This window comes from Paenibacillus sp. JNU01, assembly GCF_059130585.1.
On the sequence record NZ_CP169723.1, the window covers coordinates 5,882,488 to 5,940,158 of the forward strand.

A 57,671-nucleotide genomic window follows, 5' to 3' on the forward strand; every position below is an offset into this window, starting at 1 on the left:
AGATTATATTCGCCAGCAACTTATTGCATTTAATGCTGCACATGTGGGGGAGGAATTAAGGCATCGTTACGAGGAGTTGAATTTCAATATCAAAAATGAGACTGGCGAGATTGTTGCAGGTGTGATTAGTACACTTTGCTGGAACTGGCTGGAGGTTGATATTCTCTGGGTTGATTCTGAACAGCGGCATCGGGGATATGGTTCACAGTTGCTGCTTAAAGTTGAGCGAATTGCACGAGAGAAATCTTGTGATTTTGTCATGTTAAATACCTTTTCCTATCAAGCACCAGAATTTTACAAGAAGCACGGATACCAATTGATCACAACGATCGAGAATGCACCGACTGGACATAGTCATTATTATTTTAAGAAGGACCTCACGTAAGAAAACATATGCGAAATAGGATAAAATCAGGAGGATGACGATGGTTACCATTAAAGAAATCGGACTTGAAGACTTACCATCACTAAGCCAGCTATACAATGAGTTGATGGGAACGCTTACCAATGAGCAGCAGATGAAAAAGATGTTCCATTACATACAACAGAATCCCCATTATCATGTGCTTGGTGCATTTCACAATGGTAAACTGGTTGGGTCCGTTATGGGGATTGAGTGTATGGATCTGGTAGGCCCATGCAAACCATTCATGGTTGTGGAGAATGTGATTGTATCGGATCAAGTGCGTAGGCAGGGCATTGGGCAAAGATTGATGCTCCAGATTGAGCGGATTGCCAAAGATCTGGGCTGTGGTTACATGATTCTGGTGTCTGGCGATCAGCGCAAGGAAGCGCATATATTTTATGAGAAGCTGGGTTTCAAGGATGAGAAGGTGCAGGGTTACCGGAAGCATCTTTAAATATCCAAGCGGGTGATAATATTTTACACAAGTGGAAGGATTACTTAAGGAATATGGCGAATAAGGCATAGTCTTAACAAATGAAACGAATAAGAGGGAGGCACTCTCGTGCTCAAAAAATGGGCTAATGTTTTCATGATTCTGAGCCTGGTATTCGCCTTATGTTCCCCAACCTCCTATGCTGCCGCCAAAACGGTTAAGGTCACCGTGACGTTGGTGAGCGCAGAGCTTGTCGAGAACAACTCTGTCGGTAATGAATGGGCCATCGGAGCAAGTGTGAATGGAAAAGATCTGGAAGAGGGTTCATCGGTCACCTTAAATCTGAAGTCTACAGGTACGTTGAAACTGGAGGCCATCGCTGAAGAACAGGACAAAATTCCCGATTACGGGAGTAAAAGTACCAACGTCAAACTATCTTCGTTCTCCAAGTCAACCAACAAGACGCTTTCTGTGGTGGTGACCGAGAACAGAGGTCGGTATTCTGGTAACACAGCGACCTGGGCGTTCAAATTTAAGATTAGCAAGAAGTGAATAGGTACCAACCGTGTGATAAAAGGGAGCCGAGCTCTCTTTTTTTATTGTATAAATAATTGGTGATCTGAAGGATGATAACGTTTCGAGCTACGCTGATCTTTGTTAAACTAATGAAAGTATCAGAACAAAATTTAAGATGAAATATTCAAAATAATACATAGGAGGTTAACACAATCATGCGTATCGTAGATAACATTAAAGTCTGGGGGGAGCCGCTGGAGAACGCCGTAAGTCAGGCGGTGACTTGCTCGCAATATGGAGATGTCTTGGGTGTGGCTCTGATGGCCGACCACCACAAAGGTTACTCGCAACCCATCGGTGGTGTTGTCGCTTATCGGAATATGATCAGTCCGTCAGGTGTCGGATATGATATTGCCTGTGGTAACAAGGCTGTGCGCACCAACCTGATGTGGGATGATATTCGGGATCAGATTGTGACGATTATGGATGACATCAATTCGAATATATCTTTCGGCGTGGGTCGTAACAATCCAACACCCGTGGATCATGAACTGTTCGACGACGCGAGCTGGAAGCTGTTTGATACCATTGAACCGGGATTACAGCATAAGCTGAAGACGCTCGCACGCAACCAACTTGGAACCGTAGGCAGTGGCAATCATTTCGTGGATATTTTTGTAGAAGAGGCCACGGGAAAGGTGTGGATCGCGAATCACTTTGGCAGCCGCGGGTTCGGTCACAAAGTGGCGAGTGGGTTCCTTAACCTTGCCGCAGGGCGTCAGTTCAGTGGCAAAGCGCCGGGTGAATCCATGGATCAGCCACCTACATTGTTTAACCTGAACAGCGAAATGGGTGATATGTATTGGGATGGAATGACTCTGGCGGGCAGATACGCTTATGCAGGACGTGATTATGTCATTGAACAGGTGCTTGGAATTCTCGGGGCAAATGCTGAATACACCGTACATAACCATCACAACTTTGCCTGGAAAGAACAGCATATGGGTGAAGAGGTCGTCGTGGTCCGTAAAGGTGCAACGCCACTGGCACCTGGGCAGCTCGGTTTTGTCGGAGGCAGTATGGGGGATATCTCGGTGATTGTGGAGGGGATCCACAGTGAAGAAAATACCGAGTCATTCCGCAGCACCGTACATGGAGCAGGGCGTACGATGAGCCGAACCCAGGCGGCTGGCAAAATGAATTACAAGCTGCGCACACGCATGGGCGGTGAGATTAGTGAAGCACAGATGCATGAGGCGATTCGCGCCTATGGCGTGGAACTGCGGGGAGCGGGCACGGACGAAAGTCCGTTTGTGTATAAGAAACTGCAAGACGTACTGAACGCACATGCGAATACGCTGAAAATCAACCATGTGCTACGTCCCGTTGGTGTCGCCATGGCCGGAGGTAATGAATTCGATCCGTATAAGGATTAGTCATATATGTTCAACTGAACATTTACACGATAACGGAGAGGGTGAACTTCATGAGAAATTGTGCGATATACAGCTCTCAGTTTGACCTGGATCAGCTGTTTGAATTAATTCAATCCATTTATCCTGAGGGTACGATTAAACGCAGGGAAGACAAGACCCATATTCAAGTGACTCAGAAAAAATGGCTGAGTAAAAAAACCAAAGGTTTCAATATCATGACCAGCCAGACACATCCTGAGGAATTTACGACCATGATTCAGGGGATGCTTGGATTTTTGAGTCAGATTGAGGGGCGCAATGCTTCGCTCCAGGAAAAGGTATTGATTAAATGTTCCACACTGAACATGGTGATTGGTATTGAGACAGAAGAGGATATCTCGGAAGAATTCTTCGGCGAATTGCTGCGCTTGGCGGATGCTCTGGATGCCGTCATTTTCTGGGGAGGAGGATCTCTGCTGAATGCACATGGCCAGTTATTGCTGGACGTGAATGGAGAATCTGAGGTGGAGGATTACACGGTGACAGCGCACACCAGTTTCCTGGACGATGCTGGAACCCAGACAGAGTCTGCAATTCAACGTAAAGACCGTTCAGAGCAACGGTTGACGGAACAAGGCATTCCTTATAATGCGAACTTGCCTGCAAGGGCCGGAGAAGAGCACACCACCATTCGGAGTAAAGAGGAAGTCGCGCGCCGTGCGGTTGCCTTGTGTCTTGCCGCGCTGAAGGGAGAGTGTCTGGGAGCAGGCGAAAGCGCGGACGATACCGCAGCTCTGGTTCAGGAAGTGATCGACAAGTATGAGGCTGACTCCTTTTTTTCACCCCTAGAGAAGAAGTTTATCGACCAACACGGAGCGGAGCAGCACGAGATCATTGCCTTCTCTTGGGGATATGAGGCGTACCACGTCATGTTGTGGGCGCTTGGTTATGTGGAGAAATTGGGTGCACCAACGGAGTTGTGTAACGTAGGGAAGGATGTCGGTTATTTGCAACAGAAGGACAGCTTTGCCGACTTTCTCTCCGGTGCATCTCTGCGTAGCAAGAGCGAGATTCTGGATGAAGCAGATCTGATCTACCGTTATAACTGGGTGTGTGTGAATAGTCGTGTCAATGACAAAACACCTCCCGCCGGCTTGAATGGTGGAGTGGCTTATGAACGTCACCGTGCTTTGAACTGGCTGATCTGTTATCTGGATCAGGAGTGGGATGATGTGCATACAGATACGTAGAACACAACATACACAATGCAAATACCCCGATAGCCGCTCAAATACGGTTAAAGGGGTGTTTGGCGTGTGGTTTTGTGTGGACACAAACTTTATTCCATGAATGCTTCAATATGTGTATTCCACACATATTTACCACCATATATTCTGCTTTTATCCGCTATGCCTGCCGAACTGTTCACGGATGATGACGTCAGCAAGAATCAACTTTTTTTCGACGTTGCTTTCTGGATTCGCTATGCGCCATAACATCTGATCCACCGCACGCGCACCGAGCAATTCCTTGTTCACATTGACTGTAGCCAGTAATGGGATATGGTCGTATAGATTATCAAATCCCGTGACAACGCACTGATCGGGTACACGAATCCCCATACTCTCAAGGGCTTCTATGGTATATAGCCCATAAAAATCATTCGCACATACAAACACTTCAGGCAGATTATCCTCATGGATTACCGAAGTGAACGTCTGGCGAAACTCATCCAATGCCTGATTGCTCAGCTCGGGAATCTGACTTATTTCCATCCCATGGCCCATAAGTACAGAAGTGTATGCAATCCAGCGTTCATAGAAGCTTTGAGCATCCCCGATATTTCCAACGAATTGGAAAGTTTTGAAGCCCTTGCGGAGCAAATAGAGCATGATCTCCCGCATGGATGCAAAGTTATCGGTGAATATGCTATCACTGTGAAAAACAGGGTCCAGATGATCGACCATGACAACCGGAATACTGAGCCGCTTGATTTCAAGCAGAATCGGGGTCGAGATCGAGCCAACGGTAATGATTCCACGAATGGCATCCGGGTTGAGTAGGGTGAATAGCTGGTCTGCGGATGGTTCCGTCAAGGTTAGAATATTAATGCCTTTTTGGTTCAGCTTGGAAGAAATCCCGTTAAAGACGGGTCCCCAGTATACGGAGTCCTGATTTTGGTATCGAACATTGGGAAACAAAATCAAGATGGTACCGCTTGAACGTGTGTTTTTCGAGTCATGTGATTCACTGTTGTGAGACAGTTCACCAGACAAGAGGCTGTTATCTTTGAAATACCCAAGTTTGCCAGCGGCTTTGAGAATGACATCCCTCGTCTGATCGCTGACTCCCGATTTTCCAGACAAAGCTCGTGACACCGCGAATTTCGACAAACCTGTAAAATGTGCAATCTCCTGAATTGTTACCTTCGTTTTCATCATACCATCCTTACACTCGTAATTCTGCCGTATTCCTTGTTTGGAGCGATATCCAACTGATTCTAGTATAGCATGATGTATTTCTCTTAATCTAATAACGGACAGAGAATTCAAAATGTTAGAGAAGCACAGCATTTCAGGATACGCAATCCACGTGAAGATAAGCACATTTTCAGATAGAATGACGAATTTTGTCTGTAAAATTATTATTTTGTTATTATTTAAAAATAACAAAATAATAAAAGTTATATTTATAGTTTTAATAAGGTGTACTTAGGAATAAGGATTTTAGTAAGCGTGAAAACAGGGTTTTAACCATATTATCAGCATTTTATCAGAATAAATAGAAAATGTTAACAATAAAAATGTTGACGCTTACATTTTGCTGTGTTAAATTTTGTTTGTCAAAAACAAACGATAAAATAACAAATGGTGGTGATTGTTTATTTTTGATTGGTTTCTGAGTGGGGTTAGCGATTTAGGGTGAACCATGATTGGTATACACATTCGGGGAGGTTGTTAAAAACATGATTAGAAGATGGAATGTTGTACCTCTGATGTTATTGGCCGTGATGCTTTTTGTATCCGCTTGCAGTGGTGGGGGGACAGCACAGACGGGAAGCGAAACAGAGGGAACAACGAACTCAGGTAACAGCACCGAAGTCGCTGAAACAGAGAAAGAGGACGTAGTGGAAGAAGCTGTGGCAAATGTGCCTGATCTGGGTGGACGTGTCATCAAGGTTGCTGCCTGGTGGGATCTGAAACCGGCGGGAGAGACCGCCTCCGATAAGGCCAGACTCGATAAAATTGCAGAGGTCGAGAAGAAATACAACGTAAAACTGGAGTTCGTCAACGTACCTTTCGAAGAATACATGAACAAATTTACCACGTCTGCACTGGCCGGCGAACCATTCGCCGACATCGTTCAGATGGAATACAAATCCGCACTACCCGCCATCCTCAAAGGGCAACTGTTGCCCCTCTCCGAATTCACTACACCTGAGAACAACATCAACCAGGAAGCAAACCTGATCACAAAGTTTCCTGCTATTGCAGGCAAAGAATATGCCTTCGAATCACCAACCAGCATTGGTCTGGGACTTCACTATAACCGAGACTTGTTCAAGAAACTGTCATTACCTGATCCACAAGAATTGTATAACCAGGGCGAATGGGATTGGGACAAATTCATGGAGCTTGCCAAACAGGCAACCAAAGATACGAATAATGACGGCAAAACAGATGTATACGGATTTTCTGGCTGGGCCCTTGATGTCGTTCGCCATTTTACCGCTGCGAATGGTGGAACCATCGTGGATGATGCCAATAGCAAGGAAGGATTATCCGATCCGAAAACGATTGAAGCAACCGAATTCGTTAAACGCCTGTATAACGTGGAAAATGTCGTGAAGGTCAAAACCGGTGACAAAACCAACTGGGAGGAGAGCAACACTTTTAAGGATGGAGACGTTGCTCTGTTCACTGCTGCTGAATGGCAGTTGGGCGATCTCACCTTTGCTGTCGGTGTTGTACCCATTCCGAATGGGCCACAGGGCAGTAAAGAGATAACGTATGCAAACAACGCGGCATCGGCAAAATTCATTCCAAAAGGTGTGGAGGATCCAAAGATCGTCTACCAAATCTATGAAGAGACCTTCGACATCCCGCAGATCGAAGAGTATCCAGGTCAGGACTATCTGGAAAGTCGTTATACCGACGAGAAGGATATTGCCATCATTCGCGAGCACATCGCTGGAACAGGCCGTATCTTGCTGGATGATGCCTACACGGGATATCCTTTCGGAGATTTTGTGAACGATATCATCAAGGACAATGCTTCCGTCACAGCAACCGCTGAGAAATACAAAGCACAGGCACAAGCTGCCATTGATAAACTCGGCAAACAATAACAACACTTATCACCAGCAAACGATTCAGGCAGGGGCTCGTGTCGGCAATGTTGCACGGAGCCCCTTTTTCCTGAACCACCAAATCGGCTTTGCTGGCATCAGCCTTGATGAGGAGGACTCGCAGGATGGCTGGAATTCTACAACGTAAGACATGGATATTCTCCACAGTGATCATCGTGGCGGCAGCTTGCATCATTCTATATGTAACTTCCGGCGCTGATGAGGGTGCAGACGTTCCACCTGGCAGTCTGCCTGCCATTGAAGTGGATGCGATCTTGCAGCAAACCCGGCAGAAGAAGGGGTACGAACAGTATCGCTCTGGAACAGACCAGGCTTCACAGCCGAGTGTGGACATCACCATTGAAGCGGGAGATTACATAAGAGCCGAAGGTGAAGACGTCCGCAAACTCACTAATTATGAGGGAATGGATGGTGTATCTCTCCATACCGGAGAGACCGGACAAGTCGATTGGACCATTAACGTGCCGGAGACCGGGCTGTATAACCTGTCCGCAATCTATTATCCCGTTGAAGGCAAGAGCTCAGCTATTGAACGTGCATTGTACATTGACGGTGAACTTCCTTTTGCGGAAGCCGCCTATTTGCAGTTTGATCGGGTATGGGCCAATGAGAAAGATGTTGTGGAGCAGGACAATCAAGGCAATGACCTTCGTCCGAGACAAGTAGAGCAACCACGCTGGATGGAAGAAACGTTTCAGGACTCCGACGGGTACGAGCAGGCTCCATTCAAGTTTTATTTGGAAAAAGGGGAACACACCCTAACGCTAAAATCTTCGCGTGAACCCATGGTGATTCGGTCCATACGCCTTTTCAATGAGAAGACAGCCGTTCCTTACGCAGAGACTGCGGGGGCACAACAGTCGGATTCCTCCGGGCAGCCGAAGGATGTCCTTATTCGCATTGAAGGAGAAGCCGCTATTGCCAAATCTTCACCTACGTTATACCCGACGAGCGAAAGGTCAAGTTCTGCGGTATCTCCTTACAGTGCTTCCCAGGTACGCATCAATACGATTGGTGGCTTTAACTGGCGTCTGCCAGGACAATGGATTGAATGGGAAGTGGATGTGCCGGAGAGCGGACTGTATCATATCGGTTTTACCGCACAGCAGAATTTTGTCAAAGGCATCTATTCTACTCGCAAACTGACCATTGACGGTGAAGTTCCGTTCGCAGAGATGGCCCAAGCGCCTTTTCGTTATCAAAGTGACTATCGCATTGACGTCATGGGTGGCAAGGAAGCATACAAGTTTCAATTGGAAAAAGGAAAACATGTGCTGCGGCTGGAGAACAGCCTGGGTGATTTTGCGCCCCTCATCCGAAATGTGGAGGACAGTCTGTACAACTTGAACTCCATGTACCGGCGCATTCTGATGATTACAGGTACCAAGCCCGATGAATTCCGGGATTATCGGGTGGAGCAGCAGATCCCGAACCTGCTGGAAGTGTTCAGTGGGGAGAGTAAACGACTCAAAGACGTGGCCGCACAGCTTCGTCTTCTATCAGGACAGTCCAGCGATCAGGAAGCACTGATCAAGACGATGGCGCAGCAACTGGACGAGATGATTGACAAGCCAAATACCATACCAAGAAGGCTTGGAGCATACAAAACCAACACAGGGGGTCTCGGCACATGGGTGCAGCAGGCACGAGAGCAGCCCCTTGAGATCGACGCCCTGTACGTCACTTCCATCGACCAAGATATTCCCGGTACAGGCATGGGGCCAATTGCCAAGCTCGGTCATGAAGCGAAGATATTCTATCATTCGTTCTTCATTGATTATAACCAGATCGGCAATGTAGCTACATCAGAAGATCAGCGCACTGTTACCGTCTGGATTGGCAGCGGGCGGGACCAGGCGAATACGATGAAGGCGATGATTGACAAGACATTTACACCAGATAGTGGCATTAACGTGAACTTGAAGCTGGTCAACATGGGAACCTTGCTGCCAGCGACCTTGTCGGGCGAAGGACCCGATATTGCCATGCAGATCGGCAATGATCTGCCCGTGAATTTTGCCATGCGGAATTCGGCTGTAGATCTGACGCAATTCAGTGACTATGGCACCGTAGAGCAGGAGTTCAGGGAAAGTGCAATCGTACCGTATGCCTATGACTCAGGCGTATATGCCTTGCCGGAGACGCAGACCTTTAACATGCTGTTTTACCGTAAGGATGTGCTCGAAGAACTGGGACTTGAAGTGCCCCAGAACTGGGAGGATGTCGAGGCTCTGCTCGCGATTCTGAGTAAAAACCATATGGAATTTGGCATGCCGGTTGTAACCCAGGCCAATATGCAGGGGGTCAATATTCCACCGAACTCGCAGTATGCCACAATGCTGCTTCAGAACGGAGGCGCCTTCTATCGGAATGATGACAAGGAGTCGGATCTGGATTCCCGGATCGGGATTGAGACCTTTAAGCGGTGGACAGAGTTCTATACCGATTACAAGCTGGAACGGGAATATGATTTTGCCAACCGTTTCCGGACAGGACAGATGCCTATTGGGCTAACGGATTACACCATGTACAACCAGCTGTCCGTATTTGCACCAGAGATTCGGGGATTATGGGGATTCGTTCCTGTCCCGGGAACCGTTCAGGCGGATGGAACCTTAAATCGGGACGTACCGGGTGGAGGCAGTGCAGTCATGATGCTGGAGGGTGCCAAGGATCAGGATGCGGCGTGGGCGTTCATGAAATGGTGGACCAGTGCACCGATTCAGGCGGAATTCGGACGGGAGATGGAAGGTCTGATGGGTGCGGCGGCTCGTTATCCAACGGCCAACATCAAGGCACTGGATTCCCTGCCGTGGCCTGCCGAGGATTACGCCAATCTGAAGGCGCAATTTGAAACAGTGAAGGGTATTCCCGAAGTACCTGGTGGTTATTTTACAGGCCGCCATCTGTTCAATGCATTTTACAAAACCGTTGTTGGCCAAGTGGAAGCCAGGGAATCCATCATGGATTATACCCAATATATTCAGGACGAGATTCGAGTGAAGCGTAATGAATTTGGTCTTCCGTAAGCAGAGGGAGGGTTAATCGTGCCACAAATATCACTCCGAGACGGACAAAACAGTCCTCCTGAGAAAGCGTCAAGGATGGGCATGAAATCGTGGTGGAGCTGGAAGCTCCAGGAAATGAAGGCCAGCAAACATTCCTATGTTCTGCTTGCACCTTATATGCTGCTGTTCGTCATGTTTACCGTGATTCCGGTTGTCATCTCGATCATACTCAGCTTCACCTACTTTAATATGCTGGAATTCCCGCGTTTCATTGGCTGGCAGAACTATACCCGCCTGTTTCTGGAGGATGATGTATTCCTGATTGCGATTAAGAATACGTTGTTGTTCGCCATTATTACCGGGCCAATCAGTTATATTGCCTGTTTCGTCTTCGCGTGGATTATTAATGAGTTAACACCGAAATGGAGAGCGTTCATGACGTTGATCTTCTACGCGCCCTCCATCTCGGGCAATGTGTATTTTATCTGGCTCATGATTTTCTCGGGAGATCGTTATGGTATTGCCAATGGGCTGTTGATCAAATGGGGTTTTCTGCTGGAACCGATCCAGTGGCTGAAGACGGAAGCCTATATTATGCCCATCCTCATTCTCGTGCAGTTGTGGCTGAGTCTGGGAACCGGATTTCTGGCATTTATCGCGGGTTTGCAGACGGTGGACCGGACGTTATATGAAGCGGGCGCGGTGGATGGGATCAAAAATCGCTGGCAGGAGCTGTGGTACATTACCTTGCCTTCGATGCGTCCACAGCTCATGTTCGGCGCGGTCATTCAGCTCACAACTTCGTTTGCTGTGGCTGATGTGTCGATTGCACTGGCCGGGTTCCCAAGCGTGAACTATGCGGCAGAGACGGTGGTCACCCACTTGATCGACTTTGGTACAACGCGGTTTGAGATGGGATACGCATCGGCGATTGCGACCGTGCTGTTCATGATCATGGTGGGCACCAACTTGCTGGTACAGAAACTGCTTCGAAGGGTGGGAGAATAACCTATGGCTGCAATTGCAACAGGCAAAAAGCGGGTGAATCGCTCGCTATCAGGAAGTCTCTCCCTGTTTGCCCTTCTGCTCGTATTTGGTGCCTTCATGGTGCTGCCGTTGATCTATGCGATCAACAATGCATTCAAACCATTGGATGAGATTTTCACCTTTCCGCCAACGCTGTTTGTCAAAAATCCCACATTCAGCAACTTTACAGATCTGCTGAATCTGCTGAGTGACTCGTGGGTGCCGTTTTCACGCTATATATTTAACACGGTATTTATTACAGGTATCGGAATTGTAGGTCATGTGCTTCTGGCTTCCGCAGCCGCCTACCCGCTTGCGAAGCACAAGTTTCCAGGCAAAGTATTCATGTTCCAAGTGGTCGTACTATCACTGATGTTCACACCGGCAGTTACGGCCATTCCGAACTATATGATCATGTCATGGCTCGGATGGATTGACACGTACTGGGCTGTTATTATTCCGGCATTTGCCTATTCACTTGGGTTATATCTGATGAAACAGTTCATGGAGCAGATCCCGGATGCACTGCTGGAAGCGGCCAAGATTGATGGTGCCAGTGAATACCGGATCTTCTGGTCCATTGTCATGCCCAATGTGAAGCCAGCCTGGCTTACATTGATCATTCTGCTGTTCCAGATGTTATGGGGCAGTGATGGCAATGGGTACATCTACAGCGAGCAGCTCAAGACCCTGCATTATGCAGCAGGTCAGATTATTCAGGGCGGAATATCCCGGGCAGGAGCGGGTGCTGCGGTAGCACTGATTTTGATGAGTGTGCCGATCACGCTATTTATTTTCTCTCAGAGCCGAATCATTGAGACGATGGCGAGCTCGGGCATGAAGGATTAAGGGGGAACGATATGGCACGCACAGTGAAAAGATGGCTTGTTCTCCTGGCGGCAGTATCTCTGCTGCTGGTGAATGCCGTGCCTGCGGCGGCCTCCCCGGCGCCGTATGAGAGTTATAACTACAACTACTGGAAAGAGGCTGTTCCTTCACCAGATGCCTATCTGCCTGAGCGCACCATTTCAGGCCGTGACCTCGGCATTAGTGAGTTCAAAGACCCCGGTGATGTGAACGTTTCTCCGTCCGGGTTGATCTACATTTTGGATAGTGGCAACAATCGAATTGTCGTATTGGACCCGGAATTTAAGTTGCTGCGCGTTATCGATGGATTCATGACAGAGGGCAGCAAAGAGAGCTTTAATCTTCCGGGCGGATTGTTCGTGAATGAAGAAGAACACATATACATCGCCGATACGGGCAACAGTCGAGTGGTTGTTTTGGATGGAGAAGGGAGGCTGCTTCATATCATAACCGAGCCGGAGTCGGATATCCTGTCGACCCAATTCCAGTTCCAGCCCTTGAAACTGACGGTTGATCATGTAGGTCGCGTATATGTTGTGGCACAAGGGGTCTACGAAGGCATTATGCAGTTTGACGAGAGTGGGACATTTATCGGATACGTTGGTACCAACAAAGTGGAGCGGGACTACGGCGAATATATCTGGCGCATGTTATCCACCAAAGCCCAGCGTGCACAGATGGTTCTGTTTGTGCCAACAGAGTTCTCCAATGCGGATATCGACCCCAAAGGTTTCGTATATGCGACGAATATTGATCCAGGCTCGAATGAACCGATCAAACGCCTTAACCCGTCTGGCGAAGATGTACTGAAGCGGTTTGGTTATTACGACGTCAAAGGCGATATCCGGTTCCGTAACAATCCCGGTCCATCCAAACTGATTGATGTGAAAGTGCTCGGCGATGGCATGTACAGTGTACTGGATGCGACACAGAATCGGGTGTTCACGTACGACGATGAAGGTCATCTGCTCTACATATATGGTGGCAAAGGAAATCAGGTGGGCACGCTCAAAACGCCAGTTGCGATTGAACAATCGGGTGAGCACCACTTGGTTCTGGACCGGGGGAAGAACAATCTTGTTGTCTACGAGCCAACCCGTTTTGGTTCCCGTGTGAATGAAGCGGTCGCACTCCACTATCGAGGCGAGGACACGGAAGCCGTGAATATATGGAGAGAAGTGCTTAAGCTGAATGCCAACTATGACATCGCCTATATCGGTATCGGCAAGTCCTTATTAATGGAGAAGAAAAACGAGGAGGCGCTGGGGTACTTCGAACTTGGGATGGATCGCAAGAGTTATTCTGTCGCGTTCAAGAGGCATCGGCGAGAGATGATGAAGGAACACTTTGGTACATTCCTGACCGCTGTGATTGCGCTGATTGTCATTCTGATCCTGACCCGGGTGGCGGCTAAATGGAGACGGAGGAGGCAGGTCGATCGTGAAGCAGGATTTCATTAAGTTCCCGCTGCATCTCATTTTTCACCCCATTGATGCATTCTGGGACCTCAAGTCGGATAACCGGGGACGGCTGCTTGTTGCTTTTGCAGCACTCGCGCTTACCATTATCATGATGATTCTGCAAAAGCAGTATGCAGGATTTCTCGTCAATTACATCGACCCTCGCACGATTAACAGCATCATTGAGATCGCCACAGTTGCGGCGCCTTTCTTTCTATGGTGCACGGCCAATTGGGCAGTAACAACCTTGATGGAAGGGGAAGGCAAGTTCAGGGAAATCGTTCTGGCAACAGGTTACTCGCTCATTCCGGTTATTCTGGTCTATGCCCCGATGATCGTGATTAGCCGGTTCATGGTGCAGGAGGAGACTGCTTTTTATTATCTGTTCAATAGCATCGCGTTTTTCTGGTTTGTACTGCTTCTGTTCATTGGCATGATGACGGTACACCAGTACACGGTGATTAAAACGATCGTTACGATGGTGCTGACACTCATCGTGATGGGCATTATTGTATTCCTTGGCGCACTCGTCTTCAGCATGCTGCAACAGTTGTACGAATTCGGTTATAACATCTACCGCGAGTTGATTTTTCGGACCTAAAGGAGGCGGCATCCGTGAACCAAAGGCAACGACTATATACGGTGCTGGCTGGTGGTGCAGCTGTAATCATGATTGCAGCAGGACTGCTGTATATAAACAACAGGGGCATTCCTGCCGTAGAAGCTGCGGCTTATCAGGACACAACAATCAGAGCTATGCCTGTCACGGAGGAACCGTTGAAGTTCCTTGTCGACTCTTCGCAGGGGGTGCCTGGTATGCAATTGGTCGCCGAAGATCAGGGCTTGGCTCTGTACTATAACGAGGAGACAACGGAAATTGCAGTACGTGACGGGAAAAGTGGAGAGGTCTGGTACAGCAACCCGAAAGAACGGGCTGAGGACGGTCTTGCTTCTGCGTATGAGAAAGAAGTGCTGTCCTCCCAGTTGAACGTGTCTTTCCGGGATTCGATGGGCACTTTGGAGAACTTTCCAAATTTCAGTTCGAGTATAAGCAACAAACAATTCACAGTGGGCCAGATCGATCAAGGGATTCGGGTCAACTATACACTGGGTGATACATCACTTGGGATTGATGCACTGCCGAAGTTGATTAGCAAACAGCGACTGGAGGAGAAGGTTCTTTCCAAGCTGGACGCGACTGTCGCTAGATACACATCTGCCCGTTATTATCCAACCAAGAACAATCCGGATATTCTGGAACGGCTGGATGGACAGATTTCGAAGCAGCTTGTATTGAACAAGATGTTGAGTGCCTTCGAGACGGCAGGTTACACGGCGGACGATCTCGCTTATGACAATCAGGAGAATGGAGTCGAAGGCGGAGGCGTATCGGATAAGCCAAGCTTCGTGATTTCTGTGGAATACCGATTGGAGAAGGGAGCGCTTGTTGTTAGCGTGCCCCTGAGTCAGATAGAGGAAAGTGGGCAATACCGTATCCGAAGTATTGATTTGCTCGCTTATTTTGGTGCTGTGGATACGAAAGGTGAAGGCTACATGCTCGTACCTGACGGTTCGGGTAGTCTGATCCACCTGAACAACGGGAAAACCCAGGAAGAGCAGTATGTACAGCGTGTCTATGGAGCAGACCCGAATGATAATTCGCTCAGTCGTCCTCAGGTTAGTGAATCCGCGCATATGCCTGTGTTTGGTCTGAAGAACGGGGAGAATGCGTGGTTTGCAGTCATTGAAAAAGGGGACGGCATAGCCAGTATCTCTGCGGATATTGGAGGCAGACAGAACAGCTACAACCATGTACATGCGACCTTCTCCCTGCGGGGGGAGGATGAGCTGGAGATGTACACCTCGCAGAAAATGCAGGAGATTCAGCTGCTTGGCGAAGAGCCTTACCGTGGAGACATTCAGGTCCGCTATCATTTCCTTCATGGAGAAGATGCCAGTTACTCGGGAATGGCCCGCCTGTATCAACAGCAGTTAATAGAACAGGATGTGCTGAAACCCCTCGCGGAAAAGACAGCGTTGCCGTTTTATGTAGATGTGCTTGGTGCAGTGGACAAAAAGGCTTCGTTCCTTAGCGTACCCTATCGGACCACTTTAGCTATGACGACGTACGAACAGGCCACTGAAATGGCAGCGAAGTTACAGCAGAATGGTGTGAACCGTGTACAAATGCGGTATCAGGGATGGTTCGGCGGTGGTGTCAGCCATCATACGCCAACGCAGGTGAAGTTGGACAAGGAAGTAGGCAGTCGTTCCGAACTTCAGGCATTGTCAACTAAGCTGGAGCAGTCGGGTGGAGCTTTGTACCCGGATGTGGCTTTCCAGCATATTTATCACGATGATATGCGTTTTACTCCTTCCTCGGATGCGGCGCGGTTTATTACTAAGGAGACAGCAGAACTGTATCCATACAACTCTGCGCTTAATCGTATGGATCAGAGTAAGGACAGCTATTATCTGCTCTCAGCGGCCAAGCTTCCTTATGTGGTGAGTAAGTTTACTGACCAATTCAATCAACTGGACCTCGGTGGATTATCCCTTCGTGATCTGGGGCAGGTTCTGACTTCGGATTACCGGGATAGTCGGGTGATTCATCGGGAGACGGCAAAAAACATAGTGAAGGAGCAGCTGGGCAAGTTGGCACAGGCCTATCCGAACCTGATGGTATCCGCAGCGAATAGCTATGCTTGGGGTAGTGCCCAACATGTTGTAAATGTACCCGCAGGGTCAAGTCGATTCAATATTACCGATGAAGAAGTTCCTTTTTATACGATGGTCATTCATGGATACATGAACTATGCGGCATCTCCAATGAACATGTCGGGGGATCAGGATCTCCGCAAACAGTTGCTGCGAAGCTTGGAGCTTGGAGCAGCTCCGTATTTCCAATGGACCTATGAACCATCATCCAGGCTGAAGCTGACGAATTATGATTCGGCCTACGCAACGGAGTACAGTTATTGGGTGGATGACGCCATTGCTTTGTATAAGCAGGCCGAAGACGTACTGGGAGATGTGGTGAATGAGAAGATCCTCAGACATGAACGCATTCAGGAAGGTGTGGTCCGAGTCACCTATACTGGCGGTACAACCATTATTGTGAATTACAATGCGGATGCAGTAACTGTGGATGGAACGACGGTTGGCGGGACGGACTATGTGGTGGGAGGAGTGAACCGATGAGAACCATTCGATTATCACTGAAGTCACGGAGAGCGCTGCTTGGACTTGCATTTATTTCGCCGTGGCTGCTCGGTTTCATCTTCCTCTTTGCCACACCGCTCCTGCAATCGATTCGGTTCAGTCTGAGTAATCTGTCCGTTGCTCCGGGGGGATACGTTCTGGACTTTGTTGGATTCAAAAATTTCAAGGATGCGCTTCTGGTTGATGCTACATACAACCGGATTCTGGTGGATTCCGTAGGAGCGATGTTGCTGAATGTGCCGATGATTCTGTTCTTCAGTCTGTTTACAGCAACACTGCTTAACCAGAAGTTCAGAGGTAGGACGATGGCACGTGCGATCTTCTTTCTGCCGGTTATTCTGGCTTCCAGTGCAGTTGCAGCAGCAGAGTCTGCGGGATTAATCAATCTAATGGGGGATGCAAGTGCTGTCGATGCGGCCGCTGATGGTGGTGCCTCGTTCAATGTGGTATCCATTGTGCGGATGCTGGCGGATGTGGGATTGCCAATGGCCTATGTGGATTACATCGTTGAAGCCATCATGCGGATCTATGAGATTATTAGCAGTTCGGGTGTGCAGATTCTGATCTTCCTCGCCGCGCTGCAATCGGTACCGGGATCAATGTATGAGGTTGCGAAGATCGAAGGGGCGACAGCCTATGAATCGTTCTGGAAAATAACATTTCCGATGGTCAGTCCGTTAATTCTGACGAATGTGATCTATACCATTATTGATTCATTTGCCGGAAGTCCGGTCACGCAGGCGATCTATCAGACCGCATTCAAAACCCAGAACTTTGGCTTAAGCTCGGCGATGTCCTGGCTGTATACGTTGGTGATTGGCCTTGTACTGATCGTAGTGGGCTGGGTACTGTCACGGCGTGTTCATTACAACTGACAGTTCACATTGAGGGAGGCTTCAGATTATGGCTGCATCAGGGACAGATCGCATGGTGGTAGTTCCGAAGCAGAATTACCACATGCAGCGAGTGCGAAATAAAACATCGGACCTTCTCTATTCCATATTCAGATATGCTTTGGTCATTGGTATTTCATTTATTATTTTATACCCGTTATTTCTCAAAGTGTCAGTGGCGTTCAAGGATAAGCAGGATATCTACAATCCAACGATCTATATGATTCCTCAGCACGTTACATTGGATAATATTCGGCTGGCGGCACAAGTGATGGATTACCTGCCTCTGCTGGCGAACACGTTATTGTTCGTTACCATCACAACGCTTCTGACAGCCATATCCTGTGCACTTGCCGGATACGGCTTTGCCCGGTTTTCTTTTCCAGGTAGCAATGTGCTCTTTATCCTGGTGATTCTCACGATTCTTGTACCAACAAGCACACTCATGGTGCCGATGTATCTGCATTTCCGCAGCTTTGACTTTATGGGCATCATCCAGTTGTTTACCGGAAAGAATGGCATTAATCTGCTGAATACGTATTGGCCTTCCGTGATTACGGCGGCTACAGCAGGAGGGCTGAAGGCGGGGTTGTTCATCTATATTTTCCGGCAGTTCTTCAAGGGCATGCCGAAAGAGATTGAGGAGGCCGCCCTGATTGACGGCGCTGGTGGATTCAAGACGTTTGCCCGAATCATGTTGCCCAATGCCATCTCACCACTGATTACGGTCATTCTGTTCTCCTTTGTGTGGCAGTACAACGATACGTTCTATTCGGCATTATTCATGAGTGAAAGTCCACTGATCTCACTGAAGGTGGCTTCCTTGCCTGCTCAGGCGAACCAGTTGATTCCGCAACTGATGGGCTTTGGTTCGAACTCGGGCATTAAGGCCGATCCGAACTATGTGGCCATGATTGTGGACACGGGTATTTTGCTGGCGATTGCACCGCTGATTATTTTATATCTGTTTGTGCAGCGTTATTTCGTGGAGAGCATTGAGCGCTCAGGTGTAGTAGGTTAAGGGGGGCGTTGAATTGAGATGAAAGAAGCGTGGGTATTCGCTGTAACAATTCATGCGAATACTCACGCTTCTTTCTGGTGGGGTACATATGTAAATGGAGCTGTCCTTTGGAGAAACATTATAATCTGTTTCGAACCAAAATCTAGTTTGCCGGTTGTAGCATATCTCGGATATTGGGATATAAATTCACACTGTTCGTGAATAAGATATATGATTGATTAACCGTACGGATCAGAATCCTCTCGCTTGTGCCATTAACCGGACCGATCCGAATGGCGGATGGTTCGCTGCCACCGTACGTATCATCCAGAGTGACCGATGAGATATGTGCGATGGGGATTTCGATTTTGGAGAACTGCCAGCGGATGACCAGTTGATCTTCTATTTTTTTCACGTTAACGCCAAACATAGGTTGCTCTCCTCCTGTTGTAATTCATATCATTGTAATAATCTCGTATGTCCAGTTTATCATATTATGGATAAAATTACCTTATTAATAATGAAGGGAGTGGAAGGGTTGAACGACTGGAATGCCTATCATTATTTTGAACAAAGTCTTGGTCCTTTCAGAAATCTCTCCAGCCTGTCTGCGGATGAAGCAGAAGCAGTAACTCAGCAGATCCGTCTTCAGGGAAGGAACTTTGCCAGTCGGCGATCCGCAGATTACATGGCCATTCGCAGAATGCTTGAGCATAGAGCTTATGAGCAGTTTGTTGCCAAAGGTGGAAAGCCGCTGCAATCATATCCCCATTACCTGACGCTTGGTGCATGTGAATGGTTGTCGTCCTGGTATTCAGAACCTGATCATGTGCTCATTCCGTGGGGTGATCTTCCTGTCGATGTTGTGAGTTTTACCTACGGGGACTTGTTTCCAACGATGAGGTTTGACGATGCTAAACCTTATCGTAAGCAGATTTATACCAAAGATGAAATCATCGAAGTGATCCAAACCTATGGTTGGCCTCAGGAATGGAACCGGGAGGGCGATAAGGGCCCGGAACGTTATATTGAGGTGCAAGTGTGGGACGAGCGGTTCATCCAACCGTACACATGGGTGTAAGATAACGGGGATGGAACTTGATGCTAAGCCTACAGGGTTAACCATGAGACATACCGAATACAAATAGAGAAATGAGTCAGCTTAAACTCCAACAAAAAGGGTGTGCCACATGACGAATCTATTCGAACATTGTTCAGGTCAGACTTTATCTGCCAACCTGGGATGGCTGAACGAGCCAGCAGATTGGTCCATTGAAGATGGCAAAGTAACGATAACCGTTTCGCCAGTCAGTGACTTTTTCATTGATCCGGGAGGTGACCCGGTGAAAGCCTCAGCTCCATTTTTACATACGATAATCAAGGGAGATTTCAGCATCGTCACTCAAGTACAGGTGGACATGAAAGAACAGTATGACTCGGGCTGTCTGATGGTAATGGTTGACGATACGAATTGGGCTAAAGTCTGCTTTGAATTTTTTGAAGAACAGCCGTCCATTCTCAGTGTTGTGACCCGTGGTAACTCGGATGATTGTGTATCATCCTCTGTAGATGTCAGCAAGCCTTATCTGCGTGTAGCCCGTGCAGGCAGCAGCTTTGCTTTTCATTATTCCCAGAATGGTGAGAAGTGGAAACTGGTACGTTATTTTGGCCTTGATTGCCCCGAAGAGATCAAAGTTGGAATCGTGGCCCAATCCCCAATCGGGCAAGGGACCACAGTTACTTTTGCAGATGTACGGCTTCAGCATGGACTGACCGGAAGTGTACGCCGAGTAGAATAAAAAACGATCAGAACGTTGTTCTGTCATTTATTTCACTCGAATTAACAATCCGAACAGGCCGAGTACAGCAAAGGCCAGAAATGCCGTTGTATTGGAGAACACTTCAATCGTGTAACCTGCCATGGATGAGCCGAGGAATTGCCCAGCACCCAGCGCGAGAAAGGCAAGACTAATTCCGATGGATACATTGGGATTGAATAGTCGCGTTGCCCAAACGATAAATACACTGGTCAGGAAAATATATGTGCTGCCAAATATGATCGCAGAGATCAGGCTTGCCGCCATGGATGGAAGCAGGATTACCCCCAGCGAGATAGCCAATAAAAGTATACCTATCCGGTAGGACCACCCAATCTCAATACGTTCAATAATGCGTCCGGCGCATCCGCCGAGTATCCCCATAACCCCCATCACAATCCAGAACAACACGGCTTCCGAATCGGAGGCCCCTTTCTCGTCCGTGAGGAAGTTTCGGGCAAAGGTCCAGTAGATTGCGGAACTAACACCTGTTAACAGACAAGCCATCAGAAGAGCAGACCCGGGTCTGGTTGGTTTCATACATGTCCAGAGCGACTTGGTACAAGGCAGTGTCTTGGTTGCCGGAATGACACGTCTGTTCCACAGCAGAACTACAACACCGATCACGGCAAACAGGATGTAGGTTAGACGCCAGTAATCCGTGAACAGCCAGTAGAGTGGACCGGATATAACAATTCCGAAGCTGGTCCCTGTATTAATCCAGCTGTTGCCTCTGGCTTGCAGATCCGGTGCAAGTTCCGCATTAACCGTGTTACCAAGGGCCGGAGAGGCCCAGCCTGTACTTAAACCGGCTAGAAATACACTAAATGCAAGAACCCATGCATTCTGAGACAGGGCAATGCCGGTTAATCCGAGCACTGCGCTGATGCCTGCCAATTGAATGACATAATGGTGCCCCTTGTGATTAATCAACAGGGGTGCCGTTAGAAGGGACAGACAATAGGCAATATACGTTCCAGAGTTAATCGCCCCGGAGGCTGCGTCATTCAAGTGTAAGGCTTCCGAAATTTCCGGCATAAACAATCCATAACTGAATCGCCCGAATGCATAACATACAGCGATAAGTGCAATGCCTGGAAAGATAATTTTTTTCATAAAATACACCGCCTTTTTAGATAGAACGATCATTATATTTTCACTTAAATAAAAAAGTGAGTTGAACTACTAACTCACCCGGAATAGGACTACTTGAAACTGGTTTGCGTCATATGGATCAATTCTCGGCAGACGTCATTTACATTTTCTGTCTCAGCAAGTGCCGTAGAACCCTCCAGCAGCAGGGCGAATCGTATCAGATCTCGATCACTTGCAGCAGGCGCCAATGTTTGGATTAACGTTCGCATATGTCTTTTATGTGCATTCACTGTCTGGACGATGATATGGTCTGCATGACCTCCGAATTCTTCTTTGGCGCGTAAGAACAAGCAACCTCTTGACTCGTGTTCTTTCAACCAAGTTGCATGTCCTTCAGCCAGATTGAGAAACATGGGTTGTTCTTTATTGTTTGCATATTGCCTTAACTGTTCCAAATAACGCTGTTCGCGCCGGAGGAGCACCTGAACGATGAGGTCATCCTTGGATTCAAAGTGGTTATATAACGTCATGATGGCGATCCCGGCATCTGTAATAATTCGCTTCAATCCAATGGAATGGAAGCCATGAAGATAAAATAATTCTTCAGCGACGTTCAAAAGCATTTCTTTTTTGCTGCTCATAATCAGGAATGTCCTCTCTTGAAAATAGGATAGAACGATCATTATACCTTATAAAGGTATAAAAAATGGCTCACACTGTCAAATCGTGTGAACCGTTTCAATCTCCATTTGATGCAGGGCCTCTACCCATTCTGTCGAACATCCGGAGTCTGTAATGACCATTGATACGTGATTCATGGGGGAGATCTGTGCAAACGTGGATCGACCAAATTTGGTGTGATCGGCTACCAAAATGGACTCTTCTGCTCGTTCCATCATTCTGCGGGAAACAAGTGCTTCTTCCAGCAAATAGTCTGTTACACCATCCATTAACGAAACACCGCCGGCAGAGATGAATGCTTTGTTTACTTTGAACTGACTCAGCAATTCATGTGTGACTGACCCCGTGGAAGCTTGCACCGCTGAATTGATTTCACCTCCAGCAAAAATGATTTTACCTGCAAAACCTTCCAGCGCACAGGTGAGGATTGGAACTGAGTTGGTGATGACAGTCACCTGTGAACGATTTCTTAGTTGACGCATGATCTCCAGTGTTGTTGTGCCATTGTCCAACATCACGGTTTCACCATCTTCAATCAGAGCGGCAGCTGCTATGCCGATGCGCTGTTTCTCACTCATCTGAAGCTGCGCACGCTTTTGAAAAGGGGTTTCGATCATTCCTGAACGTACACGAACAGCTCCGCCATAGACTTTACGCAATTCGCCTTCCTTTTCGAGTCGATCCAGATCACGTCGTATGGTTTCTGTAGATACCTGAAACAGATCTGCCAAAGCCTGAACCTGAACTTTCCCTTGGGTAGCCAAACGGGTAAGAATAGTGTTTTTGCGCTCTTCGTACGTTAGAGACATACGTTGTCGAACCTCCTGTATTGCGTATACATATGTATTTTAAGTTTATAATTCGTGTAGTCTTGTGGATTTATGTTGATTTATATAGTTTAAAAGGTCAAGCAAAGCTTGTCAATTTGCCGAACGTGTACTTTAAAAGAAATAAATCTGCACCGTCTAGGATCTTGATTATTTTGTTATCCAAGAACATGGGACAGAGATGTGATGATGAAGTTAATGATGTATTGACAGTACTATCATGTGAAGATAAGATCATATAAAACAACATAATGTCACAAGAAACAACATACAGAGTGTAACGAGATCATAATTATATAACATGTATTTTTACTTACTAATGAGGGGGTCAAAAGAGTGAAGCGACAGCTGACTTTTCAAAAAGATGGAACGTTTAAAATTGTGCAGTTTACAGATCTGCACTGGAAAGACGGCCGTCCTGAGGATATCAGAACCCGGAAGTTAATGAATACCGTTGTTCAGGCGGAACAACCCGATCTGGTTGTGTTTACAGGGGATGTGATCTATACAGGGCCGGTAGATCAGGGGAAAAAGGCATGTGAGCATCCGGAGCAGGCTTTCCGTGAGGCCGTAGCAATTGTGGAAGAGTGTGGCATTCCGTGGGCATTTGTGTACGGCAATCACGATACGGAAAATCGGATTACTCCCGATGGATTAATGGATGTCATTCAGGAGCATGAGTATAACGTGACAGAGCCTGGTCCAAGCGAGATTGCAGGGATGAGCAATTACACGCTGGAGGTAGCCGATCCGGATGGGAGTCCGGCTGCAGTATTGTATTTCCTCGATTCAGGGAGTTATTCCACAGTTGAGTCTATTCCCGGCTATGACTGGATTCAGCCCAATCAGATCCAGTGGCTGATGTCTGAATCCATACGCGTCAATTCCGGCCGCAGCCGCGGAGATAAGCTACCCGCCTTGGCGTTTTTTCATATCCCGATTCCTGAATACCAGTCCATGTGGGACACGCAGATCTGCTATGGCAGCAAGTACGAGCCTGTCTGTTCTGCCCAAGTGAACTCGGGGCTGTTCTCTGCACTGCTGGAGATGGGCGATGTGATGGGAACCTTTTGCGGACATGATCATGTGAATGATTTTCACGGGAATTACCATGGCATTCGTCTCTGCTACGGGCGTTCGAGTGGGCACAGTACATATGGAAGGGAAGGCATGCTGCGCGGAGGACGCATCATTCAGATGAAGGCGGGACAACGCAGCTTTGATACATGGCTTCGTCTGGAAGACGGCTCTGTCGTGAAGGAGCAGCCAGAACATCAACCTGGGAGCGCTTCAGCACAATAGATTATATAAAAGAGTAATGGAGTAGAGAGGAACGTTTTGATTATGATTTTACCTATAATGCTGGTACTGGCTTCCGGGATGGCTCATGCCGTCTGGAGCATGTTTACCAAGCGCAGTCTGAATAAAAGTGTGTTCTTGTGGTCCATTATGATGATTCCAACGATTATATTGCTTCCTGTACTCATTGTGGAATTGGCACGTGAACCCTTATCCATGGCAGCCTATGCGCTACTGATTCTGTCGATGGGCTTGCAGGCATTGTACTCTTGGCTGTTGTCTCAGACCTACGAACTCGGCGATCTATCTCAGATCTATCCGATTATGCGGGGAACGAGCACCTTATTGGTACCTCTGATCGGAGTTACTTTTCTGGGTGAAACCTTATCATTGTACGGCTGGATCGGCATTGCGTGTATGCTCGGCGGATTTACGGTGCTCAGTGGTGCCGGAAGCAGAGATGTTAATACGGGCTCGCGTGTAACGGGATTGAAGCCGGTTTTGATGGCTTTATGTGTAGGTTTATGTACAACCAGTTACGTGTTCGTGGATAAGCTGAATCTGGAACATATCTCACCCTTATCATTACTTGAAGTGACCAACATTGGTTTTGTCGCCGGTTTAACCCCTGCGTTGCTGGCTTCTCGTCAACTGCGTCAGGAGTGGAAGGTGAATCGATCGACCATTATGCTTGGCGCGTTACTGAATCCGGGCTCGTATCTGTTGTTTCTGTTTGCGTTACAGCAGGCACCGATGGCAAGACTGGGTCCCCTTCGGGAAGTAGGAACGATATTTGCAGCCTTCCTCGGTATTTTACTGCTGAAAGAACAGCAGGGGAAAAAGCGTATTCTCTGTTCCGTCGTTATTTTTGCCGGCATTTTGCTAATTGGGATGTGGGGCTGACTAAAAAAATGAATCAGATTTCTTCATGCAATCCCCTCAGGTGAATGACCTTAAGATGCATCTGTTCAGATGACACTTAGGTGACCGCCTGAGGGGATTTGTTCATTTTATCGGAGACACCCAAACATGATATATTGGATGCAGGCACAGTAAGCAGGTAGAATAGATTGAGGGAGTGAGTAGAGCATCGGGAGTAAAGAGAAGGACCACTTGTTGCATGAGGAGAAATTCATCCGGGCAATTGCGGAGCACGAGCAATTAATGCATGACCTGCGGAGAGTCCGAGGTCTCCATTTGCCACAATGTTACATAGGTGCAGGATATATTCGCAATTATATCTGGGATGTTCTTCATGGATATGCTGTTCGAGAGCTGCATAGTGATATTGATGTTGTCTATTACGATGCGCAAGATCTGCGAGAGGAACGAGACATACAGTTGGAGTGTCAGCTTCGTGAGTTGACAGGCAATGCCAAGTGGTCGGTCAAAAATCAGGCCAGAATGCATCTGCGCAATGGCACAGATCCTTATCTTTCTACTGAAGATGCTCTTCGCTATTGGCCAGAGATTGTGACTGCCATAGGCGTACAGTTGGATGAAGAAGATCGGGTTAACATCTGCGCTCCTCATGGTCTGTGTGATCTGTATGCGTTAATGGTTCGTCGAAGCCCGTTCTTCACGGATGCTGATTATTATAATCAACGCGTACAGAAGAAGTGCTGGCAACAACAGTGGCCCAAACTAACGATAATAACAGACTGAAAGATGAGTGATTTGCGGAAGTGCAGGTACAAGAAGGAGTGTCTACGGAATTGATGAAAAAGTTCTTACAGAAAAACGGACTGATCATTGATCTTGTCCTGTTGGCATGTTTTGTAGCTTTTCTGGTCTTTTGGGGCCAGAGGTTTGCGGTCATGTTTTTCGGAATGATCACGGTGGCTTTTATCGTGCTAAGACGGATTGACTATCAGAAGCATGTTATTCTGAAACGGATTATCCTTACCGGATTTGGTGTGGTTGCCGTCTCCTTTGTCATTGTTGAAGCACTTGTGTTCACACAGCTTGGTGCGAATGATCCGGAAGAAGCGGACTATGTCATTATTCTGGGTTCAGGCATTCGGGGAACGGAATTGTCATTGACCCTCAAGCAAAGGTTAGATGCCAGTCTGGACTACATTCGCAGTCACCCTCAGACGCCGGTCATTGTATCGGGTGGACAGGGACCCGGGGAATCGATTCCCGAAGCGCTTGCCATGAAAAACTATCTGATTGAACAGGGGATTAACCCCGCCCAAGTCATTATGGAAGATCGCTCGACGAGTACACAGGAGAATCTGGCCTTTTCCAAAAAAATCATTCATGAATCCGGATTGGAGCACCCCGAGATCATGATTGTCACCAGTGACTATCATATGTTCCGTTCCAAATATATCGCTGCCAAGAACGGGTACGCGGCAGAATACGGTATATCGGCCCCGTCACCGGGATATTTGAAGCCGGTCAACATGATCCGTGAATATTTTGCTACGATCAAAACGTTTATCTAATATGCAAAAAGGACGAAGCGTAATACTTATGCTTCGTCCTTTTGCATATATGGGTGTACTTGTTCCTTAACGTTGTGTTACTTCTCTGAAGGAACAAGTACAGCTTCAGAAACCTGATCCGCAGGTGCTACCATTTCAGAAGATGAGGCAGGAGAAGGAACGGTTGCAGCCTCGGAAGGGAGGGCTACCATCTCAGAAGATCCAGCAGGAGAAGGAACTGTGGCTGGTTCTACAACTTGAACTTCAGAGGGTTCAGTAGTCGAAGGAGCTGGTATATTTTCTGAAACTTCATCTTCAGGGATAGCCACGATTTCAGGCGTTTTGGAAGCAGCGGGAGCAGTTACAGCTTCAGAAATTCCGGATTTAGATGGAGAAGCTGCGATTTCAGGAGTTTCAGATACGGTAGGAACAGGCACGGCTTCAGTAGCCTTGGCCTCTACTTTAACCGTATGGTTTGATGCCCATACTGCGGTGGATGTACTTACTCCTGTAATAAGCAATAGGGCCCCCATACTTAACATCCAGTGTTTCTTGTTCAGTTTCTTCACGTTAAACATGTTCATCAATCTCCTTTTTAATTGTTTGCCTTCACCCGACAGGGATGAACAAAATTGAGCAGGCATATTCTTGGTTCCCGCCATCACATTTAAAATTGTCTCACCATATTGTCTTCGTTCTTCGTGGGACATCTCTTTCACCACATCTTCATCACAGGCTAATTCGCTCCAGGTATGAATGTCCCGGCGAATCATATGAATCAGGGGATTGAACCAGTGCAGGGCACTAACCCCCAAGGTCAGAGCCTTGACCCACAGATCTTGATGTTTCAGATGTACCAACTCATGATGAATCACCATCTTGATGTCCATCTTTACCGTATTTTCGGGTGGAAGATATATGGTTGGTTTAAACAAGCCGACCAGTATAGGGCTCCGTACTGCCGTGCTGTGAGCAAGCGTGATATTGCGTTGGAGACCCAAAGCCTCTTTGATTAATGGCAGCTGTATAGCGGCTTCACTATCATAGAGAACTGGTATACGTGTGCGTGATAGTTCATTCAAAAATCTCCGATAACAGTACACCTGCCATGCAGAAAAACCGATGACGCCAATGCCCCATATGCATAACAGGGACCAGGCTGTAGTTACAGAAATGGTTTGTGCCGAGATAAATGTCCCTGCAAGTAAGCTTGTAGATGTTGCATGCTCCATACTCGGTACAGTTGATGTAGGAGGGAATGCAAAACCCAAAAGCCATGAAAGGCCAAGGGATACCGGGAGCAGATAGAACAAGAGAGCCATTTTACCGAGTCTGTAGAGCCACTTGGTCGGAAAAACAGATACAGGTATGAGTCGCAGTGTCAACATACATATGGCAACGATACTTCCAGCCACGGTCAGGCTGCACAGAATTTCAAAAAAGATGTTCATGATCTGCACCTACTTTTCCGAAAGCCATTTTTTCAGTTCTGAAATGTCATCGTCTGAAAGCTTATCGCCGTCATACATGGCCGAAACCAAATTCTTGACAGAACCTTGATAAAGCCCATCAAGCACGTGCTGTGTTTCCTGTAGTTTGTAGTCTTCTGGTTGTAGAAGAGGTTTATAATCATTGATTCTTCCACGCCTCGTCACGGTAAGAGCGCCTTTATCCACCAATCTGGACAGAAAGGTAGACATGGTCTGCGCTTTCCACGCTTTCCCTTTCTCAGCGAATATGTCTAATAGCTCTGTCGAGGTGACGGGTGGATCGCATGACCATATAACGACCATTAACTCCATTTCTGTTTCGGATAATTTTTGAATCTGGTTCACAGTGAACACTCCTTAACATCGTTATGCGTCCATAACGAGCATATTACTACACTACGTAGTACGTATAAACTACTACAACTTGTAGTGGATAGTCAAGTTATCCTGATAGATGATTGCCAAACCATGTTATAATATAGGTCATTAATAGAAGAACGATGTAGGAGTGAATGATCATTACAGCATATCAATTACCTGCTCTCTATGAGCAGAAGCGAGTTTCAATGCAAGAAATGGAAGAGATTGTACGCCTGTTGGCCCAAGCCCCGCTACTATATGATGATGGAGAGAGCATTCAGGTTCAGGACTATCTGGAAGGATTGGAAGTCGAACTTGAGCATGAGGTACGCCTTGCTGTGACTGAATTGTATGCACTGGCTGTTCAGGCCTGCCGCGTCTTCGCTGATCCATTGGCGTACGAACAACTTCAAGATGCGCTTGGGTTACAGGCTGAGTTATGGCAGGAGGAAGTGCTTACTCTTGCGAAGTGGATGGACTGGCTGAAGCAGATCAGTGAAGGAAAAAGAACACTGCCCGAGTACAACTTTACAGCCATGCTTGGGACTTTGCCGGACGGATTCATGATCCATGACTTTTATGATGAGCTCCGATATCAACTGGAACAAAACCCTGCACACACATGGGCTATCGAAGAGCGGGATCGCTTGTACACGGCGCTGGGTGCGAATTAAATCAAACCAACGGGTCACCAGCGGTGTTTAATCTAATATCTGTATTTTGCATGCATAGAAACAGGTTGATCTATCTCTTGCGAAATCTTTACCCAGTATGGGAAATGAGGGGATACCGTGAAAAAGATTGTATTAGCTGGTGGAACGGGTTTTGTTGGACAGGAGTTTGCCCAAAGGTTCAGGAAGCTGGGTTATGAGGTGCTGATTATCTCGCGTCAGCCCGGTCATATTGCCTGGGAGGATCGTACAGGGATCATAGAGGCACTGGAAGAAGCAGAGATGTTGATTAACCTGGCAGGTAAATCGGTGAACTGCCGTTATACGGATGAGAATCGCAAAGTCATTCTGGAATCCAGAACGCGTACAACACGTATTCTCGGGGAAGCCGTCCTGGCTTGTAAACATCCTCCCGAACTATGGATTAATTCGAGTACGGCGACCATATACAGACATGCTGAAGATCGTCCCATGACGGAAAAAGAAGGCGAGATTGGCTCTGGCTTCTCGGTCGACGTTGCCAAAGCTTGGGAACAGGCTTTCTTTGAATTCAGTTTGCCGTCTACACGTCAAATTGCACTGCGAATTGCGATTGTGCTGGGCGAGGGCGGCGTGATGGTGCCCATGACGAACCTGGTCCGTTTTGGCCTGGGAGGATCTCAAGGTGCAGGAACACAGCAATTCAGTTGGATTCATATCGAGGATCTGTTCCGCATGGTGATCTATTTGCAAGAGCATCCGCACTTAAATGGTGTGTTCAATGCGTCCTCTCCGCATCCGGTTACAAATCGGGAGCTCATGGCACGTCTGAGAGAACAGATGGGTGTTCGGATCGGGCTGCCCTCTCCTCGCTGGATGCTTGAACTGGGCGCACGATTCATCAAGACCGAAACAGAGCTGGTTCTCAAAAGTCGATGGGTCATTCCTGAGCGACTGGAGAGGGAAGGCTTCACTTTCACCTACGGAACGTTAGATGTCGCTCTTGCCGAGATCCTGAGTAAGAAGAAATAATATTTCATACAAAAGAAAACACAACAGCAAGGGCAGAGGCATCTGCCCTTTATTATATATTTTAAGGCTTCTATCAAATGGCGTTTCGCCATTTGAGGTTAAGGACTCATTTCATTTATATATGTTCAACTAAACATTTACACGATAACGGAGAGGACAGAAATAACTTGAAGAAGCGAAGCGTGCGCCTTTATCCCCGGATTTTCCCTTTTTAAGAAGGGAATCAAAAAAATCTGGGGATAACAGCGATCGGAAAGTTGTTCTGTCATCGGAGTGTCTGTGTAAATACTAATTAGCTGAACTTATATATATCAGTCAGATGAACAGAAAGAGGTTGGGGAAATGCAACTTAGAAGAGTGAGGATTGCGGGAACAGGGAAGTACCTGCCTGAACAGGAAGTTACCGATGAGGAACTGGATCGCCGCTTGGGCGTGCCTGCAGGCTGGGTTAGCAAAGCCACAGGTGTAGGTGTACGCCATTATGCTTCGGGTGAAGAGACTTCCTCCTTCATGGGCGCGCGGGCTGCTGAAGCTGCACTTGCGGATGCAGGATTACAATTCAGTGATATCGACTGCCTGGTGTGTACCAGTGGCACGAAGGAGCAACCGTTGCCTAGTACGGCGGTGTTTATCCAGCAGGCCATGGGGCAGCAAGATTCGGGCGTACCTGCTTTTGATATGGATGCAACCTGCCTGAGTTTCCTGAACGGACTGGATGTGATCTCCTATATGGTAGATGCCGGACGTTACCAGCGAGTACTGCTCGTAGCCACCGAGATTGCCTCAGCGGGACTAAATTGGTCGGATAAAGAGAGTGCGGCCCTGTTCGGAGATGGAGCAGCCGCCGTTATTATTGAGCGTTCGCCTGAAGGGTCATCCTCACAGATTGTACATGCTTCCCTTCAAACCTACAGCCGAGGTGCTCGCTTCTCGGAGATAGCAGGTGGCGGTACACGGCAGCATGCTTCGAATTATAATGCAGATCAGCCTGAGCCTTACCTATTTCATATGGATGGACAGGCCATCTTCCGCATGGCCTCCAGACTTTTACCCGGATTCATGGGTGGTATGTTGCAGGCGACCGGGAATCGAATGGAGGATTTCCAATTGGTGATTCCCCATCAGGGGAGTGCCATGGCGATGAGACTGATCCGCAAAAAGCTAGGCATTGCTGAAGATCGGTTTATGGACATCACACGAAATCACGGCAATACAATTGCGGCATCGATCCCGATGGGTCTGCATGAAGCGATTAGACAACAGCGGATTCAGCGGGGAGATCGGGTGTTGATGATTGGCACGGCTGCCGGATTATCATTGGGAGGACTCATTTTTGACTACTAGATCTGGGGAAACCGGACATCGTACAGCTGCTTCTCTTCGTGTGCTGCTTACAGGCGGAAGGGCTCCCGTGACGCTCGATCTGGCACGTATGCTTCATCGTGCAGGCCATCGGGTCTATGTTGCGGAGAGTGCCGTACGGCATCTGACCAGATCATCCCGTGCAGTGGAACAGTACGCTGTGGTTCCATCGCCGCGTCATGACACACGTACTTATCTGGCGGAACTGGAACGGTTGGTACAGGATTGGCAGATTGACCTGCTGATCCCCATGTGTGAAGAAGTCTTCTATGTTGCTCAAGGGGCAGACAGACTGCGTGCATATTGCCGTGTTCTGGTTACAACCATGGAGCAATTACATGAGCTGCACCATAAATATGATTTTATCCAGCTTGCAGGGTCACTCGGTCTTTCAGTTCCGGATACGCGCCTGATCAACAATCAGCAGGAATGGATGGAAGCTCAGTCTGTTCTGGGAGAATCAGGAGATTGGGTGTGGAAACCGGTGTATTCCCGCTTCGCAGCCAAAGTTCGCATGCCAGCACGTTTGATCGATGAGGGTACGGCCGGGATTGAGCAAGAAGGACACATAAGCAAAAAGAAGCATCGACATTTACGTAACGATCCTCCGGAAGAAGGGGAATTATCCTCTGCTTCGCCTTGGGTTGCACAGGCCTTCATTCCGGGTCAGGTGTTGTGTACATACAGTATAGCCCACGAAGGACAACTGGTTGCGCACGCCACCTACGATAGCCGCTACCGCACAGGAAGCGTGGGGGCCAGTGTATTTTTTGAACAGGTGGAACATGAGGGTGCCCTTGCGTGGGTAAGACAATTCGTTGAAGGAACGGGGTTTAGCGGACAGATTGGGTTTGATTTTATAGTGGTTCAGGATGGGCAACTGTATGCAATTGAGTGTAATCCGAGGGCAACGAGCGGGATTCATCTGTTTCACCCTGGAGATGACTTGGTGCGTGCACTGACTGAACCGGAGACGTTGGTCAAAGAAGGAAAATGGATCACGCCCACAAAGGGTAGCAAAGCCATGCTCATGCTTCCCATGCTGGGAAGCGGAGTAAAGCAGATCTTCGGCAAAGGCAAACTCCGTAATTGGATAGATGCGTGGCGTAGAGCCAGAGATGTAGTCTATGTAGGGCAGGATATCCAGCCTTTCTTTGAACAATTCGCGGTAGTGCTGGCCGCCTGGCGTCTGGCAAGATCACAGAAAATCTCACTGACTGAAGCTTTGACTCACGACATAGAATGGAACGGTGAACAACAATGAAGAGAGCATTGGTTACAGGAGCTACGGGATGTCTGGGCAGGCACCTCGCGATACGGCTTGCAAAAGAGGGATGGGACGTCACAGGCATGGGCCGACAGTCCAAGGTTGGTGCAGAACTTGAGTCGGCAGGAATCCGATTCCTGAATGGAGATATACGGGATGAGGCGGCAGTAAATGAAGCGTGTACGGGGCAGGATGTGGTCTTTCACTGTGCGGCGCTATCATCACCATGGGGGAAGTATAGGGACTTTTATGGAAGTAATGTGGAAGGAACACAGAAACTCATGGATGGCTGCCTGAAAAATGATGTACAGCGATTCATACATGTCTCGACTCCAAGTGTATATTTCAACTACATACCACGATTTAACGTACATGAAAATGACCCGTTGCCATCCAAACCAGCGAATCATTACGCAGCCACGAAGCTTCTCGCTGAACAGGTCGTAATGGAAGGGCATAGAAAGGGACTTCCGTCGGTCATGATTCGACCGCGAGCGATCTTTGGTCCGTATGACCAGACGTTGTTTCCCCGAATTGTCGCGGCCAATGCGAAATCCGGCGTGCCCATGATCGGTGGCGGACAGGCTTTAATTGATCTGACCTGTGTGGATAATGTGGTGGACGCCCTGTTATTGTGCCGTGATGCACCGGACGAAGCGCTCGGCAGAGCGTACAATATCTCCAATGGCGATCCGAGGGCGTTTAATGAGTTGGTGAGCAGCTTGTTTGGCATGCTGGACATGCCTCTGCGTCGTCGAAACATTCCTTATCAGGCAGCATATGGCGTTGCAGCATTGCTCGAGCGTGTTCATGGCTTTATTCCTGCGCTGGGTGAACCTGTGTTGACAAGGTATACCGTTGGCTCCTTATCCATCCCGCAGACATTGGATATTACGGATGCACGGGAGCGATTGGGATACGTCCCTCGGGTGTCTATTGAAGAAGGTTTACAACAATTTGCAGACTGGTGGAGGGCTGGATCATGCTGACAACAACTCCGGTAGAACTATATCTGGGTGCAGCAGGTTACTGTACACATCCAGAATTTCTGACGCTGCGGGGTGGTCGGTTGAAGCCGGTGCCTTTCCCGGCAGGTTTTGCCTGCATCATTCACCCTGTACATGGACCAATCCTGCTGGATACGGGATATAGCTCCCGCTTTTTCAAGGAAACGGCTCATCTGCCCAATGCACTGTATCGTCATATTACACCGGTTGTCTATCGTGAAGAGGATAGTGCCGTTCATTTTTTGGCTGGGCTTGGGCTGAAAGCTTCGGATATCCGGTATATTATCCTCTCCCATTTTCATGGCGATCACATCGCAGGTGTACGAGATTTCCCGGAGGCACAATTCATCTATCTGCCAAGGGCTTATGATGCGGTGCGCTCCCTTGGTTCGATTGCGGCTGTGAAGGCAGGTTATCTGTCTGGATTGTTGCCTGAAGATTTTGTAGCCAGATCCTTGCCTGTTACGCGTCAGCCTGAGCGGTGGACAAGAGCGGGAGAATCGTTCCCTTATGATGAGGTTTACGATATCTTCGGCGATGGCAGTCTGCTGGGGGTGGAGGTATCCGGTCATGCGGAAGGCATGATGGGACTTCTGTTGCGTACAGAAGAACATGATTATTTCCTGTGCGCGGATGCCGTGTGGTCGAGTCGGGCTTTTCGTGAACAGCGCAGGCCTCATGCGCTCGCGGGTATCATTATGTCTGATCGACAGGAATACCACCGTAACTTTGACAAGTTGGTTCAGCTGCATCAGCAGTTTCCCGACATTCGGATAGTGCCGAGTCACTGCAGAGAGGTGCTGGACGCTTGGGGCACAGGAGGGCTGAAACGATGAGCAATACCCTTCGTATTGTAGTACATTATGCGCTTGCACGCGGGTTGCGAACATGGAAAACGCGAGAACAACTGGAGCGCTGGCAAGAGCGCCGGATTATTCGACATGTCCATCAGATCCGCGCCCGCTCTCCGTTTTACCGAAAGTGGTGGGGTGGCGTGGACGCATCCAACTGGAGAAGCTTTCCGTTGATTGACAAATCAATCATGATGGAGAACTTTGATACACTGAATACGGTAGGCATTACCAAGGATGAAGCGTTGGCTCTAGCAGGTGAAAGTGAAGAAACGCGTGACTTCAAACCCTCCATTCAGGGAGTGACTGTTGGATTGTCCTCGGGTACGTCAGGGAACCGGGGAATATTTCTGGTAAGTGATCAGGAGCAGGATGCGTGGACGGGCACGGTGCTGGCCAAGTTGCTGCCTGGTGGGCTGTGGAAACCTGCGAAGATTGCGTTTTTCCTGCGGGCCAACAGTAATCTGTATGAATCGGTGCAGCGCGGCAAGTTACAGTTCCAGTACTTTGATCTTCTGGAACGTGTGGAAACCTTGGTGAGACGGTTGGAAGAATACCAACCTACCGTATGGGTGGCTCCCCCATCCATGCTGCGTCTGTTGGCGGACGCCTATGTGGCGGGTCACCTGACCGCTGTACCCGATAAAATCATCTCGGTTGCCGAGGTGCTGGACCCCTTGGATCGCAAGGTACTGGAGCAGGTCTTTGGACAGACCGTTCATCAAGTCTACCAGTGTACAGAAGGGTTCCTGGGAGCGACCTGTCGTTATGGCACACTGCATTTGAATGAGGATATAGTCCATATTGAAAAAGAGTACATGGACCCGGCCACCCGCCGGTTCGTGCCCATTATTACGGACTTCTCCAGAACATCACAGCCGATCATCCGGTATCGGCTGAATGATATTCTGACCGAGGCGGCAACGCCATGTGCCTGCGGTTCTCTGTTTACAGCGATTGAGCGGATTGAAGGCCGCTGTGATGATACGCTTTATTTTGAACAACTGCATACGGGTGTGTCTGTACCGGTCTTTCCGGATTTCGTTACTCGCGCCGTCATTGCGGCTTCGCCGGATATTGAACATTATCGTGTGGTGCAACGTGGGGACGGGACGATGGAGGTATCGCTAGTACTTGGTGGAAATGCAGCAATGGAGCAAGTAAGGGCTGATGTGTTGCATGAATTGAACAAGATGGCAGACAGGATGGATTGTACTTTGCCGGAGGTGAGATTCGTTCCGTATGCGTTCAAACCAGGGGTCACCAAGCTGCGCAGGGTGGAGAGACAGCTTGATTGAGTTGGTGAGAAAATATTGGGGGAGAGCAGGTGGCTGCATGACAGTGGTGACATACAAGATAGGAGATGGACAGCAACGGATGCAGACAGAGAATGATAGAAATGAAGAAACGAAGGAAAAAAGAATATCAATATCCGGTGCATATGATCCCGTGGCTCTCATTACAGGCACATCCAGTGGCTTCGGTATGTTAACGGCCATTACTCTTGCCAAGCAGGGATACCTTGTTGTTGCCACCATGCGTGACCTGAACCGAAAAGAAGAGTTGGTCAGACTTGCAGGAGAGGCAGGCATAACAGAACGTTTGGTGTATGAGCAGTTGGACGTTACGGATTCTGAATCGGTGCAAGCAGCTATAACCAAAGTCGTTCTGGATTATGGGCGCATCGACATACTGGTGAACAATGCAGGATTTGCGGTTGGCGGGTTCATTGAGGAAGTATCGATGGAGGATTGGCGGCGCCAGATGGATACGAATCTGTTTGGGTTAATCGCTGTGACACGTGCAGTCCAGCCTGTGATGCGTGAACAGAAGCAAGGTCTAATTGTTAACTTGTCCAGTGTCAGCGGGTTGTCCGGTTTTCCGGGTTATGCTCCATATGCTGCCTCCAAATTTGCTGTGGAGGGATTCTCGGAAAGTCTGCGGCATGAGATGTCTTCGTTCGGCGTTCGCGTGGTATTGGTTGAGCCAGGTGCTTATCGTACGCCGATCTGGAATAAAGGTCTGGGTGAGATTCACCGGAGCGAGGACTCTCCGTATAAACATAAGCTGGATGCGGTCCTTCGTTATTCCCAACATGCAAGCGAGACGGCACCTGACCCACAGGAGGTAGCAGATCTGATCGGACGAATTGCACGGATGCGTGCACCAAAGCTTCGATATGCGCTGGGCAAAGGATCGCGTGTGCTGATCATAGGTAAAGCATTGCTACCGTGGAAGTGGCTGGAATGGATCATTGCCCGTGGTTTAAAATAGAGATTATATACTTCAGTATCCATTCACAATTGCGGCTATTTCCTAGAGAGGGGTGGATTCGTGTTTGAAATCATTGTTGTTATTCTGCTTCTTGTGATTGTGGGCTTGCTCTTGCGAATCAACAGCAAGCTGCCGGAACGTGATTGGGTGAAGGAAGCGATGGAACGGGATCGGAATCAAAAACATAACCAGAGTTCTCCAAATTAAAATAAGCGGAGGTTGCCAATGAAAATTGCATTCGTTTTGTTTGATGGACTGACTTTCCTTGATTTTGCTGGGTTTTATGATGTGATCAATCGGTTGAATTTCTTTGAACAAACCAAAGGAACAACATGGGCAACCTGTGCAATAACAGATCAGGTCACGGATGAGTCTGGTTTAACGATGAAGGTGGATCGAGTGAAGCCTGACCTGTCGGAATATGATCTCGTGTTTGTCCCCGGGGGCATGGGAACGCGTAAGCTGCGATACGACGAGGCATTTGTAGGCTGGTTGAAACAAGCGGAGTCTGTTCCTCTGAAGGTATCCGTGTGCACAGGCTCTCTTCTGCTGGGAGCGGCTGGATTTTTGTCTGGTAAAAGAGCGACGACACATCCGTATACCTATGATCTGCTTCAGCCGTACGTTGCTGAGGTTATTCAGAGCCGGATCGTGCGGGATGGAAACGTAATTACAGCCGGTGGAGTAGCCACGTCCATTGATCTGGGAATTTATGTTGTTGGGTTGCTTGCAGGACAGGAAGCGGCAGCAAATGTGAAACTCCAGATCGATTATCCTTATGAAATGGAGGGAGTGGTCGAAGAATGAACGAAAATGGAAAGCAAGAAACCTATATCTTTCGCAATATTAAGCGGGATGAAGCAGATGTATACTGGCCGTTTCGACTGGAAGCATTGAAAACACATCCTGAAGCCTTTGGGGCTTCCTTTGAATTATCCATTCGGATTCCCATGAATGAAGTGCAGGAACGCATACATAACGAGCCCGACGATTATATCCTGGGCGCATATACAACAGAAGGAACACTCGCGGGAATGATGGGTTTCAAGAGAGAATATGGCCTGAAGCTCAGGCACAAAGGCATAATCTGGGGCGTCTATGTTGCTCCGCCATATCGGGGAAACGGTCTGGCATCGCAATTGCTCCAGGAAGTCTTGGAACGGGGAAGATATCTGGAAGGCATCAAGCAAATTAATCTGAGTGTGGTAACGACGAATGAATCAGCCAGACGCTTATACGAGCGATATGGATTTGAAGTGTATGGCATTGAGCGTAAGGCACTGGAGGTCCATGGTCAGGGATATGATGAGGCGCATATGAATTACTTTTATACGTAGCATTCAATATGATGAAGATATCACAGCAGGAGGTGTCCTATGACAGGTCAAGTTGAACTTGAGATCGACGGTATTTCCTTTGTCTTGAAAGAGTCTCACTCATTTGATTGGTTACGGCCCTTGGGTACGGTCTTTCGCGTATTCGATCAGCAGGATTCAGGAAATCTCTCCTTCGGTATCGTGCAAAAGGATGGAAAGAGGTTGTTCGTAAAGTATGCGGGAGCACGTACCATTCATGCGAATCATACGGGAAGTCCCCCGGAAGCCATTCGTAATCTGAAATCATCTGTTTCCGTCTATGAAGATTTGAAGCATGACACGTTGATCCGACTAACGGATCATTTTGCAACGGAGCAAGGGTATGTCTGTGTATTCGATTGGGTGGAGGGGGAGAATCTTCATAACCACTGGAAATTTCCGCCTCCGGCCAAATATGAAGATCCTCGTTCCCCCTACTATCAGTTCAGACAACTTCCGGTGAAGACAAGGATTGGCGCGATGGAGCAGATTCTTGATTTTCATATCGAGGTGGAGCGGAGAGGGTATGTGGCTGTTGATCTGTATGACGGCAGTCTGATCTATGATTTTGACAAGTACGTCATGAAAATTTGTGATATAGACTTGTATCGGAAGGGCTCTTTTACCAATACCATGGGGCGTATGTGGGGATCTTCCCGTTTTATGTCTCCAGAGGAATTCGAGCTGGGTGCACTCATAGATGCGGTTACCAATGTATTCAATATGGGAGCCATGGCATTCGCGCTGCTGGGTGGGGAGAAAGACCATTCATATGATAGATGGGATGCCGGAGAGGCTTTATATCAGGTTGTGATACGTGCAGTCAGCGCAGATCGGTCCCAACGGTATGCATCGATTGCAGAACTCGGTGGGGCATGGAAAGAAGCTGCAATGCAAAGGTAAGGAGCGCGTATACGAATTATTCGCAAATATGCAAAATCCATTCGTATGTGTGTGATAAATACCGTATAATGGAAATTATTAAGGGGGTGCAGATGATGTGCAGATATGCCATGTCAGGACCATACAAAGACATCTATGCATGCTTCAATTGTCGCAAATCATTTAAACAAGTTTCCAGATACGACCTTCGCCCTGAAGTTGTGGAACAACTCGAATATAAATGTCCACAATGTGCTGCGTCTATGGTTAGCATGGGACAGGATTTCCAGGCGCCCAAACAAAATGATAGCAAACAATGGACCAAAGTGATGATTCTGTATCGCCATGGTTATACCTTTCATAATTGTGGATGCGGGGCTGGATATCGGCCGTCAGATTTACGTGAATTACCCGATTTTCTGGATCAGCAGGAAGCAGGTAAAGGCAGTGAAGGCAAACGATTATTGCAAAGGTTAACTTCATAGTTATGGCTCCTACATCGAACCTGTCGTCTATGGAAATGTTGAAGATACAAGCGAGCACGTTATATACAATCAATGAGCAGCAGCGTCTATTAAGCATTAACGAGCCGGGTGGTGGGCAGGCTCCAGCCATATTTATCGGATTGGCTTCTGCCGGTTCACTGATCTATTACCACGAGCAGTTACCGCCGGATCTGATGGATGAATTGAGTAAGGAATGCGAGCTTCCATTGGATATTCCGAAACTGATTCGAAAGGTGCAGACCTTTGAGCCAGTTAACCATGTGTGGATGGGACCAGTCTATGTCTTTCCTGAGTCATCTGACGAATGGAATCGGCAGGTTCAGTTGATTGGTCAGGAGCAGTGTAATTTGCTGGCAGAGCATTTCCCTGAATTAACAGATCTCTTGCATGAAAAATGGCCTGTTTCGGCTTATGTTATTGATGATTCTGCTGTGGCAGTGTGCTGCTCCGCACGGATTTCCGAACATGGGGCGGAAGCAAGTCTCTATACGGCACCTGGTTATAGAGGACATGGGTATGCAGCGGAGACGGTAAAATGCTGGCAGTATCATGTCAAGGAACGTGGACGCATGCCACTCTACAGTACATCTTGGGATAATCTCGCTTCACAGCAAGTTGCCCGTAAATTGGGATTAATTCAGTTCGGTGTAGATTTCAGTATCACAACTGTGGAGTTGAGGAAGGGCTGTGATGTTGGATGATCCGCACTTTCCTACAAAAGGACCTTCAGTATGTCATTGAAGCGCATATCCGAATCTACCGAGATGAGTATAATTATGATGATAGCTTTGCTGAATTTATCACCCATGCGGTGAATTCGTTTGGTTGTTCAGGCAATCACGCGACGGAGATGTTATGGGTTATGGAGTTAGATCAGACAGCTTCCCTGTTGCGTTAACTCGTTGTTGAAAGGAGTGGTCCAGTGAATCGCAGAAGATGGATTCTGGGTTTGTTATCTGGATGTATTGCACTGACGGTAACGGCGTGCTCGACTCAGACGGAAGAACAAGTATTATCATCAACCATCGAAAGCAACCTGCAGCAGATAGTTAGTGACCCTCTCCTGCTGACCAGCAGCAATCCCAATGAATACATTGCTGGTAACCCGGAGGTTTACAAGGACATCTTGCATACGGGTAAGGAAGGACTTCTTCTCCTGTTACAGCAACTCGAATCCAGTCCGGAGAACGGTCTTAAGGAATGGATCATGGCTCAGGCAAGTAGCGAAATGCTTGGAGAGCACAACCCTGTAGAGGCGTGGCATAGTGGCAAGGACTGGCTCAGGCAGTATAAAATAAACGTAGAATAATGGTTCATTATCATCTCTAGTATCTGACTTAGCGGAAATAATGGAGGGGACGGAATCGATTCTGAAGAAGCGATAGCGTTCGCCTTTGTCTCCGAATTTATACATCTATAAGTTTATTCAAGAAGCTTTGGAGACAACAGCGAACAGAAGAACGATCCGTAACCGGGAATGATTCCCGCAAGTCGTCAAGCACTATAGTGTGTGATGAGCCGGAAATACAAACCTCACCTCCAGTCAGCATGAGCAGCATTGAGAGGTTCTTGGAACCCGAAATAATACATTATAGAGGTGAAATCCTTGAATAAGAAAATTGCTTTTTTTGATTCAGGCATCGGTGGTTTGACCGTTTTGCATAAGGCATTACAACAGTTTCCCGAAGAAAAATTCCTGTATTACGCGGATACCTTGCATGTCCCGTATGGAACCAAATCTGCGGATGAGGTGAGAGGACATATTTTTGATTGTGTGGAAGCCATCGTTCAGGAGGATGTCCGAGCAATCGTAATTGCTTGTAATACTGCAACCAGTCTGGCTGTTAAAGATCTGCGCGCCAAGTACGATATCCCGATTATTGGTATGGAGCCTGCGGTGAAACCAGCCGTGGAGATGAATCGTGAGAGTGGGAAGAGAGTGCTTGTATTTGCCACGGCCCTCACCTTGAGCCAAACCAAGTATAACGAACTGGTATCGCGTGTTGATGATCACCACAGTGTGGATTCCATTGCGCTGCCGGAACTTGTGGAATGGTGCGAACAGCTGGATTTTGATCCGGGCAAAATCGCTGATTATTTCCGGCTCAAGCTGGCAGATCTCGATCTTCAGGTGTATGGGACAGTGGTGCTTGGCTGCACTCATTATCCATTCTATACGTCCATTCTGCGCACGGTTCTGTCAGATCATATACAGATTATTGATGGCAGTACAGGCACCGTGAATCATCTGAAGCAGCGGCTTGGATTGGTGGCTCAGCATGGAGACAGAATTGGGGAACAGGTCACTTTCCTCAGTTCAGCAGGCCGACCGGAAGAGCAGGAGAAGATGTACAGGGCACTCCAATATCTTGAGAAGAACTCCATGTAGGTTACACCATAGGAGGTGATCGCTATGCAGTCCATTTATCTTATCCGTCACGCCAAGGCCACAGGGCAGGAACCCCATGCAGAGCTTACAGATGAAGGGGTCAGGCAAGCCGAAAAACTTGCAGATATCTTGGCTGATCAATCCATTACGTATATTGTCTCCAGTCCGTGGAAAAGGGCTGTTCAGACGGCTATGCCGTTGGGCATGGCAACGCTGCAACATATACATACGGATGAACGTCTCCAGGAGAGGGTACTTAGCTCTTTGGATCTGCCTAACTGGATGGATGTACTGAAACGTACATACGATGATGTGGATTTGGTGGAAGAAGGCGGGGAATCTTCCAGAAACGCGGCTGCAAGGGGGCTAGCGCTTCTGGAAGAGTTGTGGAGCAGACCTGAACAGCATGGGGCCGTGGTTACACATGGGAACTTGTTATCACTGCTTATTCGTGAGTATGAACCATCCTTTGGCTATGAAGAGTGGGCTAAACTTTCGAACCCGGATGTGTATGTATTGGAGAGACAACGGCCAGAAGCAGGGCAGCTCACCATTCGCAGAATCTGGACAGATTAAACAGGAAAAGAGTGCTCCAGCGATAGGATATCAGCCAGAACACTCTTTTCGTTTATTCATAGGGGATGCTTATAAGGCGGCAATCATGATCATAACCCATCCAGCCAAAAATGCGACTCCACCAAGTGGCGTAATGGCTCCCAATTTGCGAACACCCGTAACACTCAAAGCGTACAGGCTGCCAGAGAACAGGATGATGCCGGCGAACATCAGCCATCCGGCAAGCATGACGAGTGAAGAGGATTCGAGACGGTCTGCCAGCAGCCCAATCAGGATGATCCCCAGCCCGTGGATGAGGTGATATTGAACACCGGTTTCATAGATTTTGATCATGTCAGCGGATAATTTGCGCTTGAGCGCGTGTGCGCCAAAAGCACCCAAAGCAACAGCCAGGAACATCATAATGCTGCCGAGTATAATCAGGGTTTGCAATGTGTTTTTCTCTCCTTTTAAGGGTAATTAGTTATAACATCAAGGTTTATTTTGCACGAGTGTTGTTTAGAGTTTGCGCAATTGAATCTGCCCAATGGAGTGATCGGCTTCCTTTTTCAGAATCAGTCTGGCACGCCCTTTGGTTGGCAAAATGTTCTCATGCAGGTTTTTGGCATTGATATCCTGCCAGATCTGGTTGGCGGTCCGCACGGTTTCTTCTTCATCAATATTGGCGAATCGTTGATGGAAAAAGGAATCCGTGTCTTGGAATGCCGTATTGCGGAGCAGCTTGAAACGCTCAACGTACCAGTGTCTTATATGCTCTTCTTCTGCGTCAATGTAGATGGAGAAATCGAAGAAATCACTAACCAGCAAAGGCGTTTCTTTTTTGACCTGAAGTACATTAATGCCTTCAATTATGAGAATATCCGGTTGACAGATCTGCACCTCTTCTCCTTGAATGACATCGTAGGCGAGATGAGAATACACTGGTGCTTTCACTTCGGGTTTGCCTGATTTCACATCGCCCATGAACTGAATCAGGGATTTGATATCATAGCTTTCCGGGAATCCCTTACGGTTCATGATGCCTTTCTCTTGCAGCACGGCATTGGGATATAAGAAACCGTCGGTTGTGACAAGGTCAACCTTCGGGCTATTCTTGCCTCGAGCGAGCAGTGCCTGAAGCAAGCGGGCCGCTGTACTTTTGCCCACGGCAACACTTCCCCCGATTCCGATGATGTAGGGGGTGGGGAGCGCTTCTTTTTTCATAAAGGAGGCCGTTAGTCGATTCAGCTCTCGTGAAACTCTTGCATATAGGTCAATAAAGTGGGTAAGAGGCAAATATATATCTTCGACTTCTTGAATCGATACCTCTTCATTCAATCCCTTTAACTGTTCTAATTCGGCTTCCGTCAGTGGAAGAGTGGTCTGATGTTCTTTAAGTTCAGCCCATTCCTTGCGGTTAAACTCGATGTAAGGAGAGTATAAATTCATGAGATCCCGCTTTCTGTATGTAATATAATTGTGGACACAACCTTTAGTGTACCAAATTTCAGGAAACTGACAACACCTTTACATTGTCCGTTTCATAATGCCTTTCGTGAAAATGGAGCGAAAACCAACTTATAGGAAAGTTTAACCCAATTTATGTTAAAGTCAACGTATACCATGCGGAAGGGTGACAGCATATGATCATATATGAGAGAGAGCATGATTTTGTTTTGACCGCACAGCATGAGCATGGATTAGTAGCCGGAGAGATGGCTTCCCACTGGAAGAAAGAATTACTAGCCGACGCTGCACATCGGGATGAATTGATTCTGGCGGCGAAAGAACATGACCGGGGCTGGATTGAGTTGGATGCTGCTCCGTTCTGGAATGATTATAGCCAATCACCATATTCGTTTCGGGATTTTCCTTTGCGTCCGCGTTTTGTATTCTACCATAAAGGGATTGAAGAGGTTTGTCAGAAAAACCTCTACGCCGGATTATTGTGCAGTTTGATGTATACGGAGCTATTTCAGAAGAATCTGGGTGCTAATGCTCAGGATGATGAAGACATCCGAACTTATCTCCAGCAAGAACATGAACGTCAGCTGAATTGGCAGAAAGAGCTTGGCGGTAATGCTGAAGCATTGAAACAGAGGCTGCAAAGCGATGTGGAAATCATGCTTTTCTGCGATCAGCTCAGTTTGTTTCTATGTATGGAGGAACCTGGAACACCTGCTGCGCGTTATGATTTTTTTGCAGAAGGGCTTAGTTGCACGTTTGATGCCTGTTCCAGACAACCGATTCAGGCAGAGTGGTTATCCAATGAAAAAGTAGGCCTGTCTTTTTTTCCGTTTGATGAAGACTTTACGGTCGTTTTGCCTTATAAATCGGTGCCGAAGGCAAGTATCCGCAAATTTGGTATGCAACAGGCTTATCGCCGGGCTGAGTGGAAGGAACGTCGTGTGTTAATTACGGATTTGAACTGAGAACTGGAAACGCCAAGCTAGGGGAATGAGCAACATAGAATATCACAAAACAGGCGGGCTTCTGATGTACAGGGTGTCCGCCTTTCGTATGCATATATATCATCATGGAATGTACTGTGAGATCAGTGAAATTACTAATAAATCAGCGTGGGAATAAAGAAGGAAAACACAGGTTATTCCCAGAAATGTTAGTGTACAGCAGAGAAGTGCATGTTAGCAGGAGGACGAATATGAACACCAGAATAGAGATATTAACGATGTGTATGGTATGGGACAAAGTGAATGATCAGGTGTTATTAATGAATCGGCCGGATCGCAAAGGATTTCCGGGATACATCGCTCCTGGGGGAAAGGTAGACTTTCCGGAGAGCATTGTGGATGGTGCTGTGCGGGAGGTTCTGGAGGAGACGGGTTTAACGGTCAATGAGATTACGTATAAAGGACTCGATGAATTCTGTGATCCCGAACAAGGATTACGTTACATGGTATTCAACTATTTGGCGACTTCATTCGAGGGACAATTATTGCAGAATCCGCCCGAAGGCGAACTGTTATGGGTGCCTATGAAGCGGGTGTCCGAGCTGCCTATGCAGGACTGGTTCGCTGAACGTCTCCCACGATTTTTCCAAAAGGGTACGTTTGAGCGGAGTGTGATCTGGGAGAAGTCATCCGGACGTACGCTGCAAGAGACATTTATGTTGTATAGCGATTCCGCTCTTGAACAGCGTGGGGTTCGATAAAATCAACGTGAAAGGGAGAGAAGATCATGGGATACCAGCATGCCCTAGAAGGATACATTGCAGCGACGAATACACATCAGTTTCATGAAGTGAGCAAATGGTTATCGCCAGATGCCGTATATTGGTTTACAGGAACGTCATGCACTACTCCAGACGTAATCCGGGCTTATTTTGAGAACGCTTGGGAAACAGTCCAGGAAGAAGTCTACAGTGCTGAAGAGGTTAAGTGGATTACGACTAGCAAAGATCAGGCAGTTTGTATTTATACCTACCACTGGAAGGGGATTTATCAGGGAGAGCCGGCTTATGGAAAGGGGCGGGCAACGAATGTGTTTGTTGCTGGGCTTGATGGGGAATGGAAATTAATCCATGAGCATTTAAGCTTGGGTTAGGATAAAATTAATGCCTCATAATGTATCATCCATATCTATATATTTATATCCAAATATTATGGTATAATGAAGGTTACTATTTTTATGGGAGATGACTAGCCCAGGAGAAACAGTGTGTGTTTAATAGATTGAGTAAACTAGTTTGTTGAAGTAAGCATGATATATTTGTAGATTTGCCATACATAGGCTTCTGCAAACAGAACGAGAATGAATATTGTACGATGAAAAGGTGGAGATTGGCATGAAATTGTCGTTCCGGATTTTGGATTGGGAAGAAGAGCGACCATACGAACTTTTATTGATGGCTGATCCTTCAAAAGAAATTGTTGATGAGTACCTGAGTCGGGGTGTTTGTTTTATTGCTGAGTATGAAGGAGAGATGGTTGGAGAGTTCGTATTGCTCAAGACTCGTCCGGAGACTGCCGAGATAGTTAATATTGCCGTACAGGAAGAACTGCAGGGACAAGGTGTAGGCAAACACATGATTAAGGAAGCGATGGAAGCTGCACGCAGATTAGGCTGCCGGATTCTCGAGATTGGAACAGGCAACTCCAGCTTTCATCAATTGAAGTTATACCAACGTTGCGGTTTCCGCATTATCGGGGTTGATCGTGATTTCTTTGTGAGGCACTATGAGGAAGAAATTATAGAGGATGGTATTCGCTGTGTGGATATGATTCGTATGGCCATAGATCTGGATGCTGTTACAGAGGATGAAGACGAAAGGAAGAGTACTTAGGTGAATCGGTATACACATATTGGCGTATATGGCTTGGTCACTTGGGAGCAAAAAATTCTGTTGATTCATAAGGCACGGGGAGCATATCAGGGGCAATGGGATTTACCGGGCGGAAGGCTGGAGTTTGGTGAGCATCCAGAGGCAGCTCTTCATCGTGAGATTGAAGAAGAGACCGGCCTGACCGATCTACAAGTAATGATTTGTTCTGCGGAGTCTAAGGTTGTGGAATGGGTGCATCAAGGTGAGCCGGAAGAGCTGCACCATATCGGGATGCTGTACGATGTTGTTTTGACCGCAGCTTGTCAGCCGGATAAGATCAAAAAAGAACCCGATGGTGAAGATTCGTTAGGCGCGGATTGGTTTACACTGGAGCAGACTGCTGATCTTTCCCTAACGCCGTTTGCAGAGTATATGATTAGTAAAAGAACACCCTGATGCGCATCATTAACTATACTGTTAACTCAAATTGGATATATCCAAAGAAGCTGCTCGGATAATTCACGTCTGGGCCAGCTTTTTTAGTGGGTCTCCTGAAGAAAAAACCAATTATTTGTTGAATGTCATGTCAATTGGTTAATGTTTAACTTGACGGTTTGTTTTTGAACATAATGGACCACAATTCAATTAAGGAGGTAAAATGGGAGATCATATGCCTATTTTGTTATAATTAAGCGTTCGTTGTTCTAACCAAATTGCTCGATGAATTTTGATTCATCTAATTTATGCATCAATTGAGCTAAAAATAGGAAATGCTCCTGAGCGTAAAAGTTTATAGAATAGATATTAGAACACGGACTTCACTTGAAGAAGAGGAGAAAGTGTAACCTTCGAACGGATCAGGACAGTATTCGACATCTGTGCGACGGTATATACAATCATTGTTCTACTTTGATTTTGAAAACGCAGACAAACCTTGACGGGAGCGTCGGACTAACGTTACTACCACCAACAGCACGATTATTGGACTTCATGAAAAATTTCGCTTAAAATGTTGAACGAACGCAAATTACGGCTTAGTCAATGATTTCCGTCAAAAACTTATGACTAAATCAAGACGGAGGGAACGTCGATGACGATCGTGGAAGGCAACAAGAAGCCCTGGGAAAGTTACTATGGCCCCAATATGGGATACGTACAGGAACAATATGAATTATTTGCTCAAGACCCTGGTTCGGTTACACCGGCCTATCGTGAACTATTTGAACAATGGGGTGCACCGCCAATGTCTGGCAAGGATGCACGCACAACCTCGAATTCCGGCAACGCCCAATCGGCTTCCGGAAGCGTGGACATTCAATTATTACAGAAAGCGGTTACAGCAGGTAAGCTGGTATGGAATATCCGTACGTATGGTCATCTTGCTGCAGACATAGACCCGCTTGGAATCAGTGAAGATACAGATACATCTTTGCTGGAACCTCAGCATTTTGAATTAAACGAAGAAGATCTGAAAGCTTTGCCTGCTTCCCTGATCTGGGAAGGTGCAGATGGGCAGACCGCAACCGGTTGGGATGCAATCCAACGCTTGCGTCAGATTTACACTGGACCCATGGCCTATGAATTCAGTCATGTGCACGAAGTTCAAGAACGTGAATGGTTGAATCGCCGTGCGGAATCCCGGACTTCACCAGCTCCACTTACGCCGAAAGAACGTAAGGCTTTGCTGGAACGTTTGGTTGAAGTTGAGCAATTTGAAGACTATCTTCACAAAACATTTGTTGGACAGAAACGTTTCTCTATCGAAGGTAACGATGTGCTTGTACCGATGCTGGACGAAGCTGTCCGTATCATGGCAGAAGCCGGATCAAGCCACATTCTGATGGGTATGGCCCACCGTGGACGGTTAAACGTACTTGCCCATGTATTAGGCAAACCGTACAGCAAAATTTTCTCTGAATTCCATCATGCTCCGAACAAAGACCTGGTTCCATCGGAAGGTTCGACTGGAATCAACTACGGTTGGACGGGGGATGTCAAATATCATATGGGTGCCAACCGTTTTGTAAAAGACGGGGAAACTGTGCAGGCCCGCCTTACTCTGGCGAATAACCCGAGCCATCTGGAATACGTCAATCCGGTTGTACAGGGTTTTGCACGTGCGGCTCAGGATGACCGTCGTGACCCTGGATATCCGAAACAGGATGTAACGAAGGCAGCTACCATTTTGATGCACGGTGATGCCGCATTCCCTGGAGAAGGGATCGTTGCGGAGACACTTAACTTCAAAGCTCTGCCAGGATATCAGAATGGTGGGACCATCCATATTATCGTTAACAATCGTCTGGGTTTCACTACAGATAGCGGTGATTCCCGTTCAACATACTACGCAAGTGACCTTGCTAAAGGGTACGAAATTCCGATTGTTCACGTGAATGCGGACAATCCAGAAGCTTGTATTGCAGCCATTCGTATGGCAGCAGAGTATCGCAATCGTTTCAAAAAGGATTTCCTGATCGACTTGATCGGTTACCGTCGTTACGGCCATAATGAAACTGATGATCCCGAAACGACTCAACCTATCGTTTATGACAAGGTGAAAAACCATCCAACGGTAAGCCACCTGTATCAGGATCTATTGAAGCAGGAATCCGTTATCGATGATGCGTCCATTACGAGCATTCGCGATGGAGTAACGAACAAATTAAAAGAAGCTTATGACCAGATGAAGAAAAATGAAGTACATGAATATTACCAACGGAAAATCAGTGAGCCGGAAGCAGTTACAATTACGCCTACTGCCGTACCATTGGAGAATCTGCGCAGCATTAATGCGGACCTGCTGAAATGGCCTGAGAACTTCAATGTGTATCCGAAGCTACAGCGCATTTTGCAACGCCGGAGCACTTCCCTGAACGAAGGGGAAAAAGTGGATTGGAGCCTTGCGGAGACACTCGCATTTGCAACCATTCTCGCTGATGGCAAACCAATTCGGATTAGTGGACAGGATGCCGAGCGCGCTACATTCGCTCATCGGAATCTGGTACTGCATGATTCGGAGAACGGAGCCAAGTTCTGTCCGTTGCATCACTTGCCACAGGCAAGAGCATCCTTTGCCATCTATAACAGTCCGTTGTCTGAAGAATCCGTTGTTGGATTCGAATACGGATATAACGTATATTCACCAGATACACTGGTCATCTGGGAAGCTCAATTCGGGGATTTTGCCAACTGTGCACAGGTTATTTTTGACCAGTTTGTATCCGCAGGTCGTGCCAAGTGGTCTCAAAAATCCAGTCTGGTGATGTTGCTTCCACATGCGAATGAAGGTCAGGGACCTGAGCATACAAGTGCTCGTCTGGAACGCTTCCTTCAGTTGTGTGCAGAAGACAACATGACGGTTGCCAACTTGTCGAGTGCTTCCCAGTACTTCCACTTGTTGCGTCGTCAAGCTTCGTTGACTGAAACGGAAGATGCCCGTCCACTTGTGATGATGTCACCGAAAAGTCTCATCCGGAATCCGCGTGTTGCATCACCGGCAGTGGAATTCAGTGAAGGCAAATTCGAACTTGTGCTTGAGCAAGCTGGGCTGGGTACGCAGCCGGATCGTGTGGAGCGCATTATTCTGTGCAGTGGCAAGATTGCCATTGACCTGGAAGATGCTTTTGAAAAAGATAAAGCAGATTGGTCATGGCTTCACATTATTCGAGTGGAACAGCTGTATCCGTTCCCGGCAGAAGAGATCAAACGTATCCTCGCACGTTTCAGTAATGTAAAAGAACTGGTATGGGTACAGGAAGAAAACAAAAATATGGGCGCCTGGACTTACATGGAGCCTCGTCTTCGCGAAGTTGCTCCGGAAGGCACAACCGTTAGATACGAAGGTCGCCCGGAACACGCAAGTCCTTCCAGCGGTTATCAGCTTGTGCATAGTATGGAACAGCAACAGATTATTACATCTGCGTTGAAACAAACGACGAAGAATAATATTCCACTGGGGAGGTAATAGCTGTGAGTGAAATTAAAGTACCTGCAATGGGTGAGTCAATAACTGAGGGAACTGTATCCAGATGGATGGTTAAAGAAGGGGAAACCGTTAATCAGGGTGATGTGCTTCTTGAACTGGAAACGGATAAAGTAAATATCGAGATCAGCGCAGAAGAAAGCGGTGTGCTGGAGAAGATCATTCGTCAGGAAGGAGAGACGGTAGAGATCGGTGAAACGATCGGTACACTCTCAGCTGGCTCTGGAGGAGGAAGCGGTGCACCCGCTTCCGAACCGGCAGCGGCAGAAGAGAAAAAGGCCGCTACTCCTGCACCTGAAGCACCAACACCAACAGCACCTGTTGCGGCGGCACCGGAATCATCCGACAGCGCCAAAACGGCTTCACCGTCCGCTCGCAAGCTTGCACGTGAACGTGGTATCGAGTTGGATCAGGTTCAGAGCAAAGATCCAATTGGACGGGTATACCAGGACGACGTGAAGAGCCATAACAATCAGGCACCTGCTCCGGCAGCTCCACCTGCCAATAAAGCTCCTGCGGCACCAAGTGCTCCGGCAGCTGGAAGTTCCACGTATACCAAACCAGTGGAGCGTCAGCGGATGTCTCGCCGTCGTGCGACCATTGCCAAACGTCTGGTAGAGGCTCAGCAGACTGCAGCCATGTTGACTACGTTTAATGAAGTGGATATGACTGCCATCATGGATGTACGTAAACGCCGTAAGGACAAGTTCAAAGAGAAACATGAGATTAACCTCGGGTTCATGTCATTCTTCACCAAAGCAGTTGTGGGAGCTCTGAAAAAATTCCCTACAATTAACGCAGAGATTGATGGCGAAGATGTTGTACTCAAAAAGTATTATGACATCGGCATTGCCGTATCTGCGAAAGAAGGACTGGTTGTACCGGTTGTGCGTGATGCCGATCGTCTGGGCTTTGCCGAGATTGAGAAGAGCATTGCGGACCTGGCATCCAAAGCTCGTTCCAACACACTGGCGTTATCTGATCTGCAAGGTGGAACGTTCACCATCACGAATGGTGGAACATTCGGTTCCTTGTTATCTACGCCAATTCTGAATACACCACAAGTGGGTATTCTGGGGATGCATAAGATCCAGCTTCGTCCAGTGGCGATTGATGCAGAGCGGATGGAAAACCGTCCAATGATGTACATCGCGTTGTCTTACGATCACCGAATTATCGACGGCAGTGAAGCTGTACGTTTCCTTGTGACCGTGAAAGAACTGCTTGAAGACCCGGAATCACTGTTGATTGAAGGTTAATCCATAACGTTTGATCAAGGCTATTATTCATATCGCTTAACAAGAAACCCCTGAATTGGAGCGCAGCGTGAGCTGTACATCCGATTCAGGGGTTTCTTTAGCTATTGATAATATTGTATTGTTCCGGCTCTATTATATAGAGTCAGCTGTTTCAGTAAGGCTCACAGGCCTATCGTGTGTATTCGAGCTAGGGGTATTCCGCTCTAGCCAGTCTACAACATGCTGAGCCACTTCTGTTCGGTTGATCTCATGCAGCATTTCGTGGCGTCCACCCGGATACAGGCGATACTCAATATTCTCCAGTTGAAGCTTCTTGTACTGGGAGACCAGATTAAGAACACCTTTGCCATGAAGTCCAACGGGGTCCTTTTCACCTGAGAACAGATATACGGGTTTGTGTTTAGGTATGCGCTCCATATTGTGTGGAAGATGGACTTCGAGCAGCAATTTGAAGAAGTCGCGGAAAAAGCCTGCTGTACAGACTGCCCCGCACAGGGGATCATCAATGAATCGCTGAACCTCTTGTGCGTCCCGGGACAACCAATCAAACGGTGTCGTTGCAGGGCGGAAAGAGCGGTTAAATCCACCAAATACAATCGCGTTGAGCAGCATGCTGGGATGAGTATCCCCCTGAATGCCGCATTGCAAGAAGGCCAGCTTCTCTCCAAACCGTAGCAGACCGCGTCTACCATTCGTCCCGGATAGAATAAAGGCATGGTACTGCTCATCACCAGCGTACATGAGATGTTGTACCAAGAATGAACCCATGCTATGTCCCATTAGAAACAAGGGCACCCCAGGATTCTCCTTGGCGGCTACCTCGCCGAGATTAATCATATCACTTGCCATCCAGCGGAAGGCATCGACACCAGCATTACCGAGTAGCTTGGCATTCTCCACAGTTTTGCCATGACCCCGATGGTCATTGGCATAGACCGCATAGCCATTTTCAGTAAGAACGCTGGCAAATTCCGCGTATCTGGCGGCCGTCTCGCCCATGCCATGTGCAATTTGCACTACACCCTTAACGTCGCGTTCCGGATCGGGAAGCCAGCGGTACACATGAATACGGGTACCTTCACTAGCAACCAAGGCAAAGGTAGATTCCTGCATCTCGTGTAATTCCTCCTTCACAGGTTACATATGAGCTTGATTTATGGCAGATAAGAGCGAAGAACAGTAGTATTCCCGTTTAAAGTATAAGAACCCAGATTGGCTGGCAAGAGATAACACTGTCCAGCTTTCAATTCAATGCTGTCTGATTCAGCATGTGCCCACTCCAAAGTGCCTTCTCCTTCACAGACAACGAGAATCGTGAAGCTGTCAGGATTTGTGGAGAGTTCCCAACGTTCAGTTACAACCCCTTTTTCCACCACAAAATAAGGACATTCCGCAAGCTTGAGCCATTCACCAGGAGTAGCGTTATTGGTTTTCATTGTTGAAGCACCTGCGCCCTCATAGGCGGTGACATTCAATGAGTCTTCAACATGCAACTCACGTGGTTTGCCATCCAGTCCAGGACGATTGTAATCGTAAATCCGGTAAGTTGTATCCGAGTTTTGCTGAATCTCAGCGACAACGACACCTGCACAGAGCGCATGTACGGTTCCGGCAGGGATAAAGAACGTATCACCAGCTTCTACAGGTACCTGACGAAGGGTATCCATCACCGTGCCATTTTCCAATGCCTCTTTCAATGTTGCCCGATCCACGCCTTCATTCAGGCCGTAGATGATGTGCGCGCCCGGTTTTGCGTCAAGTACATACCACATTTCTGTTTTGCCAAGCTCGCCAGGAGGAAGTGCCTCATACTCGTCTGTGGGATGAACCTGAACGGACAGGTCATCGTTGCAGTCAAGCAGCTTAATCAGAAGGGGGAAACGACCGCCTTTTTCGGAAACGCCTTTGGTTCCAAGCCATTCGGTGCCCAGTTGTTCACGAACTTCATCCAGACCCTTGCCAGCTAGTGCTCCATTTAATACCTTGGTTGTACCGTTTGGATGATCGGCTATCATCCAGCCTTCTCCGATATGTCCTTCAGGGGGCGTAAGGCCGAATTGCTCCAGCGCACGACCGCCCCACACACGTTCTTTGAATTCAGGTTGGAATTGTAATGGGTATGGCGTAGACATCAGTAATCTCTCCTCTAGTATATGAAATGGTGGATCGCTTTAATCAGTCATGGGCATGCAATCGCCATGAACAAACAAGTGAATACGTTTGCATATGTAGATTTAGAACACAGATCGCAGGAAGGAGAAGCCGTTAACAGCTCACCTTGCGATTGTGTCTAGTTTATTGTATTTGGTGAACAAAGGAAATTATTTTTTCTCAATTCCGATCAGAAAAGGAGAAGTTTCTCGCTGTAATTGGCGATACAGCACAACCTGTGCCTGTCCTACCGGCAGGGAAGAGGACCACTCCAACACGGCTGATGCTTCCTGTGCGCCTCCGTCATGACCAGGGTAGAGCACAACTGTAATAATGCCGCGAGGACGTAATAAAGCGAGTGCGGCCTCGAGTGCAGCAATTGTACTGTCAGTCTTGGTTATGATGGAGGAATCTGCATTTTCCGAAGGCAGATACCCCAGATTAAACATGACTGCGCCAACCGCACCAAGCCATGACTCCGGCACGGCTTCTGCCATTCGATCATGACTTAGTTGAAGCATGGAGATGGAGCCAAGCTTGGCTTCGTCGTTTTGTTTTCGAATCCGGGCCTGTGCAAGCGTAAGGGCTTCATTTTGAATATCGAATCCAATGACTTGACCACGTTTGCCTACTTGTTGTGCCAAAAATAGTGTGTCTGCTCCTGTACCAACCGTTGCATCTATGGCCAGATCACCTGGCTGCAGACGGGAAGCAATCCACTGATGAGCACAGCTGAGAACCGAAAGAAAGCCCATCTATGCTCGCCTCCAATACTTACCCTGCCATGAATCCCGCTCTCGCAGCTCACGATCAATGGAGTTCAATACTTCCCATTTGTTCATGGACCACATTGGTCCAATCAGCAGATCACGCGGTGCGTCGCCTGTAAGGCGGTGTACGATCATTTCTGGCGGGAGCATCTCCAATGTATCTACGATCAGCTTGATATACTCGTCCTGATCGAGAAAACGTAAAAGACCGGCTTCGTATTGCTTCACCATTGGTGTTTTACGCATCAGATGTAATAGGTGAATCTTGATGCCCTGTACATCCATATTGGCTACTGCCCGTCCTGTGTCCAGCATCATCTCATGCGTTTCTTGAGGCAGACCGTATATGATATGTGTGCACACACGTATATTTCGTTTGCGCAGTTTCTCAACCGCTTCTTCGTAACACTTCGTGTCGTGCGCCCGATTAATCAATGTTGATGTGGAATCGTGGATCGTTTGAAGCCCCATCTCAACCCACAAGTATGTGCGCTCGTTCAGTTCAGCCAAATAATCAACAACGTCATCTGGCAAACAATCCGGGCGCGTGGCGATGGACAGACCAACAACACCTGGTTGCTCTAAAATTTCTTCAAAATATTCGCGAAGCTCCTCAACCGGAGCATATGTGTTCGTATAGGCTTGGAAGTAACCAATATAATGGGCTGTAGGCCACTTGAGGTGCTGTTTACCTCGAATTGTATTGAATTGGGTGACCAGATCTTCACGTCTGCTGCCAGCAAAATCGCCTGATCCGCGCGCACTGCAGAAGGTACAACCACCTTTGGCAATGGAACCGTCACGGTTGGGACAGGTGAATCCAGCATCCAGCATCACTTTGAAAACTTTATTGTTGAATTGATCTCGCATCTCATAATTCCAGGTATGGAATCGTTTATCTCCCCACAGGAGAGGGGACTGTAATGCAGGTGCATTCATCTTCAAGGTACTCCTTTGGCTGTCTAATTACAGTAATCATACGTGAACAAAAGAAGAAGCGCTATGCGATTTCCGTCATAGACGATGGATAGCGATTATAGGTGTCTTCATGAACTTTTATCATTGTATCAAAAAACTAAAAAAAAAGGGAACCAAAACGCAAAATAGGCCGTAAAATCAAGGTTTTCTCCTTGCTATAGTTTACACCTTATGTTATATTTAAATCAGCGTCAGACACCATCTAATGGGTACTATTCATCATAGCATTTGAATCAATGTTGACGTCATGGACCATACTATACCGTGAGGTGATATGAATGAATTCCCAAGTAAAAAACAATGAATTGAATCATGTGTCTGTTGAATTGACGGCAGAAGAAGCACTGGCTTTAACGGGTGTTCGTTTTAATGGAAATCCGAAAGTGAAAGCGGCTGCAAGACAAAAAGTTCGCGATGCTTTCGAAAAGACATTTGATTTTTCACACCAAGATAAGGTAGACTATGAACTACTAAAGTAGTTGGACCCCAATTCCAAATAAATCGAAGAGGGAATCTTTGAGATTTGCCCAAAGTGGCAGATCCGAAGATTCCCTTTTCATTGCTCTTTACAATTTGCGAGTTCTTCGGCAAAATAAGTCTGAGACAAGTATGGGACAAACGGAGGAATAAAATGCGTTTACGTGGCAGAAAAGGGATAAGAGAAAATCTGGAGCAACAAGTTGATCTTGTTGTACTGGACCCCAAGCAACATAAAGGAAAATGGTCTGAACTGTTTGGCAATGACCATCCGATCTTCGTGGAATTTGGTATGGGTAAAGGTCAATTTATCAGCCAAATGAGTTATAAATATCCGGAATTTAATTTCATCGGTATTGATATGTATGATGAACTGGTGCGTCGTGCCAGTGAGAAAGCTCGGAATGCGTGGAGCCAGGCAGATGTGGAGACACCTCCGAACCTGAAGCTTGCGCTGGCAAACATTGAACAGATCGAGGAAGTTTTTGAACCGGAAGAACTGGAACGCATTTATTTGAACTTCAGCGATCCGTGGCCAAAAGCAAAGCATGCACGTCGCCGGTTGACGCACCCGCGCTTCCTGAAGAAATACACGGAATTGCTTAATGCAAAAGGACAGATTCATTTCAAAACCGATTCGGAGACGCTGTTTGATTTCTCACTCAACGCCATTGCCGACTTTGGTCTGCAAATGACGAATCTGTCTTTGAACCTGCATCGCGATGGACTTAACGAAGAACATGTGATGACCGAGTATGAGCAGAAATTCATGGGCAAAGGCATGAACATTCACCGGGTTGAAGTGATTGTGGGTGAAGAGGCACTGCGTGAGTATCAGCAGACACGTCTGGACAAGTATAAAGTTCGCGAAGCGACAGATGAGTCTGGTGAAGGTCAGGAACAGGAATAAAATCGAAATCTAACTTAAACTCATTAAAGAAGAGCGACACATGAGGGGAATGGTTCATTCTCATAGGTCGCTCTTTTTGGCGTTGTGAAGTGCTCCTAATAATCACGTCTGGGATGATT

The 57,671-nt window shown here is 47.5% G+C and carries 60 protein-coding genes (1 of these 60 running past the window's edge); 47 read left to right on the forward strand and 13 right to left on the reverse strand.

Annotation, left to right across the window (positions count from 1 at the left end):
• The 5 genes from NLBNIHML_RS25835 to NLBNIHML_RS25855 form a co-directional block, all read left to right on the forward strand.
• Nucleotides 1-385 carry the 3' portion of a GNAT family N-acetyltransferase gene (locus tag NLBNIHML_RS25835; protein ID WP_494353133.1) on the forward strand. Its footprint begins 41 nt before the window's first position, so 385 of the gene's 426 nt are visible here — the last part of the coding sequence; its start codon lies off the left edge, out of view; its stop codon occupies nt 383-385.
• Nucleotides 386-425: 40 nt separating this feature from the next.
• Nucleotides 426-860 carry a GNAT family N-acetyltransferase gene (locus tag NLBNIHML_RS25840; protein ID WP_494353134.1) on the forward strand — a complete coding sequence of 145 codons (435 nt, stop codon included), beginning with the start codon at nt 426-428 and terminating at the stop codon, nt 858-860.
• Nucleotides 861-968: 108 nt separating this feature from the next.
• A complete protein-coding gene (locus tag NLBNIHML_RS25845) occupies nt 969-1,391 on the forward strand; it encodes a hypothetical protein (protein WP_494353135.1) in 423 nt (140 codons plus the stop codon).
• A 179-nt stretch (nt 1,392-1,570) separates the two neighbouring features.
• On the forward strand, nt 1,571-2,791 hold the full coding sequence (locus NLBNIHML_RS25850; RefSeq protein WP_339240715.1) for an RtcB family protein: 1,221 nt from the start codon (nt 1,571-1,573) through the stop codon (nt 2,789-2,791).
• 50 nt (nt 2,792-2,841) lie between these two features.
• On the forward strand, nt 2,842-4,020 hold the full coding sequence (locus NLBNIHML_RS25855) for a DUF4272 domain-containing protein (protein ID WP_494353136.1): 1,179 nt from the start codon (nt 2,842-2,844) through the stop codon (nt 4,018-4,020).
• 150 nt (nt 4,021-4,170) lie between these two features.
• Here the strand turns inward: NLBNIHML_RS25855 and NLBNIHML_RS25860 are convergent, their stop codons facing one another.
• Nucleotides 4,171-5,208, reverse strand: a complete 1,038-nt coding sequence (locus NLBNIHML_RS25860) for a LacI family DNA-binding transcriptional regulator (RefSeq protein ID WP_445252651.1) — start codon at nt 5,206-5,208, stop codon at nt 4,171-4,173.
• A gap of 527 nt (nt 5,209-5,735) precedes the next feature.
• Between NLBNIHML_RS25860 and NLBNIHML_RS25865 the strand changes: the two genes are divergently transcribed.
• The 9 genes from NLBNIHML_RS25865 to NLBNIHML_RS25905 all read left to right on the forward strand — a co-directional run bounded on the left by NLBNIHML_RS25865 (nt 5,736) and on the right by NLBNIHML_RS25905 (nt 18,636).
• Nucleotides 5,736-7,118: an ABC transporter substrate-binding protein gene (locus tag NLBNIHML_RS25865; RefSeq protein WP_494353137.1), complete on the forward strand. Its 1,383-nt coding sequence runs from the start codon at nt 5,736-5,738 to the stop codon at nt 7,116-7,118.
• Nucleotides 7,119-7,243: 125 nt separating this feature from the next.
• The gene (locus NLBNIHML_RS25870) at nt 7,244-10,168 is read left to right on the forward strand and encodes an extracellular solute-binding protein (protein ID WP_494353138.1); all 2,925 of its coding nucleotides are present in this window, start codon (nt 7,244-7,246) and stop codon (nt 10,166-10,168) included.
• Nucleotides 10,169-10,243: 75 nt separating this feature from the next.
• Nucleotides 10,244-11,155, forward strand: coding sequence for a carbohydrate ABC transporter permease (locus NLBNIHML_RS25875; RefSeq protein ID WP_091032984.1), 912 nt, complete (start codon nt 10,244-10,246; stop codon nt 11,153-11,155).
• A gap of 3 nt (nt 11,156-11,158) precedes the next feature.
• Nucleotides 11,159-12,022 (forward strand): carbohydrate ABC transporter permease, encoded by an 864-nt coding sequence (locus tag NLBNIHML_RS25880; RefSeq protein ID WP_017689719.1) that lies wholly within the window; start codon nt 11,159-11,161, stop codon nt 12,020-12,022.
• An 11-nt stretch (nt 12,023-12,033) separates the two neighbouring features.
• Nucleotides 12,034-13,500 carry an NHL repeat-containing protein gene (locus NLBNIHML_RS25885; RefSeq protein ID WP_494353139.1) on the forward strand — a complete coding sequence of 489 codons (1,467 nt, stop codon included), beginning with the start codon at nt 12,034-12,036 and terminating at the stop codon, nt 13,498-13,500.
• Complete coding sequence (locus tag NLBNIHML_RS25890; protein WP_494353140.1) at nt 13,481-14,101, forward strand: YIP1 family protein; 621 nt, start codon at nt 13,481-13,483, stop codon at nt 14,099-14,101. The genes NLBNIHML_RS25885 and NLBNIHML_RS25890 overlap by 20 nt, the downstream gene beginning before the upstream one ends.
• A 14-nt stretch (nt 14,102-14,115) precedes the next feature.
• Nucleotides 14,116-16,701 (forward strand): DUF5696 domain-containing protein, encoded by a 2,586-nt coding sequence (locus tag NLBNIHML_RS25895; RefSeq protein ID WP_494353141.1) that lies wholly within the window; start codon nt 14,116-14,118, stop codon nt 16,699-16,701.
• Nucleotides 16,698-17,597 (forward strand): carbohydrate ABC transporter permease, encoded by a 900-nt coding sequence (locus tag NLBNIHML_RS25900; protein WP_339259938.1) that lies wholly within the window; start codon nt 16,698-16,700, stop codon nt 17,595-17,597. The genes NLBNIHML_RS25895 and NLBNIHML_RS25900 overlap by 4 nt, the downstream gene beginning before the upstream one ends.
• A gap of 28 nt (nt 17,598-17,625) precedes the next feature.
• Complete coding sequence (locus NLBNIHML_RS25905; RefSeq protein ID WP_310333748.1) at nt 17,626-18,636, forward strand: carbohydrate ABC transporter permease; 1,011 nt, start codon at nt 17,626-17,628, stop codon at nt 18,634-18,636.
• A gap of 142 nt (nt 18,637-18,778) precedes the next feature.
• On the opposite strand, the gene NLBNIHML_RS25910 is transcribed toward NLBNIHML_RS25905, so the two are convergent.
• On the reverse strand, nt 18,779-19,045 hold the full coding sequence (locus NLBNIHML_RS25910) for a SunI/YnzG family protein (RefSeq protein WP_339240728.1): 267 nt from the start codon (nt 19,043-19,045) through the stop codon (nt 18,779-18,781).
• A 108-nt stretch (nt 19,046-19,153) separates the two neighbouring features.
• On the opposite strand from NLBNIHML_RS25910, the gene NLBNIHML_RS25915 reads away from it, so the two are divergent.
• Both NLBNIHML_RS25915 and NLBNIHML_RS25920 read left to right on the forward strand, forming a co-directional pair.
• A complete protein-coding gene (locus NLBNIHML_RS25915; RefSeq protein WP_494353142.1) occupies nt 19,154-19,696 on the forward strand; it encodes a hypothetical protein in 543 nt (180 codons plus the stop codon).
• 109 nt (nt 19,697-19,805) lie between these two features.
• Nucleotides 19,806-20,414: a DUF1349 domain-containing protein gene (locus tag NLBNIHML_RS25920; RefSeq protein WP_494353143.1), complete on the forward strand. Its 609-nt coding sequence runs from the start codon at nt 19,806-19,808 to the stop codon at nt 20,412-20,414.
• A gap of 27 nt (nt 20,415-20,441) precedes the next feature.
• Here NLBNIHML_RS25920 and NLBNIHML_RS25925 read toward each other — a convergent pair whose 3' ends face one another.
• The 3 genes from NLBNIHML_RS25925 to NLBNIHML_RS25935 form a co-directional block, all read right to left on the reverse strand.
• Nucleotides 20,442-21,548, reverse strand: coding sequence for an MFS transporter (locus NLBNIHML_RS25925; protein WP_494353144.1), 1,107 nt, complete (start codon nt 21,546-21,548; stop codon nt 20,442-20,444).
• Between the two features lie 89 nt (nt 21,549-21,637).
• Nucleotides 21,638-22,168, reverse strand: coding sequence for a TetR/AcrR family transcriptional regulator (locus tag NLBNIHML_RS25930; RefSeq protein WP_339259946.1), 531 nt, complete (start codon nt 22,166-22,168; stop codon nt 21,638-21,640).
• A gap of 78 nt (nt 22,169-22,246) precedes the next feature.
• Nucleotides 22,247-23,017, reverse strand: a complete 771-nt coding sequence (locus NLBNIHML_RS25935; protein WP_494353145.1) for a DeoR/GlpR family DNA-binding transcription regulator — start codon at nt 23,015-23,017, stop codon at nt 22,247-22,249.
• Nucleotides 23,018-23,371: 354 nt separating this feature from the next.
• Here NLBNIHML_RS25935 and NLBNIHML_RS25940 point away from each other — a divergent pair, with 354 nt between their 5' ends.
• The 4 genes from NLBNIHML_RS25940 to NLBNIHML_RS25955 all read left to right on the forward strand — a co-directional run bounded on the left by NLBNIHML_RS25940 (nt 23,372) and on the right by NLBNIHML_RS25955 (nt 26,784).
• Complete coding sequence (locus NLBNIHML_RS25940) at nt 23,372-24,337, forward strand: metallophosphoesterase family protein (protein WP_494353146.1); 966 nt, start codon at nt 23,372-23,374, stop codon at nt 24,335-24,337.
• A gap of 42 nt (nt 24,338-24,379) precedes the next feature.
• Nucleotides 24,380-25,237: a DMT family transporter gene (locus NLBNIHML_RS25945; RefSeq protein ID WP_339259949.1), complete on the forward strand. Its 858-nt coding sequence runs from the start codon at nt 24,380-24,382 to the stop codon at nt 25,235-25,237.
• A 213-nt stretch (nt 25,238-25,450) separates the two neighbouring features.
• Complete coding sequence (locus NLBNIHML_RS25950; protein ID WP_472479166.1) at nt 25,451-25,999, forward strand: nucleotidyltransferase family protein; 549 nt, start codon at nt 25,451-25,453, stop codon at nt 25,997-25,999.
• A gap of 53 nt (nt 26,000-26,052) precedes the next feature.
• Nucleotides 26,053-26,784: a YdcF family protein gene (locus NLBNIHML_RS25955; protein ID WP_339259953.1), complete on the forward strand. Its 732-nt coding sequence runs from the start codon at nt 26,053-26,055 to the stop codon at nt 26,782-26,784.
• A 77-nt stretch (nt 26,785-26,861) separates the two neighbouring features.
• Here NLBNIHML_RS25955 and NLBNIHML_RS25960 read toward each other — a convergent pair whose 3' ends face one another.
• Together NLBNIHML_RS25960 and NLBNIHML_RS25965 are read right to left on the reverse strand one after the other, a co-directional pair.
• Nucleotides 26,862-28,214: a M56 family metallopeptidase gene (locus NLBNIHML_RS25960; RefSeq protein WP_342572374.1), complete on the reverse strand. Its 1,353-nt coding sequence runs from the start codon at nt 28,212-28,214 to the stop codon at nt 26,862-26,864.
• A gap of 9 nt (nt 28,215-28,223) precedes the next feature.
• Nucleotides 28,224-28,598, reverse strand: a complete 375-nt coding sequence (locus NLBNIHML_RS25965; protein WP_339240744.1) for a BlaI/MecI/CopY family transcriptional regulator — start codon at nt 28,596-28,598, stop codon at nt 28,224-28,226.
• Nucleotides 28,599-28,765: 167 nt separating this feature from the next.
• On the opposite strand from NLBNIHML_RS25965, the gene NLBNIHML_RS25970 reads away from it, so the two are divergent.
• From NLBNIHML_RS25970 to NLBNIHML_RS26055, 18 genes are all read left to right on the forward strand, one after another.
• Complete coding sequence (locus tag NLBNIHML_RS25970) at nt 28,766-29,287, forward strand: hypothetical protein (RefSeq protein ID WP_494353147.1); 522 nt, start codon at nt 28,766-28,768, stop codon at nt 29,285-29,287.
• 117 nt (nt 29,288-29,404) lie between these two features.
• Entirely contained in the window at nt 29,405-30,295 is an 891-nt protein-coding gene (locus NLBNIHML_RS25975; protein WP_494353148.1) for a TIGR01777 family oxidoreductase, read from the forward strand.
• Between the two features lie 342 nt (nt 30,296-30,637).
• On the forward strand, nt 30,638-31,639 hold the full coding sequence (locus NLBNIHML_RS25980; protein WP_339240748.1) for a beta-ketoacyl-ACP synthase III: 1,002 nt from the start codon (nt 30,638-30,640) through the stop codon (nt 31,637-31,639).
• Nucleotides 31,629-32,921, forward strand: coding sequence for an ATP-grasp domain-containing protein (locus NLBNIHML_RS25985; protein WP_494353149.1), 1,293 nt, complete (start codon nt 31,629-31,631; stop codon nt 32,919-32,921). Before NLBNIHML_RS25980 ends, NLBNIHML_RS25985 begins: the two co-directional genes overlap by 11 nt.
• Nucleotides 32,918-33,913 (forward strand): NAD-dependent epimerase/dehydratase family protein, encoded by a 996-nt coding sequence (locus NLBNIHML_RS25990; RefSeq protein ID WP_494353150.1) that lies wholly within the window; start codon nt 32,918-32,920, stop codon nt 33,911-33,913. The genes NLBNIHML_RS25985 and NLBNIHML_RS25990 overlap by 4 nt, the downstream gene beginning before the upstream one ends.
• The gene (locus NLBNIHML_RS25995; protein ID WP_494353151.1) at nt 33,907-34,767 is read left to right on the forward strand and encodes an MBL fold metallo-hydrolase; all 861 of its coding nucleotides are present in this window, start codon (nt 33,907-33,909) and stop codon (nt 34,765-34,767) included. Before NLBNIHML_RS25990 ends, NLBNIHML_RS25995 begins: the two co-directional genes overlap by 7 nt.
• On the forward strand, nt 34,764-36,080 hold the full coding sequence (locus NLBNIHML_RS26000) for a F390 synthetase-related protein (RefSeq protein WP_494353152.1): 1,317 nt from the start codon (nt 34,764-34,766) through the stop codon (nt 36,078-36,080). Before NLBNIHML_RS25995 ends, NLBNIHML_RS26000 begins: the two co-directional genes overlap by 4 nt.
• Nucleotides 36,081-36,117: 37 nt before the next feature.
• Complete coding sequence (locus NLBNIHML_RS26005; protein WP_494353153.1) at nt 36,118-37,056, forward strand: SDR family oxidoreductase; 939 nt, start codon at nt 36,118-36,120, stop codon at nt 37,054-37,056.
• Nucleotides 37,057-37,116: 60 nt separating this feature from the next.
• On the forward strand, nt 37,117-37,263 hold the full coding sequence (locus NLBNIHML_RS26010) for a hypothetical protein (protein WP_339259969.1): 147 nt from the start codon (nt 37,117-37,119) through the stop codon (nt 37,261-37,263).
• Nucleotides 37,264-37,281: 18 nt separating this feature from the next.
• A complete protein-coding gene (locus NLBNIHML_RS26015; protein ID WP_342572379.1) occupies nt 37,282-37,863 on the forward strand; it encodes a DJ-1/PfpI family protein in 582 nt (193 codons plus the stop codon).
• Nucleotides 37,860-38,393, forward strand: a complete 534-nt coding sequence (locus NLBNIHML_RS26020; protein WP_494353154.1) for a GNAT family N-acetyltransferase — start codon at nt 37,860-37,862, stop codon at nt 38,391-38,393. Before NLBNIHML_RS26015 ends, NLBNIHML_RS26020 begins: the two co-directional genes overlap by 4 nt.
• 39 nt (nt 38,394-38,432) lie before the next feature.
• Entirely contained in the window at nt 38,433-39,314 is an 882-nt protein-coding gene (locus tag NLBNIHML_RS26025; protein ID WP_494353155.1) for a serine/threonine-protein kinase, read from the forward strand.
• Nucleotides 39,315-39,406: 92 nt separating this feature from the next.
• A complete protein-coding gene (locus NLBNIHML_RS26030) occupies nt 39,407-39,778 on the forward strand; it encodes a hypothetical protein (protein WP_339240764.1) in 372 nt (123 codons plus the stop codon).
• A 2-nt stretch (nt 39,779-39,780) separates the two neighbouring features.
• Entirely contained in the window at nt 39,781-40,500 is a 720-nt protein-coding gene (locus NLBNIHML_RS26035; protein WP_494353156.1) for a GNAT family N-acetyltransferase, read from the forward strand.
• Nucleotides 40,497-40,697, forward strand: coding sequence for a hypothetical protein (locus NLBNIHML_RS26040; protein WP_342572383.1), 201 nt, complete (start codon nt 40,497-40,499; stop codon nt 40,695-40,697). The genes NLBNIHML_RS26035 and NLBNIHML_RS26040 overlap by 4 nt, the downstream gene beginning before the upstream one ends.
• Before the next feature lie 24 nt (nt 40,698-40,721).
• A complete protein-coding gene (locus tag NLBNIHML_RS26045) occupies nt 40,722-41,108 on the forward strand; it encodes a hypothetical protein (protein ID WP_494353157.1) in 387 nt (128 codons plus the stop codon).
• Between the two features lie 297 nt (nt 41,109-41,405).
• Nucleotides 41,406-42,188: a glutamate racemase gene (gene murI / locus NLBNIHML_RS26050; protein ID WP_494353158.1), complete on the forward strand. Its 783-nt coding sequence runs from the start codon at nt 41,406-41,408 to the stop codon at nt 42,186-42,188.
• Between the two features lie 24 nt (nt 42,189-42,212).
• A complete protein-coding gene (locus NLBNIHML_RS26055; RefSeq protein WP_494353159.1) occupies nt 42,213-42,764 on the forward strand; it encodes a histidine phosphatase family protein in 552 nt (183 codons plus the stop codon).
• A 69-nt stretch (nt 42,765-42,833) separates the two neighbouring features.
• On the opposite strand, the gene NLBNIHML_RS26060 is transcribed toward NLBNIHML_RS26055, so the two are convergent.
• Together NLBNIHML_RS26060 and coaA are read right to left on the reverse strand one after the other, a co-directional pair.
• Nucleotides 42,834-43,196 (reverse strand): DUF423 domain-containing protein, encoded by a 363-nt coding sequence (locus NLBNIHML_RS26060; RefSeq protein WP_307538348.1) that lies wholly within the window; start codon nt 43,194-43,196, stop codon nt 42,834-42,836.
• A 66-nt stretch (nt 43,197-43,262) separates the two neighbouring features.
• Entirely contained in the window at nt 43,263-44,192 is a 930-nt protein-coding gene (gene coaA / locus NLBNIHML_RS26065; RefSeq protein ID WP_339259986.1) for a type I pantothenate kinase, read from the reverse strand.
• 194 nt (nt 44,193-44,386) lie between these two features.
• Between coaA and NLBNIHML_RS26070 the strand changes: the two genes are divergently transcribed.
• The 7 genes from NLBNIHML_RS26070 to odhB all read left to right on the forward strand — a co-directional run bounded on the left by NLBNIHML_RS26070 (nt 44,387) and on the right by odhB (nt 52,266).
• Nucleotides 44,387-45,175 carry a DUF3891 family protein gene (locus tag NLBNIHML_RS26070; protein WP_494353160.1) on the forward strand — a complete coding sequence of 263 codons (789 nt, stop codon included), beginning with the start codon at nt 44,387-44,389 and terminating at the stop codon, nt 45,173-45,175.
• Nucleotides 45,176-45,405: 230 nt separating this feature from the next.
• On the forward strand, nt 45,406-45,915 hold the full coding sequence (locus NLBNIHML_RS26075; protein ID WP_339240777.1) for an 8-oxo-dGTP diphosphatase: 510 nt from the start codon (nt 45,406-45,408) through the stop codon (nt 45,913-45,915).
• Nucleotides 45,916-45,941: 26 nt separating this feature from the next.
• Nucleotides 45,942-46,307 (forward strand): YybH family protein, encoded by a 366-nt coding sequence (locus tag NLBNIHML_RS26080; RefSeq protein WP_494353161.1) that lies wholly within the window; start codon nt 45,942-45,944, stop codon nt 46,305-46,307.
• 241 nt (nt 46,308-46,548) lie between these two features.
• Complete coding sequence (locus NLBNIHML_RS26085) at nt 46,549-47,046, forward strand: GNAT family N-acetyltransferase (protein ID WP_339240779.1); 498 nt, start codon at nt 46,549-46,551, stop codon at nt 47,044-47,046.
• Entirely contained in the window at nt 47,047-47,481 is a 435-nt protein-coding gene (locus NLBNIHML_RS26090; protein WP_494353162.1) for an NUDIX domain-containing protein, read from the forward strand.
• Nucleotides 47,482-48,115: 634 nt separating this feature from the next.
• Nucleotides 48,116-50,989 (forward strand): 2-oxoglutarate dehydrogenase E1 component, encoded by a 2,874-nt coding sequence (locus NLBNIHML_RS26095; RefSeq protein ID WP_339240783.1) that lies wholly within the window; start codon nt 48,116-48,118, stop codon nt 50,987-50,989.
• A 5-nt stretch (nt 50,990-50,994) separates the two neighbouring features.
• Nucleotides 50,995-52,266 (forward strand): 2-oxoglutarate dehydrogenase complex dihydrolipoyllysine-residue succinyltransferase, encoded by a 1,272-nt coding sequence (gene odhB, locus NLBNIHML_RS26100; RefSeq protein WP_339259994.1) that lies wholly within the window; start codon nt 50,995-50,997, stop codon nt 52,264-52,266.
• Nucleotides 52,267-52,398: 132 nt separating this feature from the next.
• Here odhB and NLBNIHML_RS26105 read toward each other — a convergent pair whose 3' ends face one another.
• The 4 genes from NLBNIHML_RS26105 to mnmL all read right to left on the reverse strand — a co-directional run bounded on the left by NLBNIHML_RS26105 (nt 52,399) and on the right by mnmL (nt 56,126).
• Complete coding sequence (locus NLBNIHML_RS26105; RefSeq protein WP_494353163.1) at nt 52,399-53,379, reverse strand: alpha/beta fold hydrolase; 981 nt, start codon at nt 53,377-53,379, stop codon at nt 52,399-52,401.
• Nucleotides 53,380-53,420: 41 nt separating this feature from the next.
• Nucleotides 53,421-54,398, reverse strand: a complete 978-nt coding sequence (locus tag NLBNIHML_RS26110; RefSeq protein ID WP_339240789.1) for a type I phosphomannose isomerase catalytic subunit — start codon at nt 54,396-54,398, stop codon at nt 53,421-53,423.
• Between the two features lie 189 nt (nt 54,399-54,587).
• Nucleotides 54,588-55,172: a tRNA 5-(aminomethyl)-2-thiouridylate-methyltransferase MnmM gene (gene mnmM, locus NLBNIHML_RS26115; RefSeq protein WP_342572390.1), complete on the reverse strand. Its 585-nt coding sequence runs from the start codon at nt 55,170-55,172 to the stop codon at nt 54,588-54,590.
• Complete coding sequence (gene mnmL / locus NLBNIHML_RS26120; protein ID WP_494353164.1) at nt 55,173-56,126, reverse strand: tRNA modification radical SAM protein MnmL/YtqA; 954 nt, start codon at nt 56,124-56,126, stop codon at nt 55,173-55,175.
• Nucleotides 56,127-56,443: 317 nt separating this feature from the next.
• Between mnmL and NLBNIHML_RS26125 the strand changes: the two genes are divergently transcribed.
• Together NLBNIHML_RS26125 and trmB are read left to right on the forward strand one after the other, a co-directional pair.
• Nucleotides 56,444-56,644, forward strand: a complete 201-nt coding sequence (locus NLBNIHML_RS26125) for a hypothetical protein (RefSeq protein WP_036610190.1) — start codon at nt 56,444-56,446, stop codon at nt 56,642-56,644.
• 152 nt (nt 56,645-56,796) lie between these two features.
• The gene (gene trmB / locus NLBNIHML_RS26130; protein ID WP_494353165.1) at nt 56,797-57,552 is read left to right on the forward strand and encodes a tRNA (guanosine(46)-N7)-methyltransferase TrmB; all 756 of its coding nucleotides are present in this window, start codon (nt 56,797-56,799) and stop codon (nt 57,550-57,552) included.
• Nucleotides 57,553-57,671 lie beyond the last annotated feature (119 nt).

Coding starts and splice junctions, on each gene's coding strand:
- NLBNIHML_RS25840 (WP_494353134.1), top strand. CDS start 426: ATGGTTACCATTAAAGAAATCGGACTTGAAGACTTACCATCACTAAGC.
- NLBNIHML_RS25850 (WP_339240715.1), top strand. CDS start 1,571: ATGCGTATCGTAGATAACATTAAAGTCTGGGGGGAGCCGCTGGAGAAC.
- NLBNIHML_RS25855 (WP_494353136.1), top strand. CDS start 2,842: ATGAGAAATTGTGCGATATACAGCTCTCAGTTTGACCTGGATCAGCTG.
- NLBNIHML_RS25860 (WP_445252651.1), bottom strand. CDS start 5,208: ATGAAAACGAAGGTAACAATTCAGGAGATTGCACATTTTACAGGTTTG.
- NLBNIHML_RS25865 (WP_494353137.1), top strand. CDS start 5,736: ATGATTAGAAGATGGAATGTTGTACCTCTGATGTTATTGGCCGTGATG.
- NLBNIHML_RS25870 (WP_494353138.1), top strand. CDS start 7,244: ATGGCTGGAATTCTACAACGTAAGACATGGATATTCTCCACAGTGATC.
- NLBNIHML_RS25875 (WP_091032984.1), top strand. CDS start 10,244: ATGGGCATGAAATCGTGGTGGAGCTGGAAGCTCCAGGAAATGAAGGCC.
- NLBNIHML_RS25880 (WP_017689719.1), top strand. CDS start 11,159: ATGGCTGCAATTGCAACAGGCAAAAAGCGGGTGAATCGCTCGCTATCA.
- NLBNIHML_RS25885 (WP_494353139.1), top strand. CDS start 12,034: ATGGCACGCACAGTGAAAAGATGGCTTGTTCTCCTGGCGGCAGTATCT.
- NLBNIHML_RS25900 (WP_339259938.1), top strand. CDS start 16,698: ATGAGAACCATTCGATTATCACTGAAGTCACGGAGAGCGCTGCTTGGA.
- NLBNIHML_RS25905 (WP_310333748.1), top strand. CDS start 17,626: ATGGCTGCATCAGGGACAGATCGCATGGTGGTAGTTCCGAAGCAGAAT.
- NLBNIHML_RS25910 (WP_339240728.1), bottom strand. CDS start 19,045: ATGTTTGGCGTTAACGTGAAAAAAATAGAAGATCAACTGGTCATCCGC.
- NLBNIHML_RS25920 (WP_494353143.1), top strand. CDS start 19,806: ATGACGAATCTATTCGAACATTGTTCAGGTCAGACTTTATCTGCCAAC.
- NLBNIHML_RS25925 (WP_494353144.1), bottom strand. CDS start 21,548: ATGAAAAAAATTATCTTTCCAGGCATTGCACTTATCGCTGTATGTTAT.
- NLBNIHML_RS25930 (WP_339259946.1), bottom strand. CDS start 22,168: ATGAGCAGCAAAAAAGAAATGCTTTTGAACGTCGCTGAAGAATTATTT.
- NLBNIHML_RS25935 (WP_494353145.1), bottom strand. CDS start 23,017: ATGTCTCTAACGTACGAAGAGCGCAAAAACACTATTCTTACCCGTTTG.
- NLBNIHML_RS25945 (WP_339259949.1), top strand. CDS start 24,380: ATGATTTTACCTATAATGCTGGTACTGGCTTCCGGGATGGCTCATGCC.
- NLBNIHML_RS25955 (WP_339259953.1), top strand. CDS start 26,053: ATGAAAAAGTTCTTACAGAAAAACGGACTGATCATTGATCTTGTCCTG.
- NLBNIHML_RS25960 (WP_342572374.1), bottom strand. CDS start 28,214: ATGAACATCTTTTTTGAAATTCTGTGCAGCCTGACCGTGGCTGGAAGT.
- NLBNIHML_RS25970 (WP_494353147.1), top strand. CDS start 28,766: ATGATCATTACAGCATATCAATTACCTGCTCTCTATGAGCAGAAGCGA.
- NLBNIHML_RS25980 (WP_339240748.1), top strand. CDS start 30,638: ATGCAACTTAGAAGAGTGAGGATTGCGGGAACAGGGAAGTACCTGCCT.
- NLBNIHML_RS25990 (WP_494353150.1), top strand. CDS start 32,918: ATGAAGAGAGCATTGGTTACAGGAGCTACGGGATGTCTGGGCAGGCAC.
- NLBNIHML_RS25995 (WP_494353151.1), top strand. CDS start 33,907: ATGCTGACAACAACTCCGGTAGAACTATATCTGGGTGCAGCAGGTTAC.
- NLBNIHML_RS26000 (WP_494353152.1), top strand. CDS start 34,764: ATGAGCAATACCCTTCGTATTGTAGTACATTATGCGCTTGCACGCGGG.
- NLBNIHML_RS26005 (WP_494353153.1), top strand. CDS start 36,118: ATGACAGTGGTGACATACAAGATAGGAGATGGACAGCAACGGATGCAG.
- NLBNIHML_RS26015 (WP_342572379.1), top strand. CDS start 37,282: ATGAAAATTGCATTCGTTTTGTTTGATGGACTGACTTTCCTTGATTTT.
- NLBNIHML_RS26020 (WP_494353154.1), top strand. CDS start 37,860: ATGAACGAAAATGGAAAGCAAGAAACCTATATCTTTCGCAATATTAAG.
- NLBNIHML_RS26025 (WP_494353155.1), top strand. CDS start 38,433: ATGACAGGTCAAGTTGAACTTGAGATCGACGGTATTTCCTTTGTCTTG.
- NLBNIHML_RS26030 (WP_339240764.1), top strand. CDS start 39,407: ATGATGTGCAGATATGCCATGTCAGGACCATACAAAGACATCTATGCA.
- NLBNIHML_RS26035 (WP_494353156.1), top strand. CDS start 39,781: ATGGCTCCTACATCGAACCTGTCGTCTATGGAAATGTTGAAGATACAA.
- NLBNIHML_RS26040 (WP_342572383.1), top strand. CDS start 40,497: ATGATCCGCACTTTCCTACAAAAGGACCTTCAGTATGTCATTGAAGCG.
- NLBNIHML_RS26055 (WP_494353159.1), top strand. CDS start 42,213: ATGCAGTCCATTTATCTTATCCGTCACGCCAAGGCCACAGGGCAGGAA.
- coaA (WP_339259986.1), bottom strand. CDS start 44,192: ATGAATTTATACTCTCCTTACATCGAGTTTAACCGCAAGGAATGGGCT.
- NLBNIHML_RS26070 (WP_494353160.1), top strand. CDS start 44,387: ATGATCATATATGAGAGAGAGCATGATTTTGTTTTGACCGCACAGCAT.
- NLBNIHML_RS26075 (WP_339240777.1), top strand. CDS start 45,406: ATGAACACCAGAATAGAGATATTAACGATGTGTATGGTATGGGACAAA.
- NLBNIHML_RS26080 (WP_494353161.1), top strand. CDS start 45,942: ATGGGATACCAGCATGCCCTAGAAGGATACATTGCAGCGACGAATACA.
- NLBNIHML_RS26085 (WP_339240779.1), top strand. CDS start 46,549: ATGAAATTGTCGTTCCGGATTTTGGATTGGGAAGAAGAGCGACCATAC.
- NLBNIHML_RS26095 (WP_339240783.1), top strand. CDS start 48,116: ATGACGATCGTGGAAGGCAACAAGAAGCCCTGGGAAAGTTACTATGGC.
- NLBNIHML_RS26105 (WP_494353163.1), bottom strand. CDS start 53,379: ATGCAGGAATCTACCTTTGCCTTGGTTGCTAGTGAAGGTACCCGTATT.
- NLBNIHML_RS26110 (WP_339240789.1), bottom strand. CDS start 54,398: ATGTCTACGCCATACCCATTACAATTCCAACCTGAATTCAAAGAACGT.
- mnmM (WP_342572390.1), bottom strand. CDS start 55,172: ATGGGCTTTCTTTCGGTTCTCAGCTGTGCTCATCAGTGGATTGCTTCC.
- mnmL (WP_494353164.1), bottom strand. CDS start 56,126: ATGAATGCACCTGCATTACAGTCCCCTCTCCTGTGGGGAGATAAACGA.
- NLBNIHML_RS26125 (WP_036610190.1), top strand. CDS start 56,444: ATGAATTCCCAAGTAAAAAACAATGAATTGAATCATGTGTCTGTTGAA.
- trmB (WP_494353165.1), top strand. CDS start 56,797: ATGCGTTTACGTGGCAGAAAAGGGATAAGAGAAAATCTGGAGCAACAA.